Source organism: Planomonospora sp. ID82291, from assembly GCF_015711645.1.
Classification (GTDB): domain Bacteria; phylum Actinomycetota; class Actinomycetes; order Streptosporangiales; family Streptosporangiaceae; genus Planomonospora.
The window spans coordinates 625,708-682,676 of record NZ_JABTEX010000002.1; the positions used below are offsets into that span (position 1 = coordinate 625,708).

Annotated in this window: 52 protein-coding genes (1 of these 52 running past the window's edge); 21 read left to right on the forward strand and 31 right to left on the reverse strand. The window is 72.4% G+C overall.

The genetic code is table 11. The annotated features are described in order from the left end of the window. Both HS045_RS13805 and HS045_RS13810 read left to right on the forward strand, forming a co-directional pair. On the forward strand, positions 1-806 hold the 3' portion of the coding sequence (locus HS045_RS13805; RefSeq protein WP_307827514.1) for a Gfo/Idh/MocA family oxidoreductase. It extends 370 nt beyond the left edge of the window; the window shows 806 of its 1,176 coding nt (coding positions 371-1,176); its start codon lies beyond the left edge, outside the window; it ends in the stop codon at positions 804-806. 1 nt (position 807) lies between these two features. Beyond that, positions 808-1,815, forward strand: coding sequence for a sugar phosphate isomerase/epimerase (locus tag HS045_RS13810; protein ID WP_196451741.1), 1,008 nt, complete (start codon positions 808-810; stop codon positions 1,813-1,815). 72 nt (positions 1,816-1,887) lie between these two features. Here HS045_RS13810 and HS045_RS13815 read toward each other — a convergent pair whose 3' ends face one another. Continuing rightward, positions 1,888-2,289 carry a VOC family protein gene (locus HS045_RS13815; RefSeq protein WP_230884028.1) on the reverse strand — a complete coding sequence of 134 codons (402 nt, stop codon included), beginning with the start codon at positions 2,287-2,289 and terminating at the stop codon, positions 1,888-1,890. Between the two features lie 120 nt (positions 2,290-2,409). On the opposite strand from HS045_RS13815, the gene HS045_RS13820 reads away from it, so the two are divergent. Then, positions 2,410-2,565 (forward strand): hypothetical protein, encoded by a 156-nt coding sequence (locus HS045_RS13820; RefSeq protein ID WP_196451743.1) that lies wholly within the window; start codon positions 2,410-2,412, stop codon positions 2,563-2,565. Between the two features lie 88 nt (positions 2,566-2,653). On the opposite strand, the gene HS045_RS13825 is transcribed toward HS045_RS13820, so the two are convergent. From HS045_RS13825 to HS045_RS13850, 6 genes are all read right to left on the reverse strand, one after another. Beyond that, positions 2,654-4,171 (reverse strand): MarR family transcriptional regulator, encoded by a 1,518-nt coding sequence (locus HS045_RS13825; protein WP_196451745.1) that lies wholly within the window; start codon positions 4,169-4,171, stop codon positions 2,654-2,656. Between the two features lie 227 nt (positions 4,172-4,398). Then, the gene (locus HS045_RS36135; RefSeq protein WP_196451747.1) at positions 4,399-4,680 is read right to left on the reverse strand and encodes a type II toxin-antitoxin system RelE/ParE family toxin; all 282 of its coding nucleotides are present in this window, start codon (positions 4,678-4,680) and stop codon (positions 4,399-4,401) included. Next, a complete protein-coding gene (locus HS045_RS13835; RefSeq protein ID WP_196451749.1) occupies positions 4,677-4,964 on the reverse strand; it encodes a type II toxin-antitoxin system Phd/YefM family antitoxin in 288 nt (95 codons plus the stop codon). The genes HS045_RS36135 and HS045_RS13835 overlap by 4 nt, the downstream gene beginning before the upstream one ends. Positions 4,965-5,109: 145 nt before the next feature. Continuing rightward, the gene (locus HS045_RS13840) at positions 5,110-5,331 is read right to left on the reverse strand and encodes a hypothetical protein (protein WP_196451750.1); all 222 of its coding nucleotides are present in this window, start codon (positions 5,329-5,331) and stop codon (positions 5,110-5,112) included. Positions 5,332-5,442: 111 nt separating this feature from the next. Then, positions 5,443-5,898, reverse strand: a complete 456-nt coding sequence (locus HS045_RS13845) for a hypothetical protein (RefSeq protein WP_196451752.1) — start codon at positions 5,896-5,898, stop codon at positions 5,443-5,445. A gap of 11 nt (positions 5,899-5,909) precedes the next feature. Then, a complete protein-coding gene (locus HS045_RS13850; protein WP_196451754.1) occupies positions 5,910-6,686 on the reverse strand; it encodes a DUF6745 domain-containing protein in 777 nt (258 codons plus the stop codon). 239 nt (positions 6,687-6,925) lie between these two features. On the opposite strand from HS045_RS13850, the gene HS045_RS13855 reads away from it, so the two are divergent. Together HS045_RS13855 and HS045_RS13860 are read left to right on the forward strand one after the other, a co-directional pair. After that, complete coding sequence (locus tag HS045_RS13855; protein ID WP_230884029.1) at positions 6,926-7,150, forward strand: hypothetical protein; 225 nt, start codon at positions 6,926-6,928, stop codon at positions 7,148-7,150. After that, on the forward strand, positions 7,147-7,560 hold the full coding sequence (locus tag HS045_RS13860) for a type II toxin-antitoxin system VapC family toxin (protein ID WP_196451755.1): 414 nt from the start codon (positions 7,147-7,149) through the stop codon (positions 7,558-7,560). Before HS045_RS13855 ends, HS045_RS13860 begins: the two co-directional genes overlap by 4 nt. Positions 7,561-7,694: 134 nt before the next feature. Here HS045_RS13860 and HS045_RS13865 read toward each other — a convergent pair whose 3' ends face one another. Genes HS045_RS13865 through HS045_RS13875 form a run of 3 tightly spaced genes read right to left on the reverse strand, consistent with a single transcriptional unit; the run spans position 7,695 to position 9,500 of the window. Further along, complete coding sequence (locus tag HS045_RS13865; RefSeq protein WP_196451757.1) at positions 7,695-8,780, reverse strand: alcohol dehydrogenase catalytic domain-containing protein; 1,086 nt, start codon at positions 8,778-8,780, stop codon at positions 7,695-7,697. A 22-nt stretch (positions 8,781-8,802) separates the two neighbouring features. Then, the gene (locus HS045_RS13870) at positions 8,803-9,012 is read right to left on the reverse strand and encodes a ferredoxin (protein WP_068897707.1); all 210 of its coding nucleotides are present in this window, start codon (positions 9,010-9,012) and stop codon (positions 8,803-8,805) included. Between the two features lie 14 nt (positions 9,013-9,026). Beyond that, a complete protein-coding gene (locus HS045_RS13875) occupies positions 9,027-9,500 on the reverse strand; it encodes a pyridoxamine 5'-phosphate oxidase family protein (protein ID WP_196451759.1) in 474 nt (157 codons plus the stop codon). 140 nt (positions 9,501-9,640) lie between these two features. Between HS045_RS13875 and HS045_RS13880 the strand changes: the two genes are divergently transcribed. Then, positions 9,641-10,273: a class I SAM-dependent methyltransferase gene (locus HS045_RS13880; RefSeq protein ID WP_196452784.1), complete on the forward strand. Its 633-nt coding sequence runs from the start codon at positions 9,641-9,643 to the stop codon at positions 10,271-10,273. 86 nt (positions 10,274-10,359) lie between these two features. Here the strand turns inward: HS045_RS13880 and HS045_RS13885 are convergent, their stop codons facing one another. From HS045_RS13885 to HS045_RS13895, 3 genes are read right to left on the reverse strand one after another with little or no spacing between them, the layout of a single operon-like run. Then, entirely contained in the window at positions 10,360-11,400 is a 1,041-nt protein-coding gene (locus HS045_RS13885; protein WP_196451761.1) for a prenyltransferase, read from the reverse strand. 3 nt (positions 11,401-11,403) lie between these two features. Then, the gene (locus HS045_RS13890; RefSeq protein WP_068897703.1) at positions 11,404-12,117 is read right to left on the reverse strand and encodes a class I SAM-dependent methyltransferase; all 714 of its coding nucleotides are present in this window, start codon (positions 12,115-12,117) and stop codon (positions 11,404-11,406) included. Between the two features lie 40 nt (positions 12,118-12,157). Next, positions 12,158-13,411: a glycosyltransferase family 4 protein gene (locus tag HS045_RS13895; RefSeq protein ID WP_196451763.1), complete on the reverse strand. Its 1,254-nt coding sequence runs from the start codon at positions 13,409-13,411 to the stop codon at positions 12,158-12,160. A 306-nt stretch (positions 13,412-13,717) separates the two neighbouring features. Between HS045_RS13895 and HS045_RS13900 the strand changes: the two genes are divergently transcribed. Then, entirely contained in the window at positions 13,718-14,746 is a 1,029-nt protein-coding gene (locus tag HS045_RS13900; protein ID WP_196451765.1) for a GDP-mannose 4,6-dehydratase, read from the forward strand. 78 nt (positions 14,747-14,824) lie between these two features. Here the strand turns inward: HS045_RS13900 and HS045_RS13905 are convergent, their stop codons facing one another. Beyond that, positions 14,825-15,127, reverse strand: a complete 303-nt coding sequence (locus tag HS045_RS13905; RefSeq protein ID WP_307827515.1) for a helix-turn-helix transcriptional regulator — start codon at positions 15,125-15,127, stop codon at positions 14,825-14,827. Between the two features lie 86 nt (positions 15,128-15,213). Between HS045_RS13905 and HS045_RS13910 the strand changes: the two genes are divergently transcribed. After that, positions 15,214-16,203 carry a polyprenyl synthetase family protein gene (locus HS045_RS13910; RefSeq protein WP_196451769.1) on the forward strand — a complete coding sequence of 330 codons (990 nt, stop codon included), beginning with the start codon at positions 15,214-15,216 and terminating at the stop codon, positions 16,201-16,203. Here the strand turns inward: HS045_RS13910 and HS045_RS13915 are convergent. From HS045_RS13915 to HS045_RS13925, 3 genes are all read right to left on the reverse strand, one after another. Continuing rightward, positions 16,196-17,392, reverse strand: coding sequence for a cytochrome P450 (locus HS045_RS13915; protein WP_196451771.1), 1,197 nt, complete (start codon positions 17,390-17,392; stop codon positions 16,196-16,198). The genes HS045_RS13910 and HS045_RS13915 overlap by 8 nt on opposite strands. A 224-nt stretch (positions 17,393-17,616) precedes the next feature. Next, positions 17,617-18,291: a FadR/GntR family transcriptional regulator gene (locus tag HS045_RS13920; protein ID WP_196451773.1), complete on the reverse strand. Its 675-nt coding sequence runs from the start codon at positions 18,289-18,291 to the stop codon at positions 17,617-17,619. 73 nt (positions 18,292-18,364) lie between these two features. Then, a complete protein-coding gene (locus HS045_RS13925) occupies positions 18,365-19,078 on the reverse strand; it encodes a TetR family transcriptional regulator (RefSeq protein WP_196451775.1) in 714 nt (237 codons plus the stop codon). Between the two features lie 189 nt (positions 19,079-19,267). Between HS045_RS13925 and HS045_RS36140 the strand changes: the two genes are divergently transcribed. The 3 genes from HS045_RS36140 to HS045_RS13940 all read left to right on the forward strand — a co-directional run bounded on the left by HS045_RS36140 (position 19,268) and on the right by HS045_RS13940 (position 24,718). Continuing rightward, positions 19,268-20,338: an acyl-CoA dehydrogenase family protein gene (locus HS045_RS36140; protein ID WP_196451777.1), complete on the forward strand. Its 1,071-nt coding sequence runs from the start codon at positions 19,268-19,270 to the stop codon at positions 20,336-20,338. Continuing rightward, on the forward strand, positions 20,335-21,489 hold the full coding sequence (locus HS045_RS13935; protein ID WP_196451779.1) for an acyl-CoA dehydrogenase family protein: 1,155 nt from the start codon (positions 20,335-20,337) through the stop codon (positions 21,487-21,489). Before HS045_RS36140 ends, HS045_RS13935 begins: the two co-directional genes overlap by 4 nt. 226 nt (positions 21,490-21,715) lie before the next feature. After that, on the forward strand, positions 21,716-24,718 hold the full coding sequence (locus HS045_RS13940) for a response regulator (protein ID WP_196451781.1): 3,003 nt from the start codon (positions 21,716-21,718) through the stop codon (positions 24,716-24,718). A 154-nt stretch (positions 24,719-24,872) separates the two neighbouring features. On the opposite strand, the gene HS045_RS13945 is transcribed toward HS045_RS13940, so the two are convergent. Further along, on the reverse strand, positions 24,873-26,393 hold the full coding sequence (locus HS045_RS13945) for a hypothetical protein (protein WP_196451783.1): 1,521 nt from the start codon (positions 26,391-26,393) through the stop codon (positions 24,873-24,875). A 291-nt stretch (positions 26,394-26,684) separates the two neighbouring features. Here HS045_RS13945 and HS045_RS13950 point away from each other — a divergent pair, with 291 nt between their 5' ends. Genes HS045_RS13950 through HS045_RS13970 form a run of 5 tightly spaced genes read left to right on the forward strand, consistent with a single transcriptional unit; the run spans position 26,685 to position 30,710 of the window. Beyond that, complete coding sequence (locus tag HS045_RS13950; protein WP_196451785.1) at positions 26,685-27,911, forward strand: ABC transporter ATP-binding protein; 1,227 nt, start codon at positions 26,685-26,687, stop codon at positions 27,909-27,911. Continuing rightward, the gene (locus tag HS045_RS13955; protein WP_196451787.1) at positions 27,904-28,572 is read left to right on the forward strand and encodes an ABC transporter permease; all 669 of its coding nucleotides are present in this window, start codon (positions 27,904-27,906) and stop codon (positions 28,570-28,572) included. The genes HS045_RS13950 and HS045_RS13955 overlap by 8 nt, the downstream gene beginning before the upstream one ends. Next, complete coding sequence (locus HS045_RS13960; RefSeq protein WP_196451789.1) at positions 28,569-29,240, forward strand: ABC transporter permease; 672 nt, start codon at positions 28,569-28,571, stop codon at positions 29,238-29,240. The genes HS045_RS13955 and HS045_RS13960 overlap by 4 nt, the downstream gene beginning before the upstream one ends. A gap of 36 nt (positions 29,241-29,276) precedes the next feature. Then, entirely contained in the window at positions 29,277-30,200 is a 924-nt protein-coding gene (locus HS045_RS13965; protein ID WP_196451790.1) for an ABC transporter substrate-binding protein, read from the forward strand. Between the two features lie 30 nt (positions 30,201-30,230). Next, a complete protein-coding gene (locus tag HS045_RS13970) occupies positions 30,231-30,710 on the forward strand; it encodes a flavin reductase family protein (RefSeq protein ID WP_307827516.1) in 480 nt (159 codons plus the stop codon). Between the two features lie 192 nt (positions 30,711-30,902). Here HS045_RS13970 and sppA read toward each other — a convergent pair whose 3' ends face one another. From sppA to HS045_RS13990, 4 genes are all read right to left on the reverse strand, one after another. Then, the gene (sppA, locus tag HS045_RS13975) at positions 30,903-32,600 is read right to left on the reverse strand and encodes a signal peptide peptidase SppA (protein WP_196451791.1); all 1,698 of its coding nucleotides are present in this window, start codon (positions 32,598-32,600) and stop codon (positions 30,903-30,905) included. Between the two features lie 29 nt (positions 32,601-32,629). Beyond that, entirely contained in the window at positions 32,630-34,705 is a 2,076-nt protein-coding gene (locus HS045_RS13980; RefSeq protein ID WP_196451792.1) for a S8 family serine peptidase, read from the reverse strand. A 317-nt stretch (positions 34,706-35,022) separates the two neighbouring features. After that, the gene (locus HS045_RS13985; RefSeq protein WP_230884030.1) at positions 35,023-36,702 is read right to left on the reverse strand and encodes a glycosyl hydrolase family 18 protein; all 1,680 of its coding nucleotides are present in this window, start codon (positions 36,700-36,702) and stop codon (positions 35,023-35,025) included. Positions 36,703-36,793: 91 nt separating this feature from the next. Then, a complete protein-coding gene (locus tag HS045_RS13990; RefSeq protein WP_196451793.1) occupies positions 36,794-37,201 on the reverse strand; it encodes a hypothetical protein in 408 nt (135 codons plus the stop codon). Positions 37,202-37,305: 104 nt separating this feature from the next. On the opposite strand from HS045_RS13990, the gene HS045_RS13995 reads away from it, so the two are divergent. Together HS045_RS13995 and HS045_RS14000 are read left to right on the forward strand one after the other, a co-directional pair. Further along, complete coding sequence (locus HS045_RS13995; RefSeq protein ID WP_196451794.1) at positions 37,306-37,872, forward strand: hypothetical protein; 567 nt, start codon at positions 37,306-37,308, stop codon at positions 37,870-37,872. Next, positions 37,865-38,473, forward strand: coding sequence for a hypothetical protein (locus HS045_RS14000; RefSeq protein WP_196451795.1), 609 nt, complete (start codon positions 37,865-37,867; stop codon positions 38,471-38,473). The genes HS045_RS13995 and HS045_RS14000 overlap by 8 nt, the downstream gene beginning before the upstream one ends. Before the next feature lie 106 nt (positions 38,474-38,579). On the opposite strand, the gene glgB is transcribed toward HS045_RS14000, so the two are convergent. The 6 genes from glgB to HS045_RS14030 all read right to left on the reverse strand — a co-directional run bounded on the left by glgB (position 38,580) and on the right by HS045_RS14030 (position 48,276). Continuing rightward, positions 38,580-40,793: a 1,4-alpha-glucan branching protein GlgB gene (glgB, locus tag HS045_RS14005; RefSeq protein ID WP_196451796.1), complete on the reverse strand. Its 2,214-nt coding sequence runs from the start codon at positions 40,791-40,793 to the stop codon at positions 38,580-38,582. Between the two features lie 263 nt (positions 40,794-41,056). Continuing rightward, positions 41,057-42,304: a copper amine oxidase gene (locus HS045_RS14010; protein ID WP_307827517.1), complete on the reverse strand. Its 1,248-nt coding sequence runs from the start codon at positions 42,302-42,304 to the stop codon at positions 41,057-41,059. Next, the gene (locus tag HS045_RS14015) at positions 42,301-42,975 is read right to left on the reverse strand and encodes a hypothetical protein (protein WP_196451797.1); all 675 of its coding nucleotides are present in this window, start codon (positions 42,973-42,975) and stop codon (positions 42,301-42,303) included. The genes HS045_RS14010 and HS045_RS14015 overlap by 4 nt, the downstream gene beginning before the upstream one ends. 84 nt (positions 42,976-43,059) lie before the next feature. After that, a complete protein-coding gene (locus HS045_RS14020; RefSeq protein WP_196451798.1) occupies positions 43,060-44,379 on the reverse strand; it encodes a phosphotransferase in 1,320 nt (439 codons plus the stop codon). A 3-nt stretch (positions 44,380-44,382) separates the two neighbouring features. Then, positions 44,383-46,086 (reverse strand): maltose alpha-D-glucosyltransferase, encoded by a 1,704-nt coding sequence (treS, locus tag HS045_RS14025; RefSeq protein WP_196451799.1) that lies wholly within the window; start codon positions 46,084-46,086, stop codon positions 44,383-44,385. 39 nt (positions 46,087-46,125) lie between these two features. Further along, positions 46,126-48,276 carry an alpha-1,4-glucan--maltose-1-phosphate maltosyltransferase gene (locus HS045_RS14030; protein WP_196451800.1) on the reverse strand — a complete coding sequence of 717 codons (2,151 nt, stop codon included), beginning with the start codon at positions 48,274-48,276 and terminating at the stop codon, positions 46,126-46,128. A gap of 358 nt (positions 48,277-48,634) precedes the next feature. On the opposite strand from HS045_RS14030, the gene glgP reads away from it, so the two are divergent. Continuing rightward, positions 48,635-51,217 carry an alpha-glucan family phosphorylase gene (glgP, locus tag HS045_RS14035; RefSeq protein WP_196451801.1) on the forward strand — a complete coding sequence of 861 codons (2,583 nt, stop codon included), beginning with the start codon at positions 48,635-48,637 and terminating at the stop codon, positions 51,215-51,217. Positions 51,218-51,272: 55 nt separating this feature from the next. Here the strand turns inward: glgP and HS045_RS14040 are convergent, their stop codons facing one another. The 3 genes from HS045_RS14040 to HS045_RS14050 form a co-directional block, all read right to left on the reverse strand. Further along, positions 51,273-51,746 (reverse strand): hypothetical protein, encoded by a 474-nt coding sequence (locus HS045_RS14040; RefSeq protein ID WP_196451802.1) that lies wholly within the window; start codon positions 51,744-51,746, stop codon positions 51,273-51,275. A 137-nt stretch (positions 51,747-51,883) separates the two neighbouring features. Continuing rightward, on the reverse strand, positions 51,884-52,576 hold the full coding sequence (locus HS045_RS14045) for a GAP family protein (RefSeq protein ID WP_196451803.1): 693 nt from the start codon (positions 52,574-52,576) through the stop codon (positions 51,884-51,886). A gap of 163 nt (positions 52,577-52,739) precedes the next feature. Next, complete coding sequence (locus HS045_RS14050) at positions 52,740-53,132, reverse strand: DUF1622 domain-containing protein (protein WP_196451804.1); 393 nt, start codon at positions 53,130-53,132, stop codon at positions 52,740-52,742. 108 nt (positions 53,133-53,240) lie between these two features. On the opposite strand from HS045_RS14050, the gene HS045_RS34505 reads away from it, so the two are divergent. Together HS045_RS34505 and HS045_RS14060 are read left to right on the forward strand one after the other, a co-directional pair. Continuing rightward, positions 53,241-54,683, forward strand: coding sequence for a glycoside hydrolase family 16 protein (locus HS045_RS34505; RefSeq protein WP_230884033.1), 1,443 nt, complete (start codon positions 53,241-53,243; stop codon positions 54,681-54,683). Between the two features lie 111 nt (positions 54,684-54,794). Then, positions 54,795-56,915, forward strand: a complete 2,121-nt coding sequence (locus tag HS045_RS14060) for an amylo-alpha-1,6-glucosidase (RefSeq protein ID WP_196451805.1) — start codon at positions 54,795-54,797, stop codon at positions 56,913-56,915. The last annotated feature ends 54 nt before the right edge of the window (positions 56,916-56,969 follow it).

The following is a 56,969-nucleotide window of genomic DNA, read 5'->3' on the forward strand; positions in this document are numbered from 1 at the left end:
CGGCCCGGGGCGTGCGCGCGATGGTCGCCTTCAACTACCGCCGGGTCCCGGCGGTGGCGCTGGCCCGCCGGCTGGTGGCCGAGGGCCGGCTGGGGGAGCTGCGCCACGTCCGGGCGCAGTACCTGCAGGACTGGATCACGGACCCGGAGTTCCCGCTGGTCTGGCGGCTGCGCCGGGACCGCGCGGGCTCCGGCGCGCTCGGCGACATCGGGGCGCACATCGTGGACACCGCCCAGTTCGTCACCGGCCGGAACCTGACGGGCGTCTCGGCGCTCACCGAGACGTTCGTCCGGGAACGCCCGCTGGCGGAGTCCTCGCAAGGACTCGCGGGGCTCGCGGGCGCGGGCCGTACCGGGGAGAAGGGCGCGGTCGACGTCGACGACGCCGCATTGTTCATCGGGCGGCTGGAAGGCGGGGCGCTGGCCTCGTTCGAGGCCACCCGGTTCGCCGCGGGGCGCAAGAACGCGCTGCGGATCGAGGTCAACGGCTCGAAGGGGAGCCTGGCCTTCGACTTCGAGGCGATGAACGAGCTGTGGTTCCACGACCACACGCTCGACGAGGCCGAGGCGGGCTTCCGGCGGATCCTGGTCACCGAGTCCGGTCATCCGTACGCGGGGGCCTGGTGGCCGCCGGGGCACGGGCTCGGCTACGAGCACACCTTCACCCACGAGGTGAAGGACTTCCTGGAGGCGGTCGCCGCCGGCACGGACCCGTCACCGTCCTTCGAGGACGGGCTGCGGGTGCAGCGGGTGCTGGCGGCGGTCGAGGCGAGCGCGGCGGACGAGAGCCGCTGGACGGTGGTGTGAGATGAGCAGGCCGATCACGTTGTTCACCGGCCAGTGGGCCGACCTGCCCTTCGAGGAGGTCTGCCGGCTGGCCGCCGGATGGGGCTACGACGGGCTGGAGATCGCCTGCTGGGGCGACCACTTCGAGGTCGACAAGGCCCTCGCGGACGACTCCTACACCGAGCGGAAGCTGGAGACGCTCGCCGAGCACGGCCTGAAGGTGTGGGCGGTCTCCAACCACCTCGTCGGCCAGGCGGTCTGCGACCACCCGATCGACGAGCGGCACCGGGCCATCCTGCCCGCGCGGATCTGGGGCTCCGGCGACCCGGAGGAGGTGCGGCGGGCGGCGGCCGAGGAGATGAAGGACACCGCGCGGGCCGCGGCGAAGCTGGGCGTGGACACGGTCGTGGGCTTCACCGGCTCGTCGATCTGGCACACGGTCGCGATGTTCCCGCCGGTGCCGGCGTCGATGGTGGAGGCGGGCTACGCCGACTTCGCCGCCCGGTGGAACCCGATCCTGGACGTGTTCGACGAGGTCGGGGTCCGCTTCGCGCACGAGGTGCACCCGAGCGAGATCGCCTACGACTACCACACGACGGTGCGGACCCTGGAGGCGATCGGCCGCCGGGAGGCGTTCGGGCTGAACTGGGACCCGTCCCACATGGTCTGGCAGGACCTGGACCCGGTCGGCTTCATCCTGGACTTCGCCGACCGGATCTACCACGTGGACTGCAAGGACGCCAAGGTCAGGTGCGGCGACGGGCGGCGCGGGCGGCTCGCCTCCCACCTGCCCTGGGCGGACCTGCGGCGCGGCTGGGACTTCGTCTCCACCGGGCGCGGCGACGTGCCCTGGGAGGACTGCTTCCGGGCGCTGAACTCCATCGGGTACGGCGGGCCGATCTCGATCGAGTGGGAGGACGCCGGGATGGACCGCCTGGACGGCGCCCCCGAGGCGCTGGACTTCGTCCGGCGGCTCAACGCCATCACGCCCCCGGCGGCCTCGTTCGACGCGGCCTTCAGCGGGGAGTGAGCGGAGCCGGACGCCGTCCGGGGGCGCTCACCCGCCGGAACCGGCGGCGCGGCATCGGGGCGGGCCCCGCCGTCAGTCGCGCCGGGCCGCACTGCTCCGAATCAGGCAGAACGGGTGCCCGGCCGGGTCGAGCATGACGACCAGGTCGGGATCGTCCGGGTCCTGATGCCGGGCCGGGCGGGCTCCCAGCGGCAGCAGCCGCTGGGCGGCGGCATGGGGATCCTCGACGACGTACTCGAAGTGCGAGTGCAGCGGCACTTCGGGCGAAGGCCACGTCGGGGGCCGGTGGTCCGGAACGGCCCGGAATATGATCAGTCGGCCCTCGGCGTCCACGCGTGCCTCGTCAGCGCTCTGTCGTGTCACCTCTCCACCGAGCAGGACCGCGTAGAAATCCGCCATGACGCCCGGATCGGGACAGTCGACCGTCAGGGCCGTCCACTCGACCAGTCCCGGCCGCCGTCGATCGTCGATCATGCGGCCATCCTCGCACAGAGGCCTCGGGCGTCTCCCAGGCGAAGCGCGGTTGTGAGTGTCACTCTGCGAACCAAGGATTGCGCTTATTTCAGATATCTCTTGCTGCCGCTGCAGTCGCGTGTGCTGGAACTGCGCAATGACCTCACCGCCTACGACGGCATGTACGTCGCACTCGCGGAACTGCTGGGAGTGCCGCTGCTCACGGACGACGCCGAGTTCGCCGGTTCGACGGGGCATCGGGCGGAGATCCACCGCTACCCGCCGCCGTTGACGTAGGTGTCGGCCCGCAGCGGCGGCGGGCGGCACGGCCATGACCGCGCCGGCTGTGGATGAACGCCTCCGGCCGCCTCCTGCGGCGTCTCGTTCAGGCTCCCAGGCCGAGCGGCGGGCCGTCCCCGTAGAGAGCGGCCAGGTCGACCAGGAGCACGTCCGGACGCCGGGCGGCGACGGTGACGAGGTCCGGGTGGAAGCCGTTCATCGAGAACAGCGCGAGGACCGCCCGGTCTGTGTGATGTCCCTGTCCGGACAGCACGGTGCGCAGGTGCTCCAGGCGGGCGAGGTCGGCGCCGCCGCGGCGGTCGAGCGTCGCCTTGGCCTCGCCGATGACGGCGATCCGGGCTCGTGGACGCTGTGTGGACTGGCCGAGTGCGAGGGCGAGCACGTCGATCTCGTGTTTGGCGCGTCCGGCCTGGTCGGTGAGCTCGCAGGTGCCCACGGCGCCGGGCAGTCCGTCGGGCAGGATCTCGTGGGCGTGCCGACGGGTCCATTCGCGGGCGAGCGCCTCGAAGTGCGGGCCCAGGATCTTGGAGTTGAAGGCGGGGGCCGAGGCCCGCCACGCTTCGGCGGAGAATCCCTGGTCGATGACCGACGCCTGCGGCAGGGTGATGAGCTGGTTGAAGCGGATCACGGGGTCGGTCAGGGTGATGATCGGGCTGCGGGCCCTGAGCAGGTCCTGTTCCCTCGTCACGTAGCCCGTCGATTCCAGGACCTCGAGGGGATAGGTGACCGCGCCGCGCTCCCGGCCGAGCGCGGCACCGATCCTGCTCGGGGTGCAGGCTCCGTGTGCGATCGCGGAGAGCAGATCGTAGTAGAGGGTGTGCTGGGTGATGCGCGGGTCCTCGCGCAGGAGATACTCCGCCTCGGTTCTGGAGAACACGGCGCGGCCGGGGTCGAGCACCGTCCGGGTCACCCAGGTGTCGAAATCGGCGGCCTGGACGGGAGCCGGACGCCCGGCCAGCGGCAGGTAACCGGGAGCCCCGCCCAGTACGGCATGTACCCGGAGCGCGGCCTCCGGCGACTCGATGCCCCAGTGCGTCCGGGCGGTGCGGTGGTCGAAGGCCTGGAGCCTGAGGTCGATCACCGCTCTGCCGCGGAGCGGCTTGGTGCCGGAGAGCAGTTCGTGCATGATGCTCATCGCCGATCCGCACAGGATGAGGCGGACCGGCGGGTGCTCGCCGAACTGGGTCTCGTCGTAGAGCGCCTGGAGGATGCCGGGCACCTCGGGTGAGTGCTGCATCAGGTAGGGCAGCTCGTCGATGATCAGCAGGGGATGTCCGGCGGGCCGTGCCCTGGTGACCACCTGGAGGGCGTTACGCAGCAGTGCCCACCAGTCGTCGAAGCGGAGGCTCCCCGCCTGAAGTCCCGCATACGCGGCGATCTCGTCGGAGAGCCGGCGCAGCGCGGGGGCGCGGCCTTCCTCACGCACCGCCGTCAGGTAGAGGCCGTCCGCGGCCTCGGCCAGAGCGTGCAGCAGGAAGGACTTCCCGTGGCGGCGGCGCCCCGAGACGACGGCGATGCGCAGGGCGGGTGCCGGGTCGGCGAGGAAGTCGCAGAGCAGGTCCCACTCGCGGTCGCGGGCCAACAGCCGCTCCGGCTTGTCCATCCAGATTCACCTCCGCACCGGCATATCGAATTCAACGGATTATGTAGAACTCCATTTATACATGGTCGAGATCCGTATCGCGCGTTCCGGTGGACCGCTGCCGCGGGGCGGGAGGTCACGGCGGAGAGGCGTGACGATTCCGGTCGTGGAGTCATGATCCGACCAGGCGGCGGGCGGGGGCGGTCGCCGGGCCGGAGTCGTCTCGCATGGGGAGACGTCGTGGACCATCAGGGGCGGTAGGCGTCCCGGCGATGTTTGATCGTCTGGATCGACACGGTGTGCTTGTCCTCGTCGATGCGGTAGACGACTCGGTAGGTCCCCCGCCGGGCGACGTGCAGGCCGTCGTACGGCTCCTGGAGAGGTTTGCCGACACGCCACGGCTCCCGGGCGATCGCACCGGTGATGAGTTCCCACGCCGCGGCGGCCACGCTCTCCGGGAGACCGGTGGCGAGGGCTCGGTGAGCCGGAGGAGCGAGGAGGACCGTGTACCGGTCGTCCTGCTCGCTCACGCGCTCGCCCTGCCGAGGCGGGCGGCCATGACGGCGGCCATCTCCTCTTCTGTGGTCACGTCGCCGCTCGCCTCGGCGGACGCGGCCTCGACCAGGTCGGCGCGTGTCTCCGGGTCGGCGAGGATCTCCAGGGTCTCCTGGAGGGACTCCCACTCGGCCACGGACACGATGACGGCATGAGGCCTTCCGTTGCGGGTGAGCGTGAAGTGGTCGTGCTCACGAGCGGCTCGATCGGCCAGCTCGGTCAGGCGATCCTTCGCTTCGCTGATCGGAATGATTTCCATGGACCTATCGTAGCTCTATGGCTTGAATACCAGCCAAGACCCCGGCCAAGACTCCGGCCAAGGATCATCGGCGACATCATCCGGCCTACAGGCCGTCCCGCGGCGTCCACAGGCAGCGCACCCCTCCGGGTGGGCCAGGGGGTCCTCAGAGGGTCTGGAGTCGGCCGTGCCGGGAGGCGCTCGTCCACGCGCCCAGGCCGAGCGGTGGGCCGTCCCCGTAGACGGGAGCCGGGCGCCCGGCCAGCGGCAGGTAACCGGGAGCCCCACCCAGTACGGCATGCACCCGGAGCGCGGCCTCCGGCGACTCCATGCCCCAGTGCGTCCGGGCGGTGCGGTGGTCGAAGGCCTGGAGCCTGAGGTCGATCACCGCTCTGCCGCGGAGCGGCTTGGTGCCGGAGAGCAGACGGAAGCCATGATTCGATCGGGTGGCGGGTGAGGCGGCCTCCGGGCCGGAATCCGGAGGCCGCGGCGGTCTTCTTCAGTCGGCGACCAGGCGCTGACCGCCGCCGGGGAACCGGGCGTGGTGGCCGAGTTCGCGCTGCCGTCGTACGACATAGGTCCCCGGGGTGAAGCCGGTCGCGCCGTGCTCGGGATGGAGCAGGTAGGCGGGGGCGGTGTTGCGGAAGACGCCGAGGGCCAGTCCGAGGCTGTCGCGGACCTCGGCGGTCCACTCGCAGGCCCCGGGATCGGCGACGAGGGCGTGCGGGTTGCCGCCCGCCGCGCCGCGCAGCAGTTCCAGGCCGGTGGCGGGCACCTCGTGCCAGCGGGCCCACCCGTGCACGGTGACGGCGACGGCGACCGTCGGTGCCGGGACGACGAGGAGGTCGCCCTGGGCCTGGAGCCCGTCGAGGACGGGGACGGCGGCCTGCCGCTCCAGGTGGTCCAGGACCGCGAGGCCGGTGCGGTGGGACAGTGCGGCGAGACTGACGGTCATCGGATCACCTCTCATGTGCGCCGGACGAGCCGGGAGTAGTGGTCGGCGGACAGGCCGTAGGTCCATGCGGCCGCGGCGACGGGGTCGTCCAGGAAGCGGGGCACGCCGAGCCCGTAGCGCCGCCGCCGGCCGTCGCGCTCCACGGAGCCGTTGACGGTGAGCAGGACCCGGGCCGGGCGGCCCCAGACCGCGTCGGGCAGGTCGTACAGCCGCAGGTCGGAGCCGGGGTTCCCGGGATCGGGCGCGGTCGCGACCAGCCGCAGCCCGGCCTGCTCGATGTAGGTCTCCCAGCCGATCCGTTCGATCGCGCAGCGGCGCACCTCGACGTTCGGCTCCCGCGCGATGCGGTCGGGAGTCGGATCGGTGATGACCCACCGCGGCACGCGGGTGCCCTCCCAGGCGTGCACGGCCCAGCCGTCGGCGTACGCGACGGCGGGTCCCTCGGCGTCGTGCAGCCGGCCGTCCCGGGTGCGTATCGCGACCGGCCGCTCGGAGACGACGCACGATCCGTCCAGCGGCCACCACCAGCCGCACGAGCGGGCGAGCACGGCCCAGAGGTCGAACACCCGGTCCAGGCACCGGTAGGTCCGGCCGCCGACCCGCCTCCAGGCGTCGTAGTGGGCCACCCAGTACGCGTCGTGCTGCCCGTACCAGGTGAGCCGGCCGGTCGGCGGGAGGGCGAGCCGTACCGGGGTGCAGATCCGGTCCCTGACGAAGTCGCGGAGCGGATCGCGGCCTCGGCGGCCGCCCTGTCGGCGGGCAGCGTCGAGAGCGCCCAGCCCAGCCATTCGTCGTGGATGTCGGCGGCCTCCGGCCGCCTACGGACGCTCACCGGTTACGGGCGGCGCCGCCCCTTTCGTTGATCATGCCGTAAGGGTGGCATCCTTTCGCCCTCTCCACAAGGGCGGTGTGGCACGGCGTCCGGCCCTCGGGCGCCGATATTCTCCGCGGCCGCCCGGCGGTGCCGGCTTCCACAGGGTGACGAGGGCGTCTTCGGTGCATGCAATATGCATGCTAATTTGTATGCATGGGAACCATGCAGATTCGAGATGTCCCCGACGAGACCGAGCGGACGCTGAAGGCGCGAGCCGAGCGTGAGGGCAAGTCGTTGACGGCCTACCTGCGCGATCTCCTCAACGAGGAGGCGGCCACCCCGACGCTCGACGAGGTCATGGCCAGGGTCGCAGCCGACGAGCCGGTGCCGTACGATCCGGACTTCGTCCGCGAGACGCTGCGCGAGGGTCGCCGGTGAGCCTGGTCGTCGACGCCTCGATCGTCTTCCGCCTGCTGGCCAACGTGAAAGGCGACGATCTGCTCCGTCAGCGGCTGGCCCGCAGGCTGCACGCCCCGGCACTGATCGACGTCGAGATCGCCTCGGTGGTGCGCGGGCATGTGATCACGAGTAAGCCGGAGGTGCGCATCTCCGAGGAGCGGGCCGGCGTCATGCTGGAGCGGTACGCCCAGTTGAAGATCGTCCGCCATCCGATGCTGCCGCTGCAGTCGCGTGTGCTGGAACTGCGCAATGACCTCACCGCCTACGACGGCATGTACGTCGCGCTCGCGGAACTGCTGGGGGTGCCGCTGCTCACGGACGACGCCGAGTTCGCCGGTTCGACGGGGCACCGGGCGGAGATCCACCGCTACCCGCCGCCGTTGGCGTAGACCGTCGTCCCGCGACAGCCTCAGACGGCTCCACCGCGCCCGTGCCGTCTGCGGGTGAACGCCTCCCCGGCGCGGCGGGTCCCTGCGGACCAGGGCCGGCCGTGCCGGGGAGGCGCTCACCCGCGTTCGCGCTGTCAGTCCAGGACGACGACCTGGCGCAGGACCTCGCCGCCGCGCAGGGCCGCGACGGCGTCGTTGAGGTCGGCGAGCCTGATCCGGGAGCTGATCATGCTCTCCAGGTCGAGCTTGCCGGCCTTGTACAGCTCGGCGAAGAACGGGAAGTCCCGGCGCACGTCCGCCCCGCCGTACATCGAGCTGAGGATGTTCTTGCCCTCGAACAGCAGGCTGAAGGCGCTCAGCGGGACGATGTCGTCCATCGCGCCAGCGCCGACGACGATCATGTCGCCGCCGCGGCGGGTCGCCTGCCAGGCGGTCATGATCGCGGCGGACTTGCCGACGGCCTCGAATCCGTAGTCGAAGCCCTTGCCCCCGGTCAGCGTGCCGATCGCGTCCATCAGCTCATCGGGCGTGACCGCGTGGGTGGCGCCGACCTTCTCGGCCAGCGCGTGCTTGGACTCCAGCGGGTCGATCGCCAGGATCGTGGTCGCGCCGGAGATCCGGGCGCCCTGGATGATCGACAGGCCGATCCCGCCGCAGCCGACCACGGCCACGGTCGAGCCCGCGCGGACCCTGGCCGTGTTGAGCGCCGCGCCGACGCCGGTGGTGACGCCGCAGCCGATCAGCGCCGCCACCTCGAAGGGCACCTCCGGGTCGACCTTGACCGCGCCCTGCCAGGGCACGACGATCTCCTCGCACCAGGTGCCGCAGCCGGCCATGCCGAACGCCGGGGTGTCGCCGCCGTAGCGGAACCGGGCGTTGACGAAGCTGTCCATGACGTAGGTCATGCACAGGAACGGCTGGTTCACCAGGCAGTTGGGGCAGGTGCCGCAGGCCGGGGTCCAGTTGACGATGACGTGGTCGCCGGGCTGGACCGTGGTCACGTGGTCGCCGACCTCGACGACCTCGCCCGCGCCCTCGTGGCCGGGGATGACCGGGAGCGGCATCGGCAGCACGCCGCTCAGCACCGACAGGTCGGAGTGGCAGACGCCGGTGGCCCTGACCTTGATCCGGACGTCCGCCGGACCGATCGGGGCCAGGGTGAAGTCGTCGCGGATGTCGAGCTTGTCGTCGCCGACGGCGTGGAGCAGCGCACCGCGCATGGGGGTCCTCCTGGGTCCGGGGTTATGCCTTCTCCTCGGGGGTCTCCTCGAGGGAGAGGGCGGCTTTGGGGCAGGACCGCACGGCGTGCCGGACGCGGTCCATCATCTCCGGCGGCGGCTCAGGCAGCAGCACGTGCAGCTGGTCGTCGTCGTCGACGTCGAAGACCTCCGGGGCGAGTCCCATGCAGACGGCGTTGGCCTCGCAGACCAGATAGTCGACCTTGATCTTCATGAGCGTGAACCTCCTCAACCGGACTGGATCGGCGTGCCGAGCTTACGGTGGTCCCAGGAGACCACCCGGGTGGGCTCGACGACGAACGCGACCCTTTTCCGGCCGGTGTGGGCGACGTACTCGGAGACGAGCTCCTCGGAGTCCGGCATCCCCGCCATCCGCCGGGTCACGCCCATGCCGACGCGCAGCACGCCCTCCGGGTCGTCGATCACGCGCGCGACGCCGTACACCAGGACGCCGCGCAGCGCGGCGTAGTCGTCCCCGGCCTCGATGAGGCAGCTCACCCGGGCGTCCCGCTCGATGTTGCGGGTCTTCTGGGCCTTGCCGTAGGTCCAGAAAGCGATCTTCCCCTCGTCCAGCCCGTAGAACATGGTGACCAGGTGGGGCGTGCCGTCGGGGTTGATCGTGCCGAGCTGGAGTTTCCGCGACTCCGCGATGAAGGCGGTGACCTCGTCGTCGGACATCGCTATGCGCGCGCGCTGATTCACGGTGCAAAGTAGAACATGTTCCATAAGGCCCGGCAAGGGCCGTTCCGAATGTTGTTCGGTGTGGGTAGGCTGCTCCGATGAGCAACGCCACCGGGCCTTCCGGCCTGCCCGCGGACGCGCCCCCCGGCCCGCCGCCGAGCATGCCCGCGGACCTGCTGCAGGCCGCCCAGCGCGCCAAGGGGTTCATGCCCCGGGCCGAGGGGATCGCCCTGTTCGAGACCGCCGCCGCGTACGGCGCGCGCGGGCCGATCTGCGAGATCGGCACCTACTGCGGCAAGTCCGCCGTCTACCTCGGCGCGGGCGCCCGTCTGTCCGGCTCCGTCGTGCTGACCGTGGACCACCACCGGGGCTCGGAGGAGATCCAGCCGGGCTGGGCCCACCACGACCCCACGCTGGTCGACCCCCGCTTCGGCAAGATGGACTCCCTGCCGACCTTCCGCTGCACGATCGCCGCGGCCGGGCTGGAGGAGGAGGTCATCGCGATCGTCGGCCGGTCGGAGAAGGTCGCCGGGTTCTGGAACACCCCGCTGGGGATGCTGTTCATCGACGGCGGCCACTCCGAGGAGCCGGTGACCAAGGACTACGAGGGCTGGGCCCCGCACGTGGTGCAGGGCGGCGCGCTGGTCTTCCACGACATCTACCCCGACCCGGCCGACGGCGGGCAGGCGCCGTACCGCGTCCACCAGCGGGCGCTGGCCTCCGGGGCGTTCACGGAGGTCCGGCGGGAGGGCTCGCTGCGGGTGCTGGAGCGGATCGGCCCCGGCATCGGCTGACCGGGCCGCCCCGGGCCGCGGCACTCGCCGCCCCGGCCCCGGCCGCCCCGGCGCTCGTCGGCCCCGGCCGCCCCGGCCCCGGCCGGTCAGCCGAGGGAGGGGGCGTGGCTGCAGCCGCAGGCCGCGGTGGGGCGGTCCGTGGCGCAGGCGCCCGCGTCGCGGAAGAGGCCCGCCGCGGGGGTGAGGCCGTACAGCGCGTCGGCGGCGAGCACGACGGCGGCCGCGGTGTAGGCCGAGCGCTCGTGCGGGAACCACTTCTCGTTCACGAACTGCCAGCCGGTCCAGTAGGACCCGTCCTCGTGCCGCAGGTGCTGCATGTCGGCGAAGAGCTTCTCGGCCCGCTCCCGGTCGCCCAGGGCGTCCAGCGCCAGCACCAGCTCGCACGTCTCCGCGCCGGTCACCCAGGGCTGGTCGGAGACGCAGCGGATGCCCAGGCCCGGCTCGACGAAGGTGTCCCACTCCTCGGCCAGCCGGGCGTGGGCCGCCGGGCCGCGCAGGGCGCCGCCGAGGATCGGGTAGTACCAGTCCATCGAGAAGCGGCTCTTGTCGGCGAACGCCTCGGGGTGGGCGGCCAAAACGTGGCCGAGCTGGTCGGCCGCCAGCTCCCAGTCGGGCTGCGGGTCGCCCAGGTGCTCGCCGAGCAGCACGCCGCAGCGCAGGCCCTGGTGGACGGAGGCGCAGCCGGTCAGCAGGGCGTAGGAGGCCGCCCGGCCGTCCGCGGCCCGCTCCCAGACGATCTCGCCCCGGGTGGTCTGCAGGCCGACGGTGAAGTCGAGGGCGGAGCGCACGACGGGCCACATCTCGCGGGCGAAGCCCTCGTCGCCGGTGACCAGCAGCTCGTGCCAGACGCCGACCGCGACGTAGGCCGCGTGGTTGGACTCCCCGCCGTGCTCGACGGCCCGGCCGCCGACCAGCTTCATCGGCCAGGACCCGTCGGCCCGCTGGGTGCGGACCAGCCAGTCGTATCCCCGGCGGACCGGCCCGGCCAGCCCGGCCACGCTCATCGCCATCAGGCACTCGACGTGGTTCCAGGCGTCGACGTGGCCCTCGGGCCAGGGGACGCCGCCGTCGGCCTCCTGCACGGCCGCGATGCTCCGCGCGGTCTGGACGACCCGTTCCCGGTCCATCGCTCAGGCGGGCTTCCGGACGTAGAGCACGACGCTCTTGCCGATGAGCGGGTTGAGCAGCGCCTCGGCGATGCGGGTGGCGGCCGGGCGCTTCATGATGTCCCAGACGAGGATCTCGTGGTACGCCTTGGCCAGCGGGTGGTCGTCGTTGTTCACGCCGACCGCGCACTTGATCCACCAGTACGGCGCGTGCAGGCCGTGGGCGTGGTGGTGCGGGCCGATGACGAACCCGGTGGCCTTGAGCTTGGCGCCGAGCTCGGCGAGCGTGTAGATCCGCACGTGCCCGCCGGGAGCGGTGTGGTAGTCCTCGTCCAGCGCCCAGCAGATCCGCTCGGGCAGGAAGCTGGGCACCGTGACCGCGGCCAGGCCGCCCGGCTTGAGCACCCGGAAGATCTCCCGCATCGCCGCCATGTCGTCGGGGATGTGCTCCAGGACCTCGGCGGCGATCACCCGGTCGAAGGAGGCGTCCTCGAACGGCATGTCCAGCGCGTCGCCGGTCACCGTCTCGGCGGTCGCCTCGTCGGGCACCTCGCCGGCCTGCTCCATCGCGGCGAACATGGTCGCCACGCCCTTCAGCTCCTCGGCGTCCATGTCGAACGCGACCACGTCGGCGCCCCGGCGCAGCACCTCGAAGGCGTGCCGCCCGCCGCCGCAGCCGAGATCGAGGACCCGGGTCCCGGGCCCGACGGGCAACCGGCCGAAGTCGACAGTCAGCACGTACCGCTCCTCGCAGAGATCCAGGTGGGAAAGGGGTCGATCACGTCGTACTGGTCGTGGGGTGGACCCGGATGGCCTCGCGGTAGGCCTCCACGGTCCGCTGCGCGACGACCTTCCAGGTGTAGCGCTCCATCGCGCGCTCGTAGCCGCGCCGGCCGACCTCGGCCCGCTCCTCGGGGGAGTCGTGCAGGCGGCGCAGCACGGCGGCCAGCTCCTCGGGGTCGCCGGGGGCGACCTGGACCGCGGCGTCGCCGACGACCTCCGGCAGCGCGCCGGTCCGCGAGGCGACGAGCGGGGTCCCGCAGGCCATGTGCTCGACGGCCGGGAGGGAGAAGCCCTCGTAGAGCGAGGGGACGACCGCGATCTCCGAGGTGGCGATCAGCTCGCCCAGCTCGGTGTCGGAGATGCCGTGCACGAACCGGACCCGGTCGGCCAGGGAGAGCTCGGCCACCAGCTTCTCGGTCGGGCCGCCCGGAGTCGGCCTGCTCACCACGGTCAGGTTCACGTCGCGCTCGGTGGCGAGCTTGGCCACCGCGCGCAGCAGCGTCGCCACGCCCTTCATCGGCGAGTCGGCGCTGGCCACCGCGACGATCGAGCCGGGGCGCTTGGGCAGCTCCGGGCGCGGGTGGAAGTAGCGGGTGTCCACGCCCAGCGGGATGAGCCGCATGTTGGCCTGCGGGACGTTGAAGTCGCGGTGGATGTCGGCCAGGGAGGACTCGCTGACGGTCAGGATCGGGTTCAGCCGCGGGGCGACCTTGGCCTGCATGCGCACGAAGCCGTACCAGCGCCGCATCGAGAACTGCTTGCGCAGCGGGGCGGCCTTGAGCTCGATCCGCCGGTCGACGCTGATCGGGTGGTGGATGGTGCCGACCACCGGGAAGAGCTTGGCGATGCCGAGCAGGCCGTAGCCGAGGGTCTGGTTGTCCTGGACCACGTCGAAGTCGCCGACGCGCTTGGCGAGCTCGCGGCGGGCGCGCAGGCTGAAGGTGAGCGGCTCGGGGAACCCGGCGGTCCACATGGTCGCGACCTCGAGCACGTCGATCCAGTCGCGGAACTCGCGCAGCCCGGGGGTGCGGAAGGGGTCCTCGTCGCGGTAGAGGTCCAGGCTGGGGACCTTGGTGAGGACGACGCCCTCGTCGAGCTCGGGGTACGGCTGGCCGGAGAGGACCTCCACGCGGTGGCCGAGGGCGACCAGTTCGCGGCTGAGGTGGCGCAGGTAGACCCCCTGGCCGCCGCAGGTCGGCTTGCTCCGGTAGGACAGCAGAGCGATCCGCAGCGAGTCCGCACCTGGCACGGCAACCCCTTCCTCACCCTGTCCGGGTGAGGACAGGTACCGTGAAAGATGACCTTAGTCCTCGGACCCTACCATTCGGTAGGTCTCACCCTTCTAATGTGGAATTGTGCTCAGTGTCACTTTCAGGGCATGCGAGCTGCGGCGTTGGTCCATCCGATCGTGATTCGGTGCAACGGGTTCTAGTGACACGATCCCCGGTATGGTGCCCATAGCAGGGCAGGGCGGTACATTCGCCAGTCAACGGCATACCGTCCGGGGAGGACCCGGTCCGGGAGCAGGCCCCGCCCGACGAGCAAGGAGGACGCGTTGGCCAGGCGCGCGCTGATCACCGGCATCACCGGGCAGGACGGTTCCTACCTGGCCGAATGCCTGCTGAGCGAGGGCTACGAGGTCTGGGGACTCGTCCGGGGGCAGGCCAACCCGCGCGTCTCCCGGGTGCGCCGGCTCCTGCAGGACGTCCAGCTGGTCCGCGGCGACCTGCTCGACCAGGGCTCGCTCATCTCCGCGGTGGAGAAGGTCCAGCCCGACGAGGTCTACAACCTGGGCGCCATCTCGTTCGTGCCGATGTCGTGGGAGCAGGCCGAGCTGACCGCCGAGGTCACCGGCATGGGCGTGCTGCGCATGCTGGAGGCCATCCGGGTCTGCTCGGGGATCTCCTCCGCGCGGACCGCCGGCGGCTCCGGCCAGATCCGGTTCTACCAGGCGTCGTCGTCGGAGATGTTCGGCCAGGTCCGGGAGACCCCGCAGGCGGAGACCACCCCGTTCCACCCCCGCTCGCCGTACGGCGTGGCCAAGGCCTACGGCCACTTCCTGACCCAGAACTACCGCGAGTCCTACGGGATGTTCGCGGTCAGCGGCATCCTGTTCAACCACGAGTCGCCGCGCCGCGGCGCCGAGTTCGTCACCCGCAAGGTCTCCCTCGGCGTGGCCCGCATCAAGCTGGGCCTGGCCTCGGAGCTGCGCCTGGGCAACCTGGAGGCCCGCCGCGACTGGGGCTACGCCGGCGACTACGTCCGGGCGATGCACCTGATGCTCCAGGCCGACACGCCCGAGGACTACGTCATCGGCACCGGCCGGACCCAGTCGGTGCGCGAGCTGGTGGAGGCGGCCTTCACCGCCGCCGGTCTCGACTGGGAGCGGTACGTGGTCGCCGACCGGTCCCTGCACCGCCCGGCCGAGGTCGACCTGCTCTGCGCCGACCCGAAGAAGGCCCGCGTCCAGCTCGGCTGGGAGCCCTCGGTCTCCTTCGAGGAACTGGTCGCCATGATGGTCGAGGCCGACGTCAAGCTCCTGTCCGAGGGCGGCGACCCCGACCAGGACTCCTCCTGGCCATGAGACCCGCCCGGCCGGTCCTGGAGCACGGAGGGACCGGGCCGCCCGCCAGGTGCGGGCCCGGCCGGTCCCTCTGCGCGGTCAACCGACTTTCAGCTGCTCGTCGCCGAAGTCGGCGATCAGTTTGAGGGTGCCGCCGAGGGCGGCGACATAGCGGTCCAGGACCTCGCGGGTCGACACGTCACCCTTCTCGATCTGGGACACCCGGGCCACGGAGATGCCCATGCGATCGGCGACCTGGGCCTGGGTGAGACCTCGGCGCTTGCGCATCTCGCTCAACCGCCACCCCTGAGCCTGTGTCTGTCCGGGGGTCGGGTGTGCCGGTTCCTCGGGGGGCGGGCCGAGCCCGCTGAAAGGCGTCTCAGCGGTCCTCAGCTCCCGCACAGCCAGGCTCAGCGTCCGCTCAGGAAGGGTGGGGCAGTGTGGAGGGCGATCCCCGGAAGAGGGGTCCCGTCACGGAGGAGTCCGTCATGCTCGTCCACGCCACGCGCCCCGCGGGTCCGGAAGAGGTCCTGTCCGGCCCGGCCGTCTCCGCCGGGTTGCGGCAGGTGGAGAGGCGCCTGCGGAGCCTGAGCGCCTCGTCCCGGCTGCCCTCCGTCAACCGGGCGGTCGCCCGGATCACCGGTGCGGGGGGCAAGCGGCTCCGTCCCGCGCTGACCCTGGCCGCGGCGCTCGCCCTGGGAGGGCGGATCGATCGGCGGACGGTGACCGCGGCGGCGTGCGTGGAGCTCGTCCACGCGGGCTCGCTGGTCCACGACGACCTGATGGACGGCGCGGCCGAGCGCCGCGGCGTGCGGACCCTCAACGCCGAGCTGGGCGGCGCCCGGGCGCTGTTGGTGGGCGACTTCATGCTGGCCAGGGCGGCGCTCACGGCGCTCTCCTCGGTCTCCAAGCCGGTGGCCGCGACGCTGGCCGCCACCGTCGTCGAACTGGCCGAGGGCCAGTTCCAGGAGACGGCCGAGCTCTTCGACGCGGACCGCACCCCGCAGAGCGCCCTGCGCTCCGTCCGCCGCAAGACCGCCTCCCTGTTCCGGGCGAGCTGCCTGGTCGCGCACCCGGACGGGCAGGCACTGGCGGAGTACGGCGAGCGGTTCGGCATGATGTTCCAGATCCTGGACGACCTGCTGGACCTGTGCTCCACGACCGAGCTGCTCGGCAAGCCGGCCGGCAACGACCTCCGGCAGGGGGTCTACACCTTCCCCCTGATCACGGCGGTGTCCCGGGACTGCGCGGACCTGCGCCCGTTCCTCGGCCGGCGGCTGACCGAGGACGAGGTCGCGACCGTGCTGGACCGGCTGAGAGGCGGCGGCATGGCGGAGGAGACGCTCGCGCACTGCCGGGGCCTGGCGGCGGACGCCGTCGCCGCGCTGCCCCCCATCGCCGACCCCGAGGCCGCCGCCGCCCTGTACGGCCTGCCGTCCGCCTACCTCGGCCGGGCGGAGTCCCTGCTGCTCAGGTGAGGTCGACCGGCAGTTCCTTGATGCCGTTGATGAAGTTGGAGCGCAGGCGCCGGGCCGGGCCGGTCTGGGAGATCTTCGGCAGCCGCTCGGCCAGCACCTCGAACAGGACCCGGAGCTCCAGCTTGGCGAGGTGGTTGCCGAGGCAGAAGTGGGCCCCGCCGCCGCCGAACCCGATGTGCGGGTTGGGGTCGCGGCCGATGTCGAAGACGCCGGGGGAGTCGAACACGGACTCGTCCCGGTTGGCCGAGCTGTAGAAGACCACGACCTTGTCGTTCTCGCGGATCTCCTGCCCTCCGATCACCGTGTCCGCGGTCGCCGTGCGGCGGAAGAGGTTGACCGGGGAGACCCAGCGGACGATCTCCTCGGCCGCGGTGGGGGCGAGCGCCGGTTCGGCCACCAGGCGGGACCACTGCTCGGGGTGCTCGAAGAGGGTGAGCATGCCGCCGGAGGCCGCGTTGCGGGTCGTCTCGTTGCCCGCGACCACCAGCAGGAGCACGAACAGGTCGAACTCGTTCTCGTCGAGCGCCTCGCCGTCCTCGGCGGGCTGCAGGAGCCTGGTGATGATGTCGTCGCGCGGCTCCGCCCGGCGCTGGGCGGCCAGGGTGTTGGCGTAGGCGTAGACCTCCGAGGCCGCGTCGCGCCCCTGCGACGGGTCGGCCGCGTAGTCCGGGTCCTCGGCGCCGATCATCTGGTTGGACCAGGTGAACAGCTTGTCGCGGTCCTCGACGGGCGCGCCTAGCAGCTCGCAGATGACGTAGAGCGGCAGCGGGGCGGCGATGTCCCGGACGAAGTCGGCCGAGCCGCGGCCCCTGGCCTCGTCGACCAGGTCGTGGCAGATGTCGCGGATGTGCTGCTCCAGCCGTCCGATGACCCGCGGGGTGAAGCCCCGGTTGACCAGGGAGCGCCGCCGGGTGTGCTCCGGCGGGTCCTGGTTGAGCATCATCATCCGCTGGAGCTCGCGCTCCTCCTCGGGCATCTCGTTGATCAGGGCGAGCTTGCGGTGGGAGGAGAACAGGTCGGAGTGGCGGGAGACGTGGACCACGTCGGCGTGCCGGGTCACCGCCCAGAACCCGGGGCCTTCGGGGTCGGGGTGCCAGTGGACCGGGTCGTTGGCGCGCAGCCAGGCGAACTGCTCGTGGGGAGGACCGTGCTCCGCGTAGACGTCCTGGTCGATGACGTTGATGTCCATTGCTCTCCCCTGCGGACCGTACGGGCGGCTTCCCCGGCTGTCCCGCGCGGCGCCGGGACGCGGCCCGGCCGCGCCCCGACCGGCGGCGCATCCGGTCGGTCACTGATCGATCACTTGGTTGAACATGTTTCTGAAACGTGTTCTATTACGGGCCGGGGTGACAGTCAAGGGCGGCGGCGAGGGGGACCCGTCGGCCGGGGCCGGCGACCTCCGTGCGATCGGGCTCAGGCCAGGACGCCGCGGAGCCACTCCTCGACGCCGGCGACGTGCACGGTGGCCCAGGCGCGGGCGACCTCCGGCTGGCGGGAGGCGATGGCCTCGCAGATCGCGGCGTGCTGCTCGCGGGTCCTGTCCAGCGAGCCCCCCTGGGTGAGGCCGCGCCAGATGCGGGCCCGGGTGGTCGGGCCGGACAGGCTCTCGATCAGCGAGCAGAGCACCGGGTTCCCCGAGCCCTCGGCGATGCGCCGGTGGAACCGCAGGTCGTTGGCGACGAGCTGCTCGACGCTCGGGTCGCCGGGCAGCGAGTCGAGGATCCCGCGCAGCTCGGCGACCCCGGCCTCGTCCATCCGGGTCGCGGCCATGGCGGTGGCCGCCGGTTCCAGGATCCGCCGGACCTGGAAGAACTGCAGCACGGTGTCGTCCTGGTGGAAGTCCACCACGAACGACATGGCGTCCAGCAGCAGCCCCGGCTCCAGGCTGGTCACGTAGGTGCCGTCGCCCTGGCGCACGTCCAGCACGTTGATCAGGGCCAGGGCCCGGACGGCCTCGCGCAGGGAGTTGCGGGACAGGCCGAGCCGCTCGGCGAGGTCGGCCTCCTTCGGCAGACGGCTGCCCGGGGCGAGCTCCCCGGAGAGGATCATCTGCTTGATCTTGTCGATCGCGGCGTCGGTGACCGCCACGCTTCACCGTCCCAGGCTCGCCCGTACATCGGATGTCCAGGAGTGTAGGGGGCGCTGGGAACCGGCTCCGGTCTCACGAGGGGGGAGCGGCCGGGAAATCGGCGAACAGGCGGGTGGCGACGATCTCGATGCGCCACTGGATCTGCTCGTACGTCCGCCGTCCGCGCAGCATCTCCAGCAGCTCGTGGACCCAGACGCTCGCCAGCGAACCGGCGAGGGCGACCTGCTCCTCGGTCGGGCCGTCCCCCTCGCCGGGGCGCTCCCCGGCGACGCGGACGAGCAGGCCCGCCATGCGGTCGCCGAACGGGGTCTCCACCTCGGTCATGATCAGCGAGCGGATGAGCGCGTCGGCGAGCTCGGGTTCGCGCATGAGACCGCGGGTGGCCCGCATCAGCACGTCGACCGCGCGGCCCGCCGGATCCGCGGCACCGGGCGGCCGGCGCTCGATGCTGCTCTCCAGCAGGTCGATCTCCTCGCCCACGACGGCGACGACCAGGTCCATCTTCGAGGGGAAGTAGCGGTAGAGGGTGCCCAGCGCGACGCCCGCGCGCTCGGCGACGGTGCGCATCTGCATGGCCTCGACGCCGCCGCGGGAGGCCAGGGCCGCGGCGGCCTGGATGATGCGCTTGCGCCGCTGGTGCTGGCTCCTCGTGCGGACGCCGGTGGCTGAGGGTTCGCCGTGCACGCCTGCCCCCTTGCTCGTGACGGGTCCGGCGGTGCTCGGGGCGGACGTGCCGGCGAGGCGCGGGGTCTCCGGCACCTCGATGGTCATATGCGGAGTACGCATGAGAACACGTTATCTGATTTCCTCCTCCTCCGATGAGTTACCCACCGGTCACCAGTCCCCTCTTCTCTCCATGAGATATGTCTCACGGCGATGTTCTGTGCGATGGTGCGAAGAGATGCTCTGGACAGTTATTGGAATGTGTTCTAATTTCTGGTCGAGTGATTCGGGCACCACCGCCGGGAGGCGCCAGTGGACTTCACCCTTGACGAGGCGCAGGACGAGCTGCGCGGGCTCGCGGCGGGGCTGCTCGGGCGGGAGGCGGCCCCGGCCCGGATCGAGGCCCACGAGCGGAGCGGCGAGCCGTACGACGCGGGGCTGTGGCGCTCCCTCGCCCGCGCCGGGCTGCTCGGCGCGGTCCTGCCCGAGGAGGCGGGCGGCGCCGGTCTGGGGCCGGTGGAGCTGGCGGTGATCCTGCGCGAGGTCGGCGCCCACGTCGCCCCCGTCCCCGTCCAGCAGAGCCTGGTCGCCGCGATGACCGTCGCCCGGTACGGCTCGGCCGCGCAGCGCCGGGCGCTGGCCCCGCTGGCCGAGGGCGGGCTGGTGCTGAGCGCGGCGGCGGATTCCGGCGCGGCGACGGCCCGGCGGGCCACGGGAGGCGGCTGGGCGCTCGACGGCCGCACCGGCGTCGCGCCCTACGCCGCCCAGGCGGACCGGGTGCTGGTCCCGGCCGCGGTGGACGGCGGGACCGGGCTGTTCCTGGTCGATCCGGGGACGGCGGAGCCGCTGACCATCCCCCTGCCGTCCGGCGAGCCGGGGGCCGTGCTGGTGCTGGACGGCGTCCCCGCCGAACCGGTCGGCCCGGCCGGGGACGGACAGGCGCTGCGGGGCCTGCGGCACCTGTCCGTCGCGGGGGCCGTCGCCACCGCCTCCGGCGTGCTGGCCGGAGCCCTGGCGCTGACCACCGGCTACCTCGGGACGCGCCGGCAGTTCGGCCGGGCGCTGGCCGAGTTCCAGGCGGTGACCATGCAGATCGCCGACGTCTACATCGCCGGCAGGGCCCTGGACGTGGCCCTGTGGTCGGCGGTCTGGCGGCTGGCGGAGGGGCCGCCCGAGGAGGCGGAGGCGGACCTGGAGGTGGGCGCGTTCACCGCGGCCGGCCCCGCGCTGAAGGCGCTGTACACCTGCCAGCACCTGCACGGCGGGATCGGGCTGGACGTGACCTACCCGCTGCACCGCCACTTCGCCTGGGCCAGGCACCAGGCCCACCTGCTGGGCGGGGCGGAGGCCCGGCTCGACCGGATCGGAGCGCTCACCGCATGATGATCGACCTGACCGCGGAGCAGAAGCGGCTCCGCCACGAGCTGCGCGAGTACTTCCAGGGCTGCCTGACCGCCGAGGAGCGCGCGAAGATCGACGCCGACCCGTTCGGCGACGCCTACATGGAGCACTGCCGGCGGCTCGGCCGCGACGGCAGGCTCGGCCTGGGCTGGCCGAAGGAGTACGGCGGCGGCGGGTACGGTCCGCTGGAGCAGCAGATCTTCGCCAACGAGATCGCCCGGGCCGAGGTGCCCTACCCGCTCATCACCGTGCAGACCGTCGGCCCGACCCTCATGCAGTACGGCACGCCCGCCCAGAAGGACCGCTTCCTCCCGCGCATCCTGGCCGGGGAGTGCCACTTCGCGATCGGCTACAGCGAGCCGGAGGCGGGCACCGACCTGGCGTCCCTGCGCACCACGGCGGTCCTCGACGGCGACCACTACGTGGTGGACGGGCAGAAGACGTTCACCTCGGGCGCCCACTACGCGGACCACATCTGGCTGGCCGCCCGTACCGACCCGGCGGCGAAGCGGCACCGCGGCATCACGATGATGATCGTCGACTGCGCCGACCCGGGCTTCTCCTGGACGCCGATCGTCACCATGGACGGGCGGCACCACACCAACGCCACCTACTACTCCGGGGTGCGGGTGCCGGTGGACATGGTGGTGGGGGAGGTGAACCGCGGCTGGGACCTGATCGTCGACCAGCTCAACCACGAGCGGGTCACGCTCGGTCCGGCGGGCAACCTCGGCCGCCTCCAGGACCGGTTCCTGGACTGGGCGCGGGGCGCGGGACTGGACGGCGAGCCGGCGGTGCGCCGCGCGCTCGGCCGCCTGCACGTGCTGTTCCGCACCAACGAGCTGCTCAACTGGCAGGTCGCGGCGGGCATGGACCGCGGCTGGCTGGGCGCCCCGGACGCCTCCGCGACCAAGGTCTACGCCTCGGAGGCGATGCAGGAGGCCGGCCGGCTCCTCGGCGACGTCCTGGCCCGCTTCGGCGACCTGGCCGATCCGGAGACGGCGGCGTTCGCCGACCGGCTCGACCGCCTGGCCAGGGGCGCGCTCGTGCTGACCTTCGGCGGCGGCGTCAACGAGGTGCAGCGCGAGCTGATCGCCATGCTCGGGCTGGGCCTGCCGAGGCCGCCTCGCTGAGCCCGGCTCCCTCGCCGTCCCGGCGGGGCGGCGTACGGCACATCCTCTCCGAAAAAGCGGACATATAGAATGAACGGCTATTTATGTCCACTGTGGAGAAGAGGACGAGACCATGGCGACAGGCGCGCCCTCCCCCTCACCCTCACCCTCATCCGAACGGCAGACGGCGGGCCCGGACAGGCGGACGGCGGGCCCGGGCAGACGACGGCGCGCGGGCGGCTGGACGGTGAGCAGGCTGCTCGCGGTCGGCTACGCCCTCGCGTTCGGCGCCCTCGCCGTCATCGGGATCAGCTCCTACATCCGCATCGGCACGCTGTCCGAGGAGCGCAGGGCGGTCGAGCGCACGCAGCAGACCCTCGACCGGATCGCGAGCCTCCGCGACCTGCTCAAGGACGCGGAGAGGGGTCAGCGCGGCTACGTCATCACCGGACAGGACCGCTACCTCCATCCGTACCGGCAGGCGCTCCCCGGCATCGAGGAGGACCTCGCGGAGCTGCGCCGGATGACCGCGGACAACCCGCGCCAGCAGGAGATCCTCACCCGGCTCCAGGTGCCGATGCGCGAGAAGCTCGGGGTGCTCGACGAGACGATCCGGCTCCGCCGCGAGCAGAGTTTCGAGGCCGCCCGCGACGTCGTCCTGACCGACCGCGGCGTGTGGAGCATGGCCCGGACCGAGACGTCGCTGAACCAGATGAGGGAGGAGGAGCAGCGGCTGCTGGAGATACGGCAGCGCAGCAGCGCCGAGAGCGCCGCCGACACCCGGAACGTCATCCTGTGGGGCTCGCTGCTCGCGGCCCTGCTGGTCGCCGTCGCGGCGCGGTGGGCGACGCGCAAGGTGACCGGTTCCGTCGAGGAGGTGTCGTCCGCGGCCAGACGGGTCGCGGCCGGCGACGTGACCCGCCCGGCCCAGGTGACCGAGCCGGTGGAGCTGGCGCAGATGGCCGAGGCCGTCAACGCCTCGGTGCAGCTCATCGCCCGGACACGGGACGAGGCGCTCGACGCGGCGGCGGCCAAGGCCTCGTTCCTGGCCACCATGAGCCACGAGATCCGCACCCCCATGAACGCCGTCATCGGGATGACGGACCTGCTGCTGGAGACCGAGCTCGACACCGACCAGCGGGAGCTCGCCGACACCGTGCGCAACAGCGGTGAGGCCCTGCTCGCCGTGATCAACGACATCCTGGACTACTCCAAGATCGAGGCCGGGCAGCTCGATCTCGACGACGAGCCGTTCGACGTGCGCGAGTGCGTGGAGGGCACGCTCTCGCTGATGGCCCTCGCCGCCGAGAGCAAGGGCCTCGAACTCGTCGGGGACATCGCCCCGGACTGCCCGCGGATGCTGCGCGGCGACGTGACGCGGCTCCGGCAGGTGATCGTCAACCTGCTCAGCAACGCCGTGAAGTTCACCGACCAGGGCGAGATCGTCGTCACGGTGGACGGGCGGCGGCTCCCCGCGGAGGGCGACGGCGCGGTCCGCCTCCGGGTGGCGGTCAGGGACACCGGTATCGGCATCCCGGCCGAGCGCATGGACCGGCTGTTCCGCTCGTTCAGCCAGGTGGACTCCTCGACCACCCGGGTCTACGGGGGCACCGGCCTCGGCCTGGCGATCAGCCGGCGGCTCGCTCGGGCCATGGGCGGGGACCTGGCCGTCGAGAGCGAGGTCGGCGCCGGCTCCACCTTCACCCTGACCGCGGTGCTGGCCGGCTGCCCCGAGTGCCCGGCGCCCGCGCCGACACCCGCCGACGTGGCGCTCAGCGGGAAGTCCGCCCTGGTCGTGGACGACAACGCGACCAACCGGCGCGTCCTGCGGCTGCAGCTGGCGGGCTGGGGGATGGAGTGCACCGATGTCGGCACCCCGGGCGAGGCGGTGGACCTGGTCACCGGCGGCCACTCCTACGACGTCGCGGTCCTGGACATGCACATGCCGGAGATGAGCGGAGAGCAGCTGGCCGGCGTCCTGCGCGACCTCCCCGTCGGCCGGGACCTGCCGCTGGTGCTGCTGACGAGCGTGCACTGGCGGGCCCGGCTCGAACAGAAGGAGCTGTTCGACGCGGTGTTGACCAAACCCGCCCGCAGCACCGTACTGCGGGAGAAGATGACGGGCGCGATAGCCCGCAGGGGGGCGGCGGTCTCCGGGACGGAGACGGCGGGAGAGCTCCGGGAGGGCGCCGAGCCGGAGGCGGGCGCCGGGAAGGGCGTCCTCAATGTGCTGCTCGCCGAGGACAACCCGGTCAACCAGAAGGTCGCCCAGCTCATGCTGGCCAGGCTCGGTCACCGGGTCGACACGGTCGACGACGGCGTGCAGGCGGTGGAGGCGGTACGGCGCGCCTCCTACGACGTGATCCTCATGGACATGCACATGCCGAACATGGACGGGCTGGAGGCGACCCGGCGGATCCGCGCCGAGCAGCGGGACGCCCGGCCGTACATCGTGGCGCTGACCGCCAGCGTGCTCGGCGAGGACCAGGAGGCCTGCCGGAACGCGGGCATGGACGACTACCTGGCCAAGCCGGTGCGCGCGCACGAGCTGGGTGAGCTCCTCGAACCGCTGCGGCCCGCGCAGGCCGGTCCGGCCGCGCCGGAACCCGCCCCGCCGGAACCCGCCCCGCCGGAACCCGCTCCGCCGGAACCCGCTCCGGCCGCGTCGTCCGCTCCGGCCGCGTCGTCCGCTCCGGCGCGGTCCTCCGGTACGGCGCCGCCCGTTCCGGCGGCGGACGCGCCCGGCGGCGTCCCGTCTCCGGAGGGATCCGTCCCGTCCCGGAAGGAACCGGTGCCCGCGGAGCGGCCGGCGCCTCCGGAGGAGGCGTCCGGGCGGCCGTCACGGGAGACCTCCATCAGGGAGCGCCTCGACGAGCTGGCCGGACCGGACGCGGGGGAGGACGACTGGGAGATGGTCGACTATCTGGCGACCTCGTTCGTCGCCAAGGCCCCGGGCGCCCTGGAAGAGCTGGAGGAGGCCGTCTCCCGGGGGCACGCCGGGGACGTGGAGAAGCGGGCGCACAGCCTGAAGGGCTCCGCCGTCAACATGGGGGCGACCGCGCTGGCCGAGCTGTGCGCCCGGCTGGAGGCGCAGGGCAGGTCGGGGGAGCTCTCGGCCACGGTGGAGACGCTGCGACCACTGCGGGAGGAGCTCGACCTCGCCTGCCGCATCCTCCGGACCCTGCGCCCCGCCGTCGGCGAGGAGCAGGAGCCCGCGGCGCACGGCGAGGGACCGCGTCACCCGGGATGACGGGGCCGGCCGCTCCGCCCGGGGCCGGTTGTGCTGTCCGGGACCGGTTGTGTTGTCCGGGGCGGGCCGCTCCGTCCGGGGCCGGCCGCGCCGGTCGGGGCCGGCCGCGCCGGTCGGGGCCGGCCGCGCCGGTCGGGCGGCGGCCGGGCACGTCCTACGGGGTGACGATGGTGGGGACGGCGAAGAAGACGAGCATCGCGATGGTGACGCAGATCAGGAAGCCGACGACCTCCCAGACCCAGTCGTGGTGGCGCTCGCCGCGCCCGGTCTGCCTGCGCCTGCGGCGGCTCCCGGTCGGCGCGGGAGCGGAACGGGCCCGGCGGTCCGCCTCACCGTCCTCCGGAGCCTTGCGGGGCCGGGCCGTCTCCCCGTGCGCCGCGCCGCCCGGGAGGCCGGACGGACTTCCGGTGGGAGCCGGAACGGGGGGCCCCGCGGAAGCCGCCGCCGGAATCTCCGGTGGCGTTCTGAACGGGGCCGAGGCGACCAGCTTGTCGGTGTAGGCCAGGGCCGCCCGGACCTCCGGGCTGAGCGGGCGGAACAGGTCCTCCCCCGGGCTCTCCCCCGGGGCGGGGCCGTCCACCGTCGGAGGCGAGTCGAGCACGTCGCCGGGGACCGGGGCGGGCAGCACGGGCGCCGCGCGCCGCGGCCTCGGCCGGCGCGGCCGGGGGCGGGGGGTGCGCAGGGGAGGATCGGGGACGACGGCCGTGCCGGAGGGCCGGTCGAGCGCCCCGTCGGGCGCCCCGTCGGGCGCCCCGTCGGGCGCCGTGTCGGGTGCGGTGTCGAGGGCGGTCAGCACCGCGTCGGGTGCGGTGTCGAAGGCCGTGTCGGGTGCGGTGTCGAGGGCGGTCAGCACCGCGTCGCGCAGCCTGGGCATCGGCTCGGTGGTCGCCTCGTGGGCGGAGACGGCGTCCGGGTCCGGTGGAAGGAACAGGCGGGTGCTGGTCAGCGCGTGCGGCTCGGTGAGCGGCAGCGGCCAGGCGGGAGCGGTCGGCCAGAGCCTCTTGAGCGGCAGGGCGGAGGTCCGGCCGGCCGGAGCCGTGCCCGCCGCGGTGCCGGAGGCCGTGCCGGGCGCCGCGCCGGAGGCCGTGCCCGGCGCGGCGGCCAGTACGGCGGCACGCAGCCCCGACGGAGGGGCGGCCCACGGGGCGCGGGCCAGGACGTCGCGGATCGGGGCGGTGCCCAGGAGGGCGAAGACGCCGGCCAGGCGGGCCGGCGGACGCGCCGAGGGCAGGGCCAGGCCCAGGGACTGGGCGAAGCGGCGGCAGGCGCTCACGGTCAGCTCGTCGGCGGTGTCCGCCGCCACGTCGAGCACCCAGGAGAGCTCGGAGACGTCCATCCCGCACACGCCGGACAGGTACAGCACCTCGCGCTGGTGCGGCCGGAGGTCCCGCAGGACCCGCCCGAGGAAGGCGGCGACCGGGTCGGCGCCGGCGGGGGGCGGGGCGTGCACGACGTCGCGCCGCTGGATCTCGCCGCGGGCCATGGCGTACAGCCCGGCGCGCGGGGGGTGCCGCTCGGCGGGCACCCCGGACAGGACGGACAGGACCGCGGCGGAGGCGGTGTCGGGATCACCGAGCTGGTCGTGGCAGTAGGCGAACAGACCGGGGGCGTGGAGGTCGTAGAGCTCGCCGATCGAGTCGCTGAGCGATCGCCGGCCGAGGAGCGGTTGGGTCACGGCGGGACCGGTTCCTGAAGGGGGCGGGCGGGGTGGGGTGGGGTGGGGGAGGAGCGTGTGGCATGTGTGACGTGGGTGGTCGGGGTGCCCACGATATGGGCAATGATGCCAAGTCATCGAGGTTCTTCGCACTATTGGGTGCCTATTTGATGTCGAAGACCTGCGGGGCGGCGGAAAGAGCGGGAGGTAGCGGGACAGATCGGAAGCGGACACCATAGGCTGTTGCGCGAGGGATCATGGGGGCGGTTGCGGCAGGGGGGCCGTACCCCGGCCGGAGACCAGGGGTTGGACATGATCACATTTGACGGCGTCACCAAGCGGTACGCCGGCGGGACCGTCGCGGTCGACGGTCTCGACCTGGAGATCCCCACGGGGCGGATCACCGTGTTCGTCGGCCCGTCCGGCTGCGGGAAGACCACGTCGCTCCGCATGATCAACAGGATGGTCGACCCGACCGGCGGGCGGATCCTGCTCGACGGCGTGGACGTGACGACCATCGACCCGCCGACCCTGCGGCGCGGCATCGGCTACGTCATCCAGCAGGCCGGGCTCTTCCCGCACCGGAAGGTGGCCGACAACGTGGCCACGGTACCCCGCCTGCTCGGCTGGGACCGGCGCCGGGCCCGGGCGCGGGCCATGGAGCTGCTGGAGCGGGTCGGACTCGACGCCTCGCTGGCCGACCGCTACCCCTTCCAGCTCTCCGGCGGCCAGCAGCAGCGCGTCGGGGTGGCCCGGGCGCTGGCGGCGGACCCGCCGGTGCTGCTGATGGACGAGCCGTTCAGCGCGGTGGACCCGGTGGTACGCGCGAGCCTGCAGGAGGAGCTGCTGCGCCTGCAGGCCGAGCTGCGCAAGACGATCGTGTTCGTCACCCACGACATCGACGAGGCGATCAAACTCGGCGACCGGGTGGCCGTGCTCCGCGTCGGCGGCCGGCTGGCCCAGCTCGACGCGCCGGCGCGGTTGCTGGCCGAGCCCGCCGACGACTTCGTCCGCGCGTTCCTCGGCCGCGACCGGGGCATCCGCCGGCTCTCGTTCGTCCCGAGCGGAGACCTGCCGCTCCGCACCGACCTGACCGTCCCGGCCTCGGCCGCCGCGGTCTCGGCGCGTGCCGCGGCCGAGCCCTGGCTGGTGGCGGTGGACGACGGCGGCAGGCCGCTGGGCTGGATCGCCCGGGAGAGCCCGCCGGACTCCGGCGCGCGGCCGGAGCCGTACGGGACGTTCGTCCGGGGCCGGGACCCGCTGCGCTCGGTACTGGACGCGGCGCTGCTGTCCCCCTCGGGCCACGCGATCGCGGTGGACGCCTCCGGCCGGGTCGAGGGAGTGGTGACCCGCGAGGCGCTGGACGCGGCGCTGGCGCGGGCCGCGGCGGGCGACCCGGCGACCGGGGACGACGGCGGTCCCGCAGTCGGTCCCGCAGTCGGCTCCGCCGGTGCGGGTTCCGACGGAACCGCCGGCGCGGTGGCGGCCGGCCCTTCCGACGGAACCGCCGGCGGGGTTTCGGGGGGCGCCCGTGGGTGAGGAGCCGCTGATCCGCTGGGACTGGATCGGGCGCAACCTGCCCCTGCTCTGGGAACTGCTGGTGGACAACGCCGTCATGGCGCTGGTCCCGGTGGTCGCCGGGCTGCTCCTGGCGCTCCCCCTCGGGCTGGCGGGCGTGCGCTGGCGCCGGCTCTACCAGCCCACGGTGGGCGTGATGAACGTGGTCTACTCGCTGCCCTCGCTGGCGGTCTTCATCGTGCTCATCCCGGTCACCGGTCTGGCGACCCGGCTGACCGTCATGGTCCCGCTCACCTTCTACGCGATGGCGGTGCTGGTCCCGGCCGTGGTGGACGGGCTGGGCGCGGTGCCCGACCACGTCCGCCAGTCCGCGGTGGCCATGGGCTTCACCCCGCTGCGGCGGCTGCTCGCGGTGGAGTTGCCGATCGCGGTGCCGGTCGTGCTCGCCGGGCTGCGGGTGGCGACGGTCTCCAGCGTCAGCCTGGTCAGCGTGGGCGCGCTGGTCGGCAGGGGCGGGCTCGGCTACCTGTTCATCGACGGCTGGCAGCGGCAGTTCCCCACCCCGATCATCGCGGGCATCGCGCTGATCGTGCTCCTGGCCGGGGCCGCCGACCTGCTGCTGGTCGGCGCGCAGCGCCTGCTGACGCCGTGGGCCGGATCCCTGGAGAGGGGGCGGGCGTGAACTGGCTGATCGAGTTCCTCGGTGACCCGGCCAACTGGGCCGGCGCGGACGGCATCCCGGTCCGGCTGGCCGAGCACCTGGAGTTCGCCGGGCTCTCGCTGCTGCTGGCCACGGCCGTCGCGGTGCCGCTGGGCCTGTGGATCGGGCACACCGGCCGGGGCGCGCTGCTGGTGGTGCTGAGCGCCAACGCGGCGCGGGCCCTGCCGACGCTGGGCCTGCTCGTGCTGATCGTGCTCCTGATGGGGGTCGGCACGATCGTCCCGGTGCTGATCCCGCTGGTGGCGCTGGCCGTGCCGCCCATCCTGGTCAACGCCTACGAGGGCGTGCGGGGGGTGGACCCCGAGCTGCGCGACGCCGCCTACGGCATGGGCCTGCGCGGCCGCCAGGTGCTGTCCGGGGTGCTGGTGCCGGTGGCGCTCCCGCTGATCCTGCTCGGTCTGCGCACGGCCGCCATCCAGGTGGTGGCGACCGCGACGGTCGCCGCCTACGTGGGTCTGGGCGGTCTGGGCCGCTACGTCATCGACGGCCTGGCGACCCAGGACTACCCGCGCGCCGTCGGCGGGGCCGTCCTCGTGGCGGGGCTCGCGCTGGCCGTCCAGGGGATGTTCGCGCTCCTGTCGCGTGTTGTGGTGTCGCCGGGGGTGAGCCGCCGGCAGGACATCCGATAATCTCCTATTTTCCTCCCGTTTCAGAAGGGAATCGCGATGAAGCGCCTGCTCCGTACCGCGGTCGTCGTCCTGTCCGCGGCGTTCACGCTCAGCGCGTGCGGGGGCGGCGACCCGCTCACCAGCGCGTCGCCCTCTCCGGCGGACTCCGGGTCCGCGACCGCTCCCGCCTCGGGAGGGAAGGTCGTCGTCGGTTCGGCCAACTTCCCGGAGAACGTCCTGCTGGCCGAGATCTACGCCCAAGCCCTGGAGGCCAAGGGCGTGCAGGTCGAGAAGAAGCTCAACATCGGCAGCCGCGAGGTCCTCTACGACCAGGTCAAGGGCGGCGGCCTGACGATCCTGCCGGAGTACGCCGGCTCGCTGCTGGCCTACGTCGACAAGTCCAGCACCGCCAGGACCAAGGACGACGTCGTCGCCGCGCTCAAGGAGAAGCTCCCCGCGGAGCTGGAGATCCTGGAGCCCGCCGCGGCCGAGGACAACAACTCGCTGACCGTCACCCGGGCCACCGCCGAGAAGGAGGGCCTGACCACGATCGAGGACCTGGCCAAGGTCGCCAAGGGCTACGCGGTGGGCGGTCCGCCGGAGTTCCAGTCGCGCCAGGAGCAGAACTTCAAGGACGTCTACGGCCTGGAGTTCAAGGAGTGGAAGAAGACCGGCGCCGCCACCGCCGACGCGATCAAGGACGGCACCGTCCAGGTCGGCAACGTCTTCACCACCGATCCCAAGATCGTCCTCAACGACCTCGTCTCGCTCAAGGACAGCAAGAGCGCCTTCGCCGCCGAGAACGTCACGCCGCTGGTGCACAAGGCGGGCGTGGACGACACGGTGCGGACCGCGCTGAACGCGGTCTCCGCCAAGCTCGACACCGCCGGCCTGGTCGCGCTGATGAAGCGCGTCGCGGTCGACAAGGACGACGCCGCCGTCGTGGCCAAGGACTGGCTGACGCAGAACGGCCTGGTCTGACCGTAGGGTGGTCGGGGTGAGGGGGTGCGGGTGAGCGCGTTCACCGAGGCGATGGCGCAGGTCGCCGGGGCGGTGTCCGTGGTGACCGTCCGGGACGGGCGCGACGACGTGGGCGCGACCGTGACCACCTTCACCTCGATCTCGCTCGACCCGCCGCTGGTCATGGTCAGCCTGGCCGGCGGCGGTTACCTCAACGAGCTGCTGCTCCGCTGCGACCGCTGGGCCGTCAGCGTGCTCTCGGCGGAGCAGAAGGCCGTCGCCAGCCGGTTCGCCGCCGCCGGCCGCCCCGGTGCCCGGCTCCTGCTCGCGGGCACCCCGCACCACCGGGGCCCGCTGAGCGAGGCGCTCGTCGTGGAGAAGGGCGTGACCGCCCTGGAGGCCGAGACGACCCAGGTCGTCCCCGCCGGAGACCACACCCTCCACCTCGCCCGGGTCCTGGGCGTCGACTACGTCGACGCGGCCGCCGCCCCGCTCGTACGGCTCCGCGGCCGCTACCGCGCCCTGGGCTGAGGTCCGCCCGCCCGGGTGGAGCCGCCGCCCGGGCGGGCGGCCGGAACCGAAGGCGCTCCGGCGGATTCCACGGGCGGCACGGACGTCGCGGGATCCGGTGGCGGGCACGGCGACGCCCCGCCGTACGGCTCGCGCCGGGGCGGGGCGTACGGCGGGGCGTCGCCGGAGACGATCCGGGCCGGGAACGGGCTCCTAGCGGATCGTCCAGGAGCCCGGGAGCGTGAGCGGGCCGTACGACGGCAGGCCGAGCTCGGAGGCGAGGGAGGCCAGCGGGCCCCAGGCCTCCAGCCGGACCCGGGCGAGCGCGGCGGCCCTGTCCTCGCTGGACTCCGCCGGGCGCAGGCGCTCCAGCGGGTTCAGCCGCGGGTAGGGGCGCACCGGGGCGTCGGCCGCGAGCCCGGCCTTCTTCCTGGCCAGGGCCAGGGCGTCCTCCAGCCCGCCGAGCTCGTCCACCAGGCCGCTCGCGTGAGCGTCGGCGCCGGTCCAGACCCGTCCCCGGGCCAGCTCGTGGGCGCGCTCGCGGGTCAGGCCGCGGCCCTCGGCCACCTTGCCCACGAAGTCGTCGTAGATCCGGTCCAGCCAGGCGTTGACCCGGTCCCACTGGGCGTCGGAGAAGCCGTGCGTGGGCGAGAACATCGCCGCGTTGGCGCCCTCGCGCACGGTCTCGGAGGTCACGCCGATCCTGCCCAGCAGCTCGCCGATGACGGGCTTGCCGCCGAACACGCCGATGGAGCCGGTGAGCGTGCCGGGCTGGGCCATGATCACGTCGGCGGCCATGGCGACGAAGTAGCCGCCGGAGGCCGCCACGTCCCCCATCGAGACGATGACGGGCTTGCCCGCCTGACGGGTGAGCACGACCTCGCGCCAGACGGCGTCGGAGGCGACGTAGGAACCGCCGGGACTGTCCACCCGGAACACGACCGCCCGCACGTGCTCGTCGCGGCGGGCCGCGCGCAGGGCGGCGCAGACGGTGTCGGAGCCCATCGCGCCGCCGCCCACGGGGCCGCGCCCGCTCCGGCCGAGCTTGATCGGCCCGCTGCCCTGCACCAGCGCCACGACCTGCTCGCCCGGGTGCGGCAGCTTCCTGGCGAGCGCGCCCTTGTGGTAGCGGGAGACGTACAGCAGCAGGGCGTCCGGGCCCGCCTCCCGCCGGACCTCGTCGTAGACCTCGTCGCGGTAGGCCAGGCCGTCCACCAGCCCGGCCTCCACCGCCTCGGCGCCGATGAACGGCCCGGCGTCGACGAGCTCGCGCACCTTGGCCGGGTCGAGCCGGCGGCCCTCGGCGATGCCCGCGACGACCTGCTCGGTGACCGACGCGGCGATCCGGGCCACCGACTCGCGGTGCGGCTCGGTCATGCCCTCCCGGGTGAACATGTCGGCGGCCGTCTTGTACTCGTGGCGCTGGCCGAGCTGGTACTCGACGCCGAGCTTCTCCAGCGCGCCGCGCACGAAGCGCTGCTCCAGCGCGATGCCGGTCAGCCCGACGTCGCCCGAGGGCTGCAGGTAGACCCGGTCGAAGGCGCTGGCCAGGTAGTAGGGGACGGTGCCCGCGCCGAACTCGCCGAACGACTCGGCGAACACCACCGCCCGCTTGCCCGCCGCCCGGAACCGGAGCACCGCCTGGCGCAGCTCCTGCACCACGGCCAGCCCCAGGTGGTGTGTGCCGATCTTGACGACCAGGCCCTTGACCCGGTCGTCCGTCCTGGCCCGTTTGAGCCCGGACAGCACGTCGGACAGGCGCGTCCTGCGCATGGACAGGACCGCGCTCAGCGGGTCGGCCGGGGGCCGGTCGATGAGGCCCTCGCTGAGGTCGAGTTCGAGGACCAGCGGAGCGGTCCGCCGCTGCCGGATCCTGTCGACGGTGTCGATGATCGCCTTCGTCGCGTCCATGACCTCACCCTAAGCGACGCTTTCGCGGCTCATGCGGCCCGGCGTGCGTTCACCTGCTTTCGCAGGGCGGAGGCGGATCCGCCGGGGGACGTCCCCGCCAGGCGGCGCTTCTCGGCCGTCGCGAGCACGCCCCTGACCGTGTCCGTAGCGCCCGGCCCGCCGGTCTTGGCGCCGAGGTCGGCCGCGCCGTGCGCCCAGTTCAGCCAGGCGGCCAGCAGTTCACGGTCCAGTACGGCCCGCTTCGTCCGCTTGGCGGGTGTGAGCACCCGGTGGGCGGCGCTCAGCGTGGAGGCGCGGACGGCCTCGGAGAAGACCGTGCTGGCCTTGCCGACCAGGCGCAGGTAGCAGGCGAGCGTCCCGTCCGGCAGGTCCCCCCGGCCGCGGGTGAGCTCGGCGGCCCACCGCGCGGCGGTCAGGGCCTGCTTCGCCGTGCCCCGGGTGCAGACCGCCCGCGCGGCGGGTGCGGCGGGCGCGGGGGCCGGGGTGGCGGTGACGGTCACGGTGACGGTGACCGTGGGCAGCGGGACCGGTGCCGGGTCGGCGGGCGAGGGGTCCTGCGGGCCGGGAGCCGGCCGTGGGCCCGCGCTCGGGTCGGGGCGCGGGTCGTCGGCAGGGTCGTCGGCCGGACCGTCGGACGGGTCGTCCGGCACGGTGCCCTCCTCCGGACCCGGAGGGGTGATCCCGGGTGCGGGCGTCCCGCCGTTGAGCGCGACGGCCAGGTCGATCCGGGGCGTGCTCGCGCCGCCGTAGGAGACCGGGCGGCCCGCGGCCCGCAGCCTGCCCAGGAGCGCGTCGGGGGCGTCGTCGGCGTCCTGCTGCGCCAGCAGCGCGAACGCGCCGGCCACGTGCGGAGCCGCCATGGAGGTCCCGCTGTAGACCTGGGTGCCGCCGCCGGGGACCGCGGAGTCGACCCCGACGCCGGGGGCGAACAGGTCGAGCCCGGGACCGTGGTTGGACCAGTGGGGGACGCGGTCGTCGTCGGCGGTCGCGCCCACGGTCACCGCGCCGGAGAAGCACCCGGGGGCGCCGGCTCCGGCGGAGCCCTCGTTCCCGGCCGCGGCGACGACCGCCACGCCCTTGGCCCGCAGGGTCTCCACCCGGTCCCGCATGGCCTGCAGCCCCGGTACGGCGTCGCACGCGCCGTCGAACATCCCGCCGCCCAGACTGAGGTTGACCGCGACGAGGCCGGGGACGGTGTCCTTCAGCGCGGCGACGTGGTCGAGGGCGAGCAGGAGCGAGGACTCGTAGGCGGTCAGGCAGGCCGTCTCGCCCTCCCAGCAGTCGGAGATCCGGCTGAAGACCTGGACGGCGACGAGATCGGCGGCGGGGGCGACCGCGTGGGCGATGCCCGCGACGTGGGTGCCGTGGTCGCACAGGTTGGCGCCCTCGTGCACGCACGCGGCCGTCTCGGCGTCGGCGGAGGCGTCCTCGGCCTGCCCGTTGGGGCACAGGGACCGCGCGCCGCCGTCCGTGGCGGAGAAGCACGCCTGCCGGACGACCCTGCCGCCCAGGGCGGGGTGGTCGGCGTCGACGCCGGTGTCGACGATCGCGATGGTCTGGCCCTGGCCGGTCGTCCCGGCCGCGTGCGCCTTGTCGGCCCCGATCACCTGCAGCCCCGAGGCCAGGGAGACGGGGGAGTAGGTGCGGTCCCGCCGTACCGAGACCACCCGGGGATCGGCCGCCAGCGCGGCCAGGGACTCACCGGTCGCCTCGACCACGATGAACGAGGTGTCCGGCGGCCGGAGCACGACCTCCGACTCCGGCAGGGCCTCGGCCGCGCCCGCCACCGGGGCGGCCTCGGCGGGGGCGGTCACCTCGACGATGACGCGGGTCCCGTCCTCGTCGGCGGCGAGGCCGTCCTCCAGCTTCGGCGCCTCCGGCGCCGGGGCTCCGTCCTGGGCCGGCGTCCCGTCCTGGGCTGGAGGAGCGTCGGCGGGGGCGTCCGGCGCCTCATCGTCGGTCGGCGTCCCATCGGTCGCCGGAGCCGGTACGGCGGGGCTCCCGGTGGCCGCCGGGGCCGGTGCGGCGGGGTCCTCGGCGACCGCGGGCAGGGCAGGGGTGATGGTGAGCACGATCGCCAGGGCCACGGCAGCTCGAAGTCGCACACGTCCTCCGGGGGATGAAGCGGGCGATTCGGAGTCTAGGCAGCGGTTCGCGCCCGGTGAATACCCTCGTCCCGGATTCGTGGATCTTCGCAGCGGTTCTTCGGGATCTCTGACCGTGGACCTCTGACCGTGGACCCCTGGTCGCGGGCACCTGACCGCAGGCCCGCCCCTGACGCGGACCTCTGGCACGCGTCCCCGCCGCGCGCCCCGGAAGTCCGCCCGGCCCCCGGTCGTGGATCCCGGACGGGATCTCCGGGGCCGGACGCGGCTCGACCCCCCGCGGCGTTGCGCACGCGGAGGGCCGAGTGCCCGAAATATTACTTCAGTCCGTTGGCGATCGCGGTGATGAGCTCGCCGTTGGCCGTGTCGCCGCTGGTCTCCCAGAAGAAGGCGCCGCCCAGGCCCTGGTCCTTGGCGTAGGTCATCTTGCCCTTGACGGTGCTCGGGGTGTCGTAGCTCCACCACTCGCCGTTGCAGAAGCCGTAGGCGGTGCCGCCCACGGTGCCGGTGGCCGGGCACTTGCTCTTGAGGACCTTGTAGTCCTCGATGCCGGCCTCGTAGGTGCCCTGCGCCGCGCCGGTGGCGGTGCCGCCCGGAGCCGCCTGGGTCACGCCGCTCCAGCCGCGGCCGTAGAAGCCGATGCCCAGCAGGAGCTTGCTCGCCGGGACGCCCTTGGCCTTGAACTTCTTGATCGCGGAGTCGGAGTCGAACCCGGCCTGCGGGATGCCGGTGTAGGAGGTCAGCGGCGAGTGCGGGGCCGTCGGGCCCTTGGGTGCGAACGCGCCGAAGTAGTCGTAGGTCATCGGCATGAGCCAGTCGAGGTCCCCGATGGCGCCGGCGTAGTCGGCGGCGTCGATCTTGCCGCCGCCGGAGCCGTCGGCGGTGGTCGCCGCGGTGATCAGGGCCTTGGAGCCGAACTCGGCGCGCAGGGCCCGGACCACCTTCTTGAAGGCGTCCGGCCCGCTGGTGTCACAGGACAGGCCGCAGGCGTTGGGGTACTCCCAGTCGACGTCGATGCCGTCGAACACGTCGGCCCAGCGCGGGTCCTCGACCAGGTCGTGGCAGGACTCGGCGAACGCGGCCGGGTTGGCCGCGGCCTGGGTGAAGCCGCCGGACCAGGTCCAGCCGCCGAAGGACCAGATCACCTTGATGTGCGGGTAGGCCTTCTTCAGCTTGCGGAGCTGGCCGAAGTTGCCGCGCAGCGCCCCGGTGTCCCAGGTGTCGGCGACGCCGTCGACGCTCTGGTCGGCGGTGTAGGCCTTGTCGTAGTCGGCGTAGGAGTCGCCGATCGTGCACTTTCCGCCGGTGGTGTTGCCGAAGGCGTACAGGATGTGGGTCAGCTTCGCCGCCGAGCCGCTGGTGACCAGGTTCTTCACGTGGTAGTTGCGCCCGTAGACGCCCCAGTTGGTGAAGTAGCCGACGATCTTCTTGCCGGACGGGCCGGGGTCGACGGTCGGGGTGACCGTGGGGGTGACGGTCGGCTTGACCGTCGGGGTGACCGTGGGGGTCGCGGTGGGGGTCGCGGTGGGCGTGGCCGTGGGGGTGACGGTCGGCTTGACCGTCGGGGTGGCGGTCGGGGTGGGCTCGGTGGTGCCGCCGCCGCTGCAGGAGGCGCCGTTGAGCTTGCAGTTCGTGAGGCTCTTCACCCCGCCGGGCGCGCCGATGAAGCCGAAGCTCATCGTGGTCCCCGCCGCCAGGGACTTGTTCCACGACTTGCCGGTGAAGGCGTAGCGGCTGCCGCTCCTGCTCATCTCCGCGTCCCAGGCGGAGGAGATCGAGGTGCCGGAGGGGAGGTCGAACTCGACCTTCCAGTCGTTGAGGGCGGTGCCGCCCGCCTTGACGGTGATCTTGCCCTCGAAGCCGTTGCCCCAGTCGGAGGTGGTCACGTAGGTGGCGGTGGCCGAGGCGGCGGCGCTCGCCGTGCCCATGGTCGCGATCCCCGTGGGGATCAGCAGTGCTGTTGCCGCAACCAGAGAGCCGATGGTGATTCTTCGCAAAGATCGCTCCAGGTCAGAGAGTGTACGGCCCCCGTATTCATAGGAAAGTTTCCTATTGATTTTGGAGCGTAAGACCATGTTCCCGCGGCGGTCAACGTCCCGATGGCCCCATAAGCCGGACATAAGCCAGATTTAAGGTGTGACGGATGTCGAACCGCACGCCCTGTCCCCACCTCCGGCGGAGGGCGCGAATCTCGTTGATGTTGTCGGAATGGCTTGATCGGCGCGCCTGATCGAGCCATTCCGACAACATCAACGAGCGTTGAAGATCTCCCGGCAGGGGGTGAGCCTCCAGACGCTCTGTCATGTCCGCCGTGCGGCAGCACGACGGCGCCGAGCAGGCGGGTGCCGTCGTGCTGCCGTACGGCGGGCGCCGGCCCATCGCGACCCGGCCGTCCCCGCGGTCATTCAGGAAACGATGAGTGCCGACGTGATCATCGAATCGAGTGGTGTCCCGCCGGACGAGTGCGAGATCATCTTCGGTGATGGAAGTGATCACGCCTCGACTGTGGCTGCGCGAGTTCGGCTCCGCCCGGTGCGGTCGGCGGCCGTCGGCTCTGTCCGGCGGCCACCCAGGTCATCCGCCCCCTGAATCGGAGCATCGTGACAAGTCGCAACAAATTCGATCAATGGTCGTATTTCGAGGAACGGGGCCTGGAAGACAGGTTCGAGTGCGCGTGGGTCGAGGCGCCCGACTACCGCGCGGTGGTCACCGCGCTGCGAGCGGAGGAGGAGACGGTCGCGTGCGACCTGAACCAGGCGCAGCGATGGTACCGCTCCTATCCGAAAGGGGACGCCCAGGTCATGTGGGTGGCCGAGCAGGGCCCCGGCTGGGTCAAGATGTTCACTGTGTCCGGGTTGTTCCCGTGGCGGGCCCTCGAATCGCTCCCGCAGCCGGGCTGCCGGGCCTACCATCTGCTCTACTTTGCGGGCGAAATCGACGAACCGATCTATTTCAACGGGGGCGAGTGGGAGGACATCCCCGAGGATCATTGGGACCGCCCCAGACAGGAGGGCGCGGGTCTCGTCGGATCCTCCGGCATCGCCCAGGAGATGAACTTCTACCTCGCCGCGATGGGATACATGACCGGCAGGTTCATCGACGACACCTGGTTCACCACGCCAGGGCTGCTCTGCCGCATCCCGGAGGGAGCGTGGCCCTGTGGCTGACCAGTGGGAGCTCCTGCGCGGCGCGGGACTGGGCCGCGGATTCACCGGCACCTGGGTCGAGTCGGGCGACGCCGAGGCCGTGGCCGCCCTGCTCGGCGCGGACCTCGCCTCCCTCCAGGACTGCGACCTGACCACCGCCATGGCCCATTATCGGCCGATGGCCTTCACCGAACGCATCTGGACCGGCCCGCACGCCGACGGCTGGACCCACGCCCTCACCATCAGCGGCCCGCCCCCGATGACCACCGGCCTGACGGAAGCGGGCCTGCGGTTCCTCCAGATCCGCACCATGGACGACTACGTTTACGACCTCCTCTACGGTGACGGCGTCATGACCGCCTGGCTGACCCAGCGCTGGTACGGCGAGGTCGTCGTCGAGCCCGGCTCCATGGTCGAGCCCTACCTCCGGGAGATCGACCCGCCCGTGATGCCGGAGGCCGTGCACTCCGGATCCGGAACCACCGAACCCGAGTACCACAACCTGGTCTGCCTGGAGATCTATCTCCTCCTCACCGCACGCATGAGCGGCCGGTTCGTCGACCGCGCATGGCTGGACGAGGAGAGAGCCCTCTACACCGTCCCGGTGCCGCCGCCGACGTGACGGAACACGTCGCTCTCGGCGACATCGGCGACATCGGCGACATCGGCGAGAGTCGGCGCCTCCGCCGGTTCCGGCGGAGGCGGACGGAGTCTCCGCGCGGATCAGGTCAGGCGATCTCCCCGCTGGGAGCCACCTCGACGTCCTCCCCGGCCGGCTCGCCGGTCTCCTGCGGGGCCTCGCGCCGGAGCCAGAGGGCGCCGAGCGGCGGGACGCGCAGGCGGGCGGAGTACGGCAGGCCGTGCCGGGGCTCGGCGACGGCCTCCACCGCGCCGAGGTTGCCGATGCCGCTGCCCGCGTAGTCGTAGGCGTCGGTGTTGACGACCTCCGTCCAGGCGCCGCCGTACGGCAGGCCGAGGTGGTAGTCCTCGTGCGGCCCGCCGGAGAAGTTGGCCACGCAGGCCACGGCCGAGCCGTCGGGGGCCTGCCGGAGGAAGGAGAACACGTTGCCCGGCGCGTCGTCGGCGTCGATCCAGCGGAACCCGTCGGGCGAGGTGTCCAGCCGCCACATGGCCGGGGTCTCCCGGTAGGCCCGGTTGAGGTCGCGCACCAGCCGCTGGACGCCCTTGTGCCCGTCGAAGTCGAGCACCCACCAGTCGAGCCCGCGCTCCTCCGACCACTCCGAGCCCTGGCCGAACTCGCCGCCCATGAACAGCAGCTGCTTGCCGGGGTGGGCCCACATGAACGCCAGCAGCGCGCGCAGGTTGGCGAAGCGCTGCCACTCGTCGCCGGGCATCTTGCCCAGCAGCGAGCCCTTGCCGTGCACCACCTCGTCGTGCGAGAGCGGCAGCACGAAGTTCTCCGAGTAGGCGTACATCAGGGAGAACGTCATCTGGTGGTGGTGGTACTGCCGGAAGACCGGTTCGTGCTTCAGATAGGCGAGCGTGTCGTGCATCCAGCCCATGTTCCACTTGAACCCGAAGCCCAGTCCGCCCAGGTAGGCGGGGCGGGAGACGCCCGGCCAGGCGGTCGACTCCTCGGCGATCGTGACGATCCCCGGGGCCTCGCGGTAGCAGACCGCGTTCATCTCCTTGAGGAACTCCACCGCGTCCAGGTTCTCGCGCCCGCCGTACTGGTTGGGGGTCCACTCGCCCTCGCGCCGCGAGTAGTCGAGGTAGAGCATCGAGGCGACCGCGTCCACCCGCAGGCCGTCGATGTGGAACTCCTTCAGCCAGTACAGCGCGTTGGCGACCAGGAAGTTGCGCACCTCCCGGCGCCCGAAGTCGAAGATGAGCGTGCCCCACTCGGGGTGCTCGCCGCGCGCCGGGTCGGAGTGCTCGTACAGGGGCGTGCCGTCGAAGCGGGCCAGCGCCCAGGCGTCCTTGGGGAAGTGCGCCGGCACCCAGTCGAGGATCACGCCGATCCCGGCCTGGTGCAGCCGGTCCACCAGGTGCCGGAACTCGTCGGGCGAGCCGAACCGGGAGGTCGGCGCGTAGTAGGAGGTCACCTGGTAGCCCCAGGAGCCGCCGAACGGGTGCTCGGCCACCGGCAGGAGCTCCACGTGCGTGAACCCCATGTCCCGGACGTACTCGACCAGCTCGTCGGCGAGCCGCAGGTAGGACAGGCCGGGCCGCCACGAGGCCAGGTGCACCTCGTAGACGCTCATCGGCTCCTCCAGCGCCCGCCGCCGCGGGCGCGCGTCCATCCACGCCCCGTCCTGCCAGCCGTACTCCGAGCGCTCGACCACCGACGCGGTCGCGGGCGGAACCTCGGTACGGCGGGCCATCGGGTCGGCCTTCTCCCGCCAGACGCTGTCGGCGCCCAGGACCGCGAACTTGTAGCGCGCGCCCTCGCCGACCCCGGGGACGAACAGCTCCCACACCCCCGAACCGCCCAGGGAGCGCATCGGGTGGCCGACGCCGTCCCAGTGGTTGAAGTCGCCGATCACCCGGATCCCGCGCGCGTTCGGCGCCCAGACGGAGAAGGCCGTGCCGTCCACGTCCTGGTGCCGCATGGGCCGCGCGCCGAGCACCTCCCAGAGCCGCTCGTGGCGTCCCTCGCCGATCAGGTGCAGGTCCACCTCGCCCAGCGTGGGCCAGAACCGGTAGGGGTCGGCCGTCTCGTACGGCTCGGCCCCCGCGTAGGACACCCGGAGCCGGTAGTCGGGGACCTTGTCCAGCCCCGGGACCGTCACCTCGAACACGCCGGAGTCGAGGTGCTCCATGTCGTGGACGTCGCCGTCGACGAGCACCTGGACCTTCTCCGCCAACGGCCGCAGCGCCCTGATCGTGACACCGCCCGGCCCCGGATGCGCGCCGAGGATCGAGTGCGGGTCGTGGTGGGCTCCGCCTGCCAGCCGGTTCAGGTCCAGGTCCGCGTTCATGGATCAACTCCCGTTGGTCGATATTCCCTAACCCTGCCCGCCTGTCGGCGTTCAACCCACTCGGTGGGCGGCATGCCAGGAAAGATCTTCTCGCGATCGCCGCCTCCCCGGAAGCGGGGGAGGCGGCGCCGGCCGGGACCGCGCAGAACCCGCGCCGGGCCCGGCCTGCGCGGGTCCGGGCCGGGACCGGCACGGGGTCGGCGGAGGCCCGGCGGAGGTTCAGGCCGGGACCGGCACGGGGTCGGCGGAGGCTCGGCGGAGGTTCAGGACGGGTTCTTCGCGGTCACGTCGCGCGGGGTGATCCGGAAGCCCTGCCAGTGGGTGGGCATGGGGTCGGCGTCCTCGTCGCGGGCGACGTGGTGGAATCCCACGTTGACCCAGACCACGGGGTCGGTGAGCCGCTTGCCGTCGGCGACGTAGCGGTCGAGGCTCTTGCCGCAGCCGGGCGTGGGGTTGGTGCTCGCCAGCCGCTCGCACGCCCGGTAGTCGGTCACGTAGAGGTCGGCGCGGGTGAAGGCCTCGTCGGCGGGCCCCCGGTACTCCGCGCTGGCGAGGTTGTTGATCTCCCAGGAGACCGGGTGGCGGTCGGCGTTGCGCACGCCGGAGTCGACCACCCGCCACCACCGCATCCGGCCGTTGACGGCCTTGGTCTCCTCGTCGAAGACGGTCTTGACGAGCTTCCGCTTCGACGTGCCGGACCCCGCGAAGTCGTACTGCTCGACGACGTCGCCGCGCGAGCCCTCGATGTCGAAGTCGAGCCGCCAGAAGACGTTGTGGTTGTGGCTCTCCTCGAACTTCGTCGAGCCCACCCCGATCGGCCAGCCGTACCCGGGCGTGGTGGTGAAGCCGGAGAGCGAGCCGGTCGCCCCGATGCGCGGGGTGATCGCGCCGTCGTCGCCGAACGCCCACTCGACCAGGTAGGTGTACCAGCCCAGCTGGAAGGCGGCGAACACCACCAGGTCGGTCCCCTGCACGGACGTGCTCACCCCCTCGCCGTCCGACTTCATGTAGCCGTGGCCGCGCGCCCGCGTGGTGACGCAGACGAACTGGCTGCGGCGCTCGCCGCCGGGGCAGTCGGCGGACTTCAGTGCGATGGCGTCGTCGCCGATGGTGCCGATGTCGTGGAAGCGCGGCTCGCCGCTGTCGTAGGGGACGTGGATCTGCGCCAGCGCGGTGCTGCGCAGCACGCCGGTCGGCTCGCCGCCGTCGGGGGTGTAGGTGACGTCGGTGAGGGTCAGCCCCTCGATGGTGCGCATCTCCCAGCACAGCTGCCAGCGCGCGCCGTTCGGCAGCGTCTTGTCGATCCGGTACGGCGAGCTGCACGACGGCTGGGAGCCGGGTGCGGCCTGCGCGGCCCGGGCGGCGCCCGCGGACCCGGCGGCGGCCCGGACGGCTTCCGCGGCCCCGGCGGTCCCGGCGGTCTCCGTGGACCCGGCGGTGCTCCCGGTGGCTCCGGTGAGCCCGGCGGCGAGCAGGGCGGAGGAGAGGGTCAGGCGGAGGAACACGGTCACCACTCCAGGGTGAGGATCTTCTTGGCGGACAGGTCGACGACGATCCGGCTGGTGTCCAGCCAGCTGCCGTCGGGCAGCCGGACGAACAACCGGACGCACCGGTGGACCTCGCAGGCCCCGGCGACCCGGTCTCCGGGGCGCGGGGTGAAGGTCAGCGCCCGCAGCCCCAGGTCGGCGGCGGAGACCAGCGGCCTGCCGCCCGCCTTCAGGTGCGCCGCGCGCACCCGCCCGCCGTACTTCGGGTCGGCCAGCAGCAGCTCGGCGGCGGCGGTCTCCTCGCCGCGGGAGGGCGGCGGCTGCACGCCGCGGCCGGTCCTCTCCTCCACGACCTCGCCCCTGGCCAGGTCCACGGTCCGCACGACGAGCCGGTCGGTGCGGTAGTCGTAGATGTAGGCGTCGGCCCGGCGCCGCTCGCCGGCCGCCTTGTCGTCGTCGCGCTCGACGTAGAGCAGCTCGGCCCGTCCGGTCGTCATGTGGCTGCGCCAGGTCGCCGAGGCGATCCGACCCGCCCGGGTGACCTCGTCACCGGTCAGCGGGTCTCCCGGCGAGGGCGGGCGGGCCACGGACTGGGCCGCCTGCGATCCCGTCTCCCCCGGAACCAGGGACAGCACCCCCACGACGGCCGTCGCCCCGGCGACGGCGAACGCCATCATGATCCGTGCCCGTCTCATCTCATACCTACTCTCCGCGCGTTTTCGTATGCGAAGAGTAGTGAATCCGGGACGGCCGGTCAGGGGGAATGGGGAACCGTTGGCTCAGGAACCGAAAGCGGCCAGGGGCACCGGCAGCCAGGAGGGGCGGTTGCGCGCCTCGTAGACGACCTCGTAGACGGCCTTGGACAGCTCCAGGGCGCGCAGCAGGACGGCGTCCTCCCCCAGCAGCCGCCCGCCGCCCGCCGAGTAGCCGGCCAGGAACGACGAGCGGTTGAGCTCGGCCCACTCCGCGGCCTGCGGGAGCAGGTTGCCGGCCTCCGGGTGGTCGGCCAGCAGGTGCCGCGCGGCGTAGTCGAAGGAGCGCAGCATCCCGGCCACGTCGCGCAGCGGGGACGACAGCGCCCGGCGCTCGGCCAGCGGCTGGCCGGGCTCGCCCTCGAAGTCGAGGATGATCCAGTCCGTCGGGGTGCGCATCACCTGGCCCAGGTGGTAGTCGCCGTGCACCCGCTGGACGGGCACGGCGTGCGCCACGTCCACGACCCGCTGGTAGGCCTCCTCGGCGACCGGCGCGCAGACGGCCAGCTCGGGGACCTCCTCGACGGCGCGGGCCAGGCGGCGGCGCTGGTCCTCCATCAGGTGCTTGACCTCGGCCGCCTCCATCACGCCGACCGGGAACGCGGCGGCCAGCTCCTGGTGGATCTCGGCCGTGGCGGTGCCGAGCCGGAAGGACTCGGCGCTGAAGTCGCCGCCCGCGTCCGAGGCCGACTGTTCCGGGGAGCCGTACAGGTCGCGGACGCTCGCCAGGGCGAGCGCCCAGCCGTCGTTGGCGTTGGGCAGGAACTCCTGGGTCATCGCGAGCGTGGTCGGCTCGCCGTCGAGGTCGGTCTCGATCCAGCCGTACGGCTGCGCGATGTGGGCCGCCTTGCGCAGGGCCAGGGCGTTGACGATCTCCAGCTCCGGGTTGACGCCCGGGATCAGCCGGCGGAACAGCTTGCAGATGTAGGCGTCGCCGTACACCAGGGAGGTGTTGGACTGCTCGGCGCCGAGCACCAGGCTCCGCTGCGAGGTGTCGAGCGCGGTGCCCTCCAGGTGGCGGAAGCGCAGGGGGCCGAGGTCGCGCCCGGCGGCCATGGCCTCCAGCAGGGTGCCGGTGAGGTCGGCGTCGTGCGCCGCGTCGTACAGGCCCCGGCCGTCGTCGTGGCCGATCAGCACATGGGTGAGCCGGTCGGGGACGTGGTCGCGGCAGCCCAGCAGGAGCTGGTAGCGGTCGCGGTCGCCCCCCTGGCGCACCGAGACGATCAGGTGACGGAGTCCCGGGACGAGTTCGAGGTCGGAGTCGACCGCCAGCTCGTCGATGGGGCGCCCCTTACCGGCGAACCATCGCTGATGCGCTATCCAACCGGCAAGGAGCTCCGTCAACACGGCCTACGCCTCCTGGGTCGCGGGTGGCAGGGTGAACCAGTAGAACCCATGCCCAGGAAGCGTCAGAAGATACGGAAGTTCGCCAATTGGTGGGAAGGGGACGCCGCCCATGGTCTCCACCGGGACCGAGCCCTCGAACCGGCGCAGGTCCAGCTCGACCGGCTGCGGGAACCGGGAGAGGTTGTTGACGCAGAGCATCCGGTCGTCGCCCAGCTCGCGCACGTAGGCCAGGACGCTGGGGTTGGAGGCGTTCAGCTCGGTGAACGCGCCCAGGCCGAAGACCGGGTGGCGCTTGCGGATCTCGATCATGCGCTTGGTCCAGTGCAGCAGCGAGCCGACGCTCTTCTGCTGGGCCTCGACGTTGATCGCCTGGTAGCCGTAGATCGGGTCCATGATCACCGGCAGGTAGAGCCGGCCCGGGTCGCAGTCGGAGAACCCGGCGTTGCGGTCGGGGCTCCACTGCATCGGGGTGCGGACGCCGTCGCGGTCGCCCAGCCAGATGTTGTCGCCCATGCCGATCTCGTCGCCGTAGTAGAGCACGGGGGAGCCGGGCAGGGAGAGCAGCAGCGCGGTGAACAGCTCGATCTGGTTGCGGTCGTTCTCCAGCAGCGGGGCCAGCCGCCGCCGGATGCCGACGTTGGCGCGCATGCGCGGGTCCTTGGCGTACTCGGAGTACATGTAGTCGCGCTCGTCGTCGGTCACCATCTCGAGCGTGAGCTCGTCGTGGTTGCGCAGGAAGATGCCCCACTGGCAGTTCTCGGGGATCTTCGGCGTCTGGGCCAGGATCTCCGAGATCGGGTAGCGGGACTCCCGGCGCACGGCCATGAAGATGCGCGGCATCAGCGGGAAGTGGAACGCCATGTGGCACTCGTCGCCGCCGGTGGCCGGGTCGCCGAAGTACTCGACCACGTCGGCGGGCCACTGGTTGGCCTCGGCCAGCAGCACCCGGTCGGGGTAGAGCCGGTCCACCTCCGCCCGGACCCGCTTGAGGTACTCGTGGGTCCGGGGCAGGTTCTCGCAGTTGGTCCCGTCGGCCTCGAACAGGTAGGGGATGGCGTCCATCCGGAAGCCGTCGATGCCCAGGTCCAGCCAGAAGCGCAGCACCTCCAGCATCGCGTCCTGCACGTCCGGGTTCTCGTAGTTGAGGTCCGGCTGGTGGGAGAAGAAGCGGTGCCAGTAGTACTGCTGGCGCACCGGGTCGTAGGTCCAGTTGGACGACTCGGTGTCGACGAAGATGATCCGGGCGTCCTTGTAGAGCTCGTCGGTGTCGGACCAGACGTAGAAGTCGCCGAACGGGCCCTCGGGGTCGTGCCGGGAGGCCTGGAACCAGGGGTGGGCGTCGCTGGTGTGGTTCATCACCAGGTCGGCGATGACGCGCATGCCGCGCTTGTGCGCCTCGTCCACCAGCTTCACGAAGTCCCCGAGGTCGCCGAAGTCGGGCAGGATCTTCATGAAGTCGGCGATGTCGTAGCCGCCGTCGCGGAGCGGCGACTCGTACAGGGGCAGCAGCCACAGGCAGTCGACGCCCAGCCACTGGAGGTAGTCCAGCTTCTGGATGAGGCCGCGGATGTCTCCGGTGCCGTCCCCGTTGGAGTCGGCGAATCCCCGGATCAGCACCTCGTAGAAGACCGCGCGCTTGAACCAGTAGGGGTCGCGCGGCTCCTCCTCGTCGAAGGTGTTCGGAATGGGTTCGGACAAATGGCTCATGGCTCCCCGCTGTTCTGCCGGATCGCGCACCCGGCCGGCTTACCTTGGGTTCGCCGCCGCGCGCAGGGTGAAGACGTGCGCTGGTTGGACGTGGGGATCAAGGCGCACGTAGTTCGACTGCCGCCAGCGGTAGGACTCGCCGGACAGCTCGTCGTCGACGACGAACTCGTCCTGCCAGTCGAGACCGAGGGCGGGCATGTCCAGGGACACCGTCGCCTCATGGGTGTGGTGAGGATCGAGGTTGACGACGGCCAGGACGACGTCACCCGCGCCGTGCCGTCGTGTGGCCGTGTCGCGGGCCCCCGGGAGCCGCTTGGACAAGCAGATCAGGTCCGGGTGGTCGACGCTGTGGAACCGTAGATTACGCAATTCCTGAAGAGCCGGGTGCGCTCTTCGCAACAAATTCAGGCGCGTGAGGAAAGGCGCCAGACTCCGTCCTTCCTGCTCTGCTCTGACCCAGTCGCGAGGTCTGTACTGATATTTCTCACTATCCAGGTATTCTTCGCTGCCCGGTCGGACCGGGACGTTCTCCCCGAGCTCGTACCCGGCGTACACCCCCCAGGTCGGCGCGCCCAGCGCCGCGATGACCGCCCTGATCTTGAACGCCGGGATCCCGCCGTGCTGGAGGTACTCGTGCAGGATGTCCGGGGTGTTGACGAAGAGGTTCGGCCGCATGAAGTGCGACGTCTCGTAGGCCAGCTCGTTCAGGTACTCCTCGATCTCCTGGCGGGAGTTGCGCCAGGTGAAGTACGTGTACGACTGGTGGTAGCCGACCTTGGCCAGGGCCCGCATCATCGGCGGGCGGGTGAACGCCTCGGCCAGGAACAGCACGTCGGGGTCGGTGGTGTGGATGTCGGCCAGCAGCCGCTCCCAGAAGGCCACCGGCTTGGTGTGCGGGTTGTCCACCCGGAAGATCCGCACGCCGTGGTCCATCCAGAGCCGCACCACCCGCTTGACCTCTTCGTAGAGTCCCTCGGGGTCCTTGTCGAAGTTGACCGGGTAGATGTCCTGGTACTTCTTCGGCGGGTTCTCGGCGTAGGCGATCGAGCCGTCGGCGCGCACGGTGAACCACTCCGGGTGCTCCTTGACCCAGGGGTGGTCGGGCGAGCACTGCAGCGCCAGGTCGAGGGCGACCTCCATGCCGAGCCGCCGGGCCTTGGCGACGAACGCGTCGAAGTCGTCGAAGGTGCCGAGGTCGGGGTGGATCGCGTCGTGCCCGCCCGCCTCGGAGCCGATCGCCCACGGCGATCCGGGGTCGTGCTCCTCGGGCGTCAGCGTGTTGTTGCGCCCCTTGCGGAAGGCGTGCCCGATCGGGTGGATCGGCGGCAGGTAGACGACGTCGAAGCCCATCTGCGCGACCGCGGGGAGCCGTTCGGCCGCGGTCTGGAAGGTGCCCGACTTGGGGGCGGACCCCGGCTCGACGATCGCGCCCTCGGAGCGCGGGAAGAACTCGTACCAGGAGCCGAACAGCGCCCTGCGCCGGTGGACCTGGACCGTGTGCCGGGCCGACCGCGTCACCAGGTCCCGCAGCGGGTGCGCCTGCAGGATCGCGGCCGTCTCCGGCAGCTGCACCGCCGCGAACCGGGCCCGGGGGTCGCGGCCCTCGTCGCGCAGCGCGGCGGCGATCGCCGACAGCGCCGCCCGGTGCCCGCAGGCCCCGTGGCCGTTCCTGCCGGTGCCGGTGCCGGTGCCGGTGCCGCGCGCCGTGCCGTTCCCGGCGGCGCCGCCCTCGGCGGCCTCGGCCCCGCCGCCGTCGCCGTCCGCCGGCGGCAGGCCCCTGCCGGAGCAGTCCGCCGGCCGTACGGCCCGCGCCGCGCGCTCGAAGAGCCGGGCGCCCTCCTCGCACATCAGGTCGGCGTCCATGCCGCGCGGGATCTTGATGCCCGCGTCGTGCAGCCAGGTGGCGATGGGGTCGCTCCACGCCTCGACGCGGAAGTGCCACGTGCCCTCGGCGGGCAGCGTCACGTCCACGCCCCAGCGGTCGGTCCCCGGAGCCAGCGCGCGCATGCGCAGCAGCGGGCCGCGCGCGCCGTCCGGGTCGGTCAGCACGACTCCGGCGGCGACCGCGTCGTGTCCCTCCCGGAACACGACGGCGGAGATCTCGAAGGTCTCACCCGCGGCGGCCTTGGCGGGGTAGCGCCCGCAGTCGACCACGGGGTGGATGTCCTGAATAGGGATTCGTCCGATCATCGCGTCTCACGGTAGCGGCGGCACGCCCGGTGCCGCCGGGATGGTCCGGCCAAGAAAGACCCTTCGCTTCTCAAGCATCCCCTGACCGGCCGCGGGGCAGGACGAGGCACCGCCTCCCGTGCGGACGGCCGGATCCCGGAGGCAGGGCGGATGACTCATTATGTGGGTTGCCCCGATAGTGACGCTTCATGCCTCGCGGAGCGAAGATCCGGAGAGCTTCCTTCACGAGGATTTCTTCTCCCCGTCGCCGCGCCATCAACTCACGGGGACGTGTTTGGAGGACGGTGATTGCGGTGAGGGGGAGACGCGTGAGCATTCTGGTCGCCCCTGTGGCGTTGAGTAACTAGGGTCTGGCAGCGTGAGAGCTATCCGCAGGTTCACCGTCCGCACCGTCCTGCCTCCGGAGCTGGCCGCCCTCGGCGAGCTCGTGCACAACCTCCGCTGGTCCTGGCATCCCGAGACACTCGATCTTTTCGCCGAGGTGGATCCGGACACCTGGGAGAGGGTGGGCCACGACCCCGTGGCCCTGCTGGGCGCCGTCGAGCCCGAGCGCCTGCGCGAGCTGGCCGCCGACCGCCGCTTCCTGCGGCGGCTCGCCGACGCGGCCGACGACCTCCGCGAGTACATGACCGCCCCGCGCTGGTACCAGTCGCTGCCGGAGGCCGCGCGGGCCATCGCCTACTTCTCCCCCGAGTACGGCATCGCCGCCGCCCTGCCGCAGTACTCCGGTGGCCTGGGCATCCTGGCCGGAGACCACCTCAAGGCGGCCAGCGACCTCGGGGTGCCGATCCTCGCGGTCGGCCTGCTGTACCGGCACGGCTACTTCACCCAGTCCCTCTCGCCCGAGGGCTGGCAGCTGGAGCACTACCCGTCGCTCGACCCGGGCGGGCTGCCGCTGACCCTCCTGAAGGAGGCCGACGGCTCCCCGGTCCGGATCCGGATCGGCCTGCCCGAGCACCGCACCCTCCACTCCCAGGTCTGGGTGGCCCAGGTGGGCCGGGTCCCGCTGCTGCTGCTCGACTCCGACGTGGCCGAGAACGACAACGCCGAGCGCGACGTGACCGACCGCCTGTACGGCGGGGGCACCGACCACCGCCTGAAGCAGGAGCTGCTGCTGGGCATCGGCGGCGTCCGGGCGATCCGCGCCTACTGCCGGATCGGCGGCCACCCCGAGCCGGAGGTCTTCCACACCAACGAGGGCCACGCCGGCTTCCTCGGCCTGGAGCGCATCCGCGAGCTCACCGAGGCCCGGCTCTCCTTCGAGGAGGCCCTGGAGGCGGTCCGGGCCGGGACCGTCTTCACCACGCACACCCCCGTGCCCGCGGGCATCGACCGCTTCCCGACCGAGCTGATCGGCCGGCAGTTCGGCGGCGACAACGCCTGGCCCACCGTCCCGGTGGACCGCATCCTCGCGCTCGGCGCCGAGGAGGAGCCCGGCAAGTTCAACATGGCGGCGATGGGCATGCGCCTGGCCCAGCGGGTCAACGGCGTCTCGCAGCTGCACGGCGAGGTCAGCCGGGAGATGTTCCAGGGGCTGTGGCCGGGCTTCGACGTCGACGAGGTACCGATCGGGTCGATCACCAACGGCGTGCACGCGCCCACCTGGGTCGGCCGGGAGATCATGGAGCTGGCCGGGCGGGAGCTGCCCTCGCTGGTGGACCGCGCCCAGGGCTGGGAGGGCGTGAACAAGATCTCCGACGAGGACATCTGGAGCATCCGCGGGCGGATGCGCGAGCGCCTGGTCGAGGCGGCCCGCGTCCGGCTCCGCCGCTCCTGGATCGCCCGCGGCGCCTCCCCGGCCGAGCTCGGCTGGATCGACGAGGCCCTCGACCCCGAGGTGCTGACGATCGGCTTCGCCCGCCGCGTGCCCTCCTACAAGCGGCTCACGCTGATGCTCTCCGACCCGGCGCGCCTGCGCGAGCTGCTGCTCCACCCCGAGCGGCCGGTCCAGATCGTGATCGCCGGCAAGGCCCACCCGGCCGACGAGGGGGGCAAGAAGCTCATCCAGCAGGTCGTGAAGTTCGCCGACACCGAGGACGTCCGCCACCGCATCGTCTTCCTGCCCGACTACGACATGGCCCTCGGCCAGCTCCTGGTCCAGGGCTGCGACGTGTGGATGAACAACCCGCTCCGCCCGCTGGAGGCCTGCGGGACCAGCGGGATGAAGGCCGCGCTGAACGGCGGGCTCAACCTGTCGATCCGCGACGGCTGGTGGGACGAGTGGTACGACGGCACCAACGGCTGGGCCATCCCCACCGCCGACGGCGTCACCGACCCCGACCGCCGCGACGAGCTGGAGGCCGGCGCGCTGTACGACCTGATCGAGCACGAGGTGGCCGACCGGTTCTACGACCGCCCCGTCGACGGACTGCCCCGCCGCTGGCTGGAGATGGTCCGCCACACCCTGACCTCCCTCGGCCCGAAGGTCCTGGCCGGGCGCATGCTGCGCGACTACGTCGTCGGCCTCTACAGCCCGGCGGCGCAGGCCGCGCGCGCCCTGTCGGACGGCGGGCACGACCGGGCCAAGGACTTCGCCTCCTGGAAGCTGCGGGTCGGCCGGGCCTGGCCCGGCGTGCGGGTCGAGCACGTCGAGGCGTCCGGGCTGGGGGACACGCCAGAGGTCGGCGCCTCCCTGGAGCTGCGGGCCACGATCGCCCTCGGTGAGCTCGGCCCCGGCGACATCGAGGTCCAGGTCGCCTACGGCCGGGTGGGACTCCACGACGAGCTGGTGGACCCCGACTACGCGTCGCTGACCGCCGACTCCCGGAGCGACGACGGCAGGGCCGTGTTCAACGGCGCGATCCCGCTGCAGCGCACCGGGGCCTTCGGCTACACCGTCCGGGTCGTCCCGTCCCACCCGCTGATGGCCGCCCCCGCCGAGCTGGGCCTGGTCGCCGTCCCGCAGGAGCCCGAGGGCATGACCAACGGCACCCTGCGCTGACACCGCAGACCGGCCGGGAGAGCGCTCCTCTCCCGGCCGGCACCGCTCTTGGGGCTCATCCGGATGCCCCTGGCGGGGGAACCGGCCCGAAGTCGCCCTCGGGCTCACGGGTGACCAGCGCGAGCAGCGCCGGATCGGCGTGGACTTCCGCGGTGTGGCGCCACTGGGTCAGCAGCACCGCGATGGGGGCGAGGTTGTCGAGTGAAGCCGCTCCACGGGCCACTGCCACCAACTCGTGAAGGAATGTCTCGGCGTCGTCGTCGGGCAGGAATGACACCCAGGGCAGCGCTTCGCGCAGTGCCGCCCTCAACAGGGCCGGATCACCCACGCGCACCAGGCCGGCCAGCAGACCGGCGGTGAAGTCGACCACTGCCCCGTCATGCTCGAGCTGGTCGATCCGCATCAGCGCGAGATCACCCGCATCGCGCCGCCGTAACCGCAGGGCGCGGACCGTGCGCAACCGATCGGTCGTGGCGGCGGGCCGGTGCAGCAACTCGCTGAACGGCACTTCTTCATAGGCGGCGCTCATGACATCCACACTACTTCGGATGTCCATGGTCGAGGAGCCCGGTGGCGGAATCGGCGTGGCGTAGGTCTCTTCGCCGGGAGAGCGAGAATCGCAGCCAGTCCTCGGAACGGCGGGCGGAGAGGTTGTGAAGTGTCCCGTCAGCGGCCGTAGGTGAAGAAGAGGTGGATCGCGGCGTCCCGGATCAGCAGGATGCCGATGATCGCCACACTCCAGCTGACGGCCGACGCCGCGTGCCTGGCCAGCCAGGCCCGCAGCCGCTCCAGCTTCGGCTCCAGCCACCTCCGGGCGAGGACGCGGAGGGCGAGCAGCGCCAGCGAAGGCGTGATCATGATGAGGACGTAGACCGCGAGCAGCGGCAGCCACTGCCCGGCGGGCAGTTCGGAGGCCGTCATGATGCCGACCGCGGCGAGGTAGGGGACCATCGTCGCGACCTCCAGCAGCCCGGCGGTCAGCCCCAGCAGCACCATGGCTCGCGGACCGCCGGGCTTCGGCTCGAACCGGTGCTCGGGCCTGCCCCGTTTCCTGCGCCACTTGGGGTCGAGGCGGTAGCTCAGCGCGACCAGCCCCACGCCGACCGCGAGCCGGATCCAGTGGGCCGGCCGACTGCGCAGCGCTTCGCCGAAGTTCTCCAGCGCCGCGGACAGCCCCAGCATGAGGGCGACGCCCACGAGGAAGTAGAAGGCGGCGACGGTCCCGAGATAGACCAGCAGGCGCGGCGACCGGGACCGGTCGAACGCCAGCAGCAGGTAGACCGGGATGCCGAGAGTGCCGAAACTCGTGCTATCGATGATCGCCAGAGCGGCGAGAGCGAGCAGCAGGCCTGTCGTCACGCGGTGATCTTCCCTTGGGGAAGGCGGGACGCGCCTCCTCCGGGAGGAGGATCCGAGATGCGCTCTCCCCGGTCCGTCCGGACAGGACATCGGAGGCGGACGGGATTCGGAAGGTCGTGGAGGTGCCGCGGGCCGGGGTCCCCGGCGGGGGGCTCCGGTGGGCTCAGTCGCTCTCGGGTCCGGAGGGCCGGTCGGGGCGGCCCTCCCGCACCGTGCGGCCCTCCCGCTCGATCTCCCGGTTGAGGAAGAAGTTCAGCGCGGTCCGGATGGCGGCGATCGCCGCGAGCTGCCCGATCTGGGGGAAGCTCGGCGCGATGGCCGTGCGGAGCACGTCCCCGGCCAGCTGGAACTCCAGGCCCAGCGCGAGGAACCGGCCCAGGAACAGGCGGACGGCGACGAAGTCGTCGTGGCCGCGGCGCCGTACGGTGACCGCCAGGAACCGCACGAAGGCCACGGCCGCGCCGACGAAGATGACGATCGCACCCGCGGCCTCGACGAAGCGGACGAGCAGGTCGACGGCCTCGCGGAGGAACGCCTCGGGGAAGAGCTCCGGCATGCCTCCGCCGGTACCCGGGAACGGCGGCGACAAGCGGATCCCGGGGCGTTCCGGATCCGGGGCCGCCCGCCTCTGGGCGGACGCGCGATCGTCGTGGAGACTGGGGGCATGGCGGTTGAACGCGTTCAAAGGATGGCGGTCGCCGGCCGGACGCTCGGCACCGGCCTCCTGGGCGGCGCCGCGGCGGGAGCGGCCTCGGCGGTGCTCCTCATCGTCGCGCTCGCCCTCGCCGGGGGCGGGAACGCCGAGGACGCCGGCGACTGGTTGACGGGCATCCTGCTCGTGATCCCCGCGTCGGTCAACGCGGGGGCGGTCGGCGCCCTGATCGGGCTGGTCGCGGGGTTCGCCGTCGCCGTGCCCGCCGCGGCGGTGATGGCGCTCGCGGCCCCCCGGCTGAGGGCGCGGCCGGCGCGGGCGCGGGCGGTGTGCGCGGCGGCGGTCCTGGCCGCCGCGGTCGGGCTGGAGGCCGCCGTCCTGATGGCGACCGGGGGTGGGGTGACCGACTCCCCGTGGACCGATGTCATGATCGTCTCGCCCGCCCTGGTGGCGGCGGGCGTCGTGGGATGGAGGAGAGGGCCGGCGCTGGTCGCCGGGCCGGTCGGCCGAGGGGAAGGCGGGAGTCCTGTGGCAGGAGCGGACGGAGGCGGGTACGGCGCGGCCGATGCGGCGGGGGAGGGGCGGGGCGGGCCCGACCCGGTGACGAAGGCCGGGTACGTGCTGGAGTTCGAGGACGTCTTCGAGGGGGACCGGCTCGACGAGGGCCGCTGGGTGCCGTACTACCTGCCGCAGTGGAACGGGCGCGCCGCCTCCGCGGCCCGGTACGCGGTCGGCGGCGGACGCCTGGACCTGCTGATCGAGGAGGACCAGCCGCCCTGGTACCCCGAGCGGGAAGGGGGGCTGCGCGTCTCGTCCCTGCAGACCGGCGTCTTCGCCGGGCCGCTGGGCAGCGCCGTCGGGCAGCACGGGCGCGGCTCCGGCATGGCGGTGCGCGAGGAGCAGGACGCCGTGCGGCTCTACACCCCGCGGTACGGCCTGGTCGAGATGCGGGCCAGGGCGATCGACGACCCGCGCTCCATGGTGGCGCTGTGGATGATCGGCTACGAGGACCGGCCCGAGCGGTCGGCGGAGATCTGCGTCTGCGAGATCTTCGGCCGCGACGTCGGGGCGGACACCGCCAAGGTCGGGATGGGCCTGCACCCCTTCGGCGACCCGGAGATCACCGACGACTTCACGGTGGAGACCCTGGCCATCGACGCGCGGGAGTTCCACGTCTACGCCGCCGAGTGGACCCCCGACCGGGTCTCCTTCCTCGTCGACGGCCGGCACGTCAGGACCGTCCGCCAGTCGCCGCGCTACCCGATGCAGCTCATGCTCAACATCTACGAGTTCCCGGAGGCGCCGGAGCGGGACACCCCGCCGGCGCCGGAGCATCCGTACCCCAAGCGGTTCACCGTCGACTACGTCCGGGGCTACCGCCCGACGGCCAAGGCGGGGAGCCACGTCCGGAGCGGTCTTCCGGTGGCCGGGACGGAGCGGGCCGGGAACGGCTGAAGGGCCGTGCCGTTCCGGTTGTAACGCCCTGAAGTGCGCTTTCGTTGTTCCTTTCGGGATGAAAGGGGAATGGCTCAGGAGCCGGGAACCTTCCACATCGCGGAGACAACAGTGAACGCATGGACGTTCGAGGGCCAGCCGGGAGCACTGGGCGGCACCACGGTGACCCTGGTCGAGGGCGGCTCCTTCTGCGTGTCCACCTGCAACGGCGACATCACCCCGGGCGGCGCCCAGGGGCTGTACCACGCCGACACCCGCCTGGTGTCGCGCCTGGAGCTGAAGGTGGACGAGGCGCCGATCGAGTCGCTCCGGACGATCAACCCCGAGCCGTACCACGCGATCTTCCTCGGCCGGACCGGCCCCCGGCCGGGCCAGGCGGAGAGCACCATGCTGGTGATCAGGGACCGCTACGTCGGCGGGGGCCTCCGCGAGGACCTGACCCTGCGCAACATGTCCGACGAGGCGGCCGGGTGCACGATCACCCTGAACGTCGGATCCGACCTGGCCGACCTGTTCGAGGTGAAGGCCGGGCGGATCCTGCACGTGACGGACGTGGAGATGTCGTCCGACATCTCGGGCCTGCTGGTCGTGTCCACCACCCGGGGGCGCGGGGCCAGGCTCCTGACGAACCCCCTGCCGGTCGTCGCCACGGGGCTGCTCAGCTTCCGGGCGGTGGTGCCCGCGCGCGGCGACTGGACCGTGGCCCTGCAGGTCAACCCGATCGTCGAGGGGGAGGAGGCGCACGCCTGGTTCTCCACCCACCACCCGGTGGAGCACGCCGAGCCCGCCCGGCGCCGCGCCGACTGGGAGCGGCTCGCGCCGGTCATCACGACCTCCAGCCGGGCCGTCGCCCAGGTCCTGTCCAAGTCGAGGGAGGACCTCGGCTCGCTCCGGCTCTTCGAGGAGGACAAGCCCGGCGAGCCGCCGTCGATCGCCGCGGGCGCGCCGTGGTTCATGACGCTGTTCGGCCGCGACTCGCTGCTGGCCTCGTGGATGGCGCTCCCGATGGACCAGTCCCTGGCCCTGGGCACCCTGCGCAGGCTGGCCCGGATGCAGGGCCGGATGGAGGACCCGATCTCGGAGGAGGAGCCGGGCAAGATCCTGCACGAGATCCGCTTCGGCGTGCAGGACGGCGTCTCGGCCCACGGCGGCCACGTCTACTTCGGCTCGGTCGACTCCACCCCGCTGTTCGTGATGCTCCTGGGCGAGCTGCGCCGGTGGGGCCTGTACGAGGAGGCGGTCGAGGAACTGCTGCCGAACGCCGACGCCGCCCTCGACTGGATCACCAGGTCGGCCGACCCGTTCCTGTACTACCGGCGCAAGACCGACCACGGCCTGCTCAACCAGGGCTGGAAGGACTCCGTCGACGGCGTCAACTTCGCCGACGGCACGCTGGCCCGCCCGCCGATCGCGCTGGCCGAGGTCCAGGGCTACGTCTACGCCGCGTACATCGCGCGGGCGCACTTCGCCCGGGAGGCCGGCGACCTGGCGCTCCGGGAGGAGTGGATCGACCGGGCGATGCGGCTGCGGGACGCCTTCGACGAGCACTTCTGGCTGCCGGACCAGGGGTACTACGCCATGGGCCTGGACCGGGCGGGCCGTCCCATCGACGGCCTCGGCTCCAACATGGGGCACTGCCTGTGGACCGGCATCGTGAACGAGGAGCGGGCCGCCTCCGTCGCCGAGCACCTGCTCTCACCGGAGATGTTCACCGGGTTCGGCGTCCGGACCCTGGCCTCCAGCATGGGCGCCTACAACCCGATGAGCTACCACAACGGCTCGGTCTGGCCGCACGACAGCGCCCTGGTCGCCGCGGGCCTGATGCGCTACGGCTTCGAGGAGGAGGCCCGGCAGGTCGCGTTCGGCCTGCTGGACGCGGCCAAGGCCTTCAACTGGCGGCTGCCGGAGCTGTACTGCGGGTTCGACCGGACCGAGTTCCCCGAGCCGGTGCCGTTCCCCACCTCCTGCTCCCCGCAGGCCTGGGCCTCGGCCGCCCCCATCCAGCTGATGCGCAGCCTGCTCCGCCTCGACCCGTGCGTGCCGCAGAACAAGGTGTGGATGTCGCCCGTCGGGCTGACCAGCATGAAGATCACCGGTCTGCAGCTCGCGGATTCCCGGGTCACGATCGACGTCGACGGCGGCGAGGTCACGGTCACCGGGCTCCCGGAGCAGGTCACCGTGGTCGGCGCGCCGCGACCGCCGCTGACCGCCGTCCTGGAGGAGATCCACTGATCCTCCCGGGCGGACGCCCTCTTCGATCTCTCCCCGATCAATGGTCCGGATGTC

Excerpts from the sequence above, each read along its gene's own strand:
- HS045_RS14040 (WP_196451802.1), bottom strand. The coding sequence starts at position 51,746 with ATGAGCGCCGCCTATGAAGAAGTGCCGTTCAGCGAGTTGCTGCACCGG.
- HS045_RS13870 (WP_068897707.1), bottom strand. The coding sequence starts at position 9,012 with ATGAAGATCAAGGTCGACTATCTGGTCTGCGAGGCCAACGCCGTCTGC.
- HS045_RS13880 (WP_196452784.1), top strand. The coding sequence starts at position 9,641 with ATGCCCGCGGACCTGCTGCAGGCCGCCCAGCGCGCCAAGGGGTTCATG.
- HS045_RS13935 (WP_196451779.1), top strand. The coding sequence starts at position 20,335 with ATGATGATCGACCTGACCGCGGAGCAGAAGCGGCTCCGCCACGAGCTG.
- HS045_RS13815 (WP_230884028.1), bottom strand. The coding sequence starts at position 2,289 with ATGATCGACGATCGACGGCGGCCGGGACTGGTCGAGTGGACGGCCCTG.
- HS045_RS14030 (WP_196451800.1), bottom strand. The coding sequence starts at position 48,276 with ATGATCGGACGAATCCCTATTCAGGACATCCACCCCGTGGTCGACTGC.
- sppA (WP_196451791.1), bottom strand. The coding sequence starts at position 32,600 with ATGGACGCGACGAAGGCGATCATCGACACCGTCGACAGGATCCGGCAG.
- HS045_RS13855 (WP_230884029.1), top strand. The coding sequence starts at position 6,926 with ATGGGAACCATGCAGATTCGAGATGTCCCCGACGAGACCGAGCGGACG.
- HS045_RS14015 (WP_196451797.1), bottom strand. The coding sequence starts at position 42,975 with ATGAGACGGGCACGGATCATGATGGCGTTCGCCGTCGCCGGGGCGACG.
- glgB (WP_196451796.1), bottom strand. The coding sequence starts at position 40,793 with ATGAACGCGGACCTGGACCTGAACCGGCTGGCAGGCGGAGCCCACCAC.
- HS045_RS13825 (WP_196451745.1), bottom strand. The coding sequence starts at position 4,171 with ATGGACAAGCCGGAGCGGCTGTTGGCCCGCGACCGCGAGTGGGACCTG.
- HS045_RS13845 (WP_196451752.1), bottom strand. The coding sequence starts at position 5,898 with ATGACCGTCAGTCTCGCCGCACTGTCCCACCGCACCGGCCTCGCGGTC.
- HS045_RS13910 (WP_196451769.1), top strand. The coding sequence starts at position 15,214 with ATGCTCGTCCACGCCACGCGCCCCGCGGGTCCGGAAGAGGTCCTGTCC.
- HS045_RS13885 (WP_196451761.1), bottom strand. The coding sequence starts at position 11,400 with ATGGACCGGGAACGGGTCGTCCAGACCGCGCGGAGCATCGCGGCCGTG.
- HS045_RS13915 (WP_196451771.1), bottom strand. The coding sequence starts at position 17,392 with ATGGACATCAACGTCATCGACCAGGACGTCTACGCGGAGCACGGTCCT.
- HS045_RS13835 (WP_196451749.1), bottom strand. The coding sequence starts at position 4,964 with ATGGAAATCATTCCGATCAGCGAAGCGAAGGATCGCCTGACCGAGCTG.
- treS (WP_196451799.1), bottom strand. The coding sequence starts at position 46,086 with ATGAGCCATTTGTCCGAACCCATTCCGAACACCTTCGACGAGGAGGAG.
- HS045_RS13950 (WP_196451785.1), top strand. The coding sequence starts at position 26,685 with ATGATCACATTTGACGGCGTCACCAAGCGGTACGCCGGCGGGACCGTC.
- HS045_RS13965 (WP_196451790.1), top strand. The coding sequence starts at position 29,277 with ATGAAGCGCCTGCTCCGTACCGCGGTCGTCGTCCTGTCCGCGGCGTTC.
- HS045_RS14050 (WP_196451804.1), bottom strand. The coding sequence starts at position 53,132 with ATGCCGGAGCTCTTCCCCGAGGCGTTCCTCCGCGAGGCCGTCGACCTG.
- HS045_RS13925 (WP_196451775.1), bottom strand. The coding sequence starts at position 19,078 with ATGCGTACTCCGCATATGACCATCGAGGTGCCGGAGACCCCGCGCCTC.
- HS045_RS13810 (WP_196451741.1), top strand. The coding sequence starts at position 808 with ATGAGCAGGCCGATCACGTTGTTCACCGGCCAGTGGGCCGACCTGCCC.
- HS045_RS34505 (WP_230884033.1), top strand. The coding sequence starts at position 53,241 with ATGGCGGTTGAACGCGTTCAAAGGATGGCGGTCGCCGGCCGGACGCTC.
- HS045_RS13865 (WP_196451757.1), bottom strand. The coding sequence starts at position 8,780 with ATGCGCGGTGCGCTGCTCCACGCCGTCGGCGACGACAAGCTCGACATC.
- HS045_RS13850 (WP_196451754.1), bottom strand. The coding sequence starts at position 6,686 with ATGGCTGGGCTGGGCGCTCTCGACGCTGCCCGCCGACAGGGCGGCCGC.